Source organism: Nostoc sp. CALU 1950, assembly GCF_051172895.1.
GTDB lineage: Bacteria > Cyanobacteriota > Cyanobacteriia > Cyanobacteriales > Nostocaceae > Nostoc > Nostoc edaphicum_A.
In genome coordinates this window covers 1-57671 of sequence record NZ_JBDNJQ010000001.1, presented here as the reverse complement: position 1 = coordinate 57671, position 57671 = coordinate 1, and the positions used below count along the sequence as shown (strand labels likewise).

The following is a 57671-nucleotide window of genomic DNA, read 5'->3' as shown; positions in this document are numbered from 1 at the left end:
GGATTGGGATTGGGATTGGGGATTGGGCTAAACGCCCCGCTATCTATGTACAGTAATCATTAGTCAATACTCTTGAGGATCATTGGTCATTAGTGGTTACAAATGACAAATGACAAATGACAAATAACTACTCAATAGGTTGATACAACTTCATCACCTGAGTGAGCGCTAACCTAGACTCAACCCCTAGTGTGAGGGGCGATGTATGACCACGGGATAGATGGTCAGCGGCGGCACAGCCGATCATGGCGGCGTTATCGGTACAGAATTTTAGAGGTGGGAATAGGACGCGTAGGTTATGTTTAATGGCGGCGGCTTGGAGATTTTTTCTCAACCCGCTATTAGCTGCTACACCGCCACCAATGGCAATTGTGTCTAGACTATAGTCTAGGGCACAGGCGATCGCTCTTTTGGTTAGCGATCGCGCTACGGTATCCTGAAAGCTAGCTGCTACATCTGCCACTGGCACTTGTCCACCATCTTTCTCTAACTGCTGCACTAAACGCAAAACAGCTGTTTTTAACCCACTAAAACTCGCATCATAACGATGAACCCCCCCACCAGGTAGAGAAACTTTTCCTTCCGGTAAGGCAAAGGCTTGAGAATTTCCCTGTTGTGCCAACTTGTCAATCACTGGCCCACCGGGATAACCCAGCTTTAACAATCGCGCCACTTTATCAAAGGCCTCACCCGCTGCATCATCACGGGTTTGTCCTAATGTTTCGTAGATACCACAATCTTTGACATAAATCAAGCTTGTATGTCCGCCTGAAACTAATAAACTAAGGAAAGGGGGATTTAAAGTTGATTCGCTTAAGTAAGTTGCATAAATGTGACCTTCGAGGTGATGAACTCCCAAAAATGGCTTGTTGTGTACCATCGCTAGGGTTTTAGCAGCAGTCAACCCCACCAACAGCGCACCTACAAGTCCAGGGGCACAAGTGGCGGCAATTGCGTCAATTTTTCCCCAGTCTAGTTGGGCTTGCTCTAAGGCTTGAGCGATCGCTTCATTGATTGTTTCCAAGTGCTGGCGAGACGCTACTTCTGGCACTACCCCACCATACTGCTGATGGACTGGAATTTGCGAGGCTACGATACTGCTACAAACTTTACGATTGTTAACAATTGCGACGGCAGTTTCATCACAGCTGGTTTCTATTGCTAAAACGGTTGTCATTGAGAGTGCTGAGTGCTGAGTCCTGAATAGTGAAGAGAAAATCTTGCTTCTTTTCTACCCTACAACAACAATTCTTATACTCAGCGCTCGTTACTCAGCACTCAGCACTAATTTTGGTTGAGAAGCTTTAACTTTTATTTACTTAAACTTTACTCGGTTCCCACCCAAGAGTATGATGACTTCCTAGTTATGCAAATAAACAACTGTACAAGCCGCTTCGTTTTGTACAAAGAACTTCTTGTTTTGTAATAAAAGGAAACAACTCTATGCGACGATTGTTTGCTTTGATGTTAGCGATTAGTCTTTGGTTCAATTTTGCCCCCCCAGCACAAGCTTTAGGGGCTAATTTGACACCGTGTAAAGACAATCCCGCTTTCCAAGAGCTAGCAGCTAATGCCCGTAATACCACCGCTGACCCCCAATCAGGGAAAAAGCGGTTTGAGCGTTATTCTCAGGCGCTATGCGGCCCTGAAGGGTATCCCCACTTGATTGTTGATGGTCGTCTGGATCGTGCTGGTGACTTTTTGATCCCTAGCATTCTGTTTCTATATATTGCTGGTTGGATTGGTTGGGTAGGTCGTGCCTATCTGCAAGCAATCAAAAAGGAATCTGACACTGAACTCAAAGAAATCCAAATCGATCTTGGTTTGGCACTACCCATCATCCTCTCAGGCTTTGCTTGGCCAGCAGCAGCAGTCCAAGAACTTCTCTCTGGTAAGTTAGCAGCCAAGGATTCAGAAATCCCCGTTTCTCCACGCTAAATCAGCTTAACTAATTCATTCGTTTTGGAGACTAAATTCATGGCAGACAAAGGCGATCAATCATCTTATTTGATTAAATTCATTTCTACAGCGCCTGTGGCAGCTACCATCTGGCTGACAATCACAGCAGGTATCTTGATTGAATTCAACCGCTTTTTCCCCGACCTACTTTTCCACCCACTACCGTAAGTGGAAAATTGGATTTAGCACAGTTGAATTTCTTGTGTTTTGCCTAATATTGTGTAGTGGATGTATTCAGCTTAGTTAAGCAGAATTATCACCAAAATAGTCAGCAAAAATAGTTTTTTGAAACTCGTGATTCTGTTTACAGATCGCGAGTTTCACAGTTTTAAAACTAGCTAAATTAATTTTTCTAAACTTCCTAGCAAAAAGACATCTTTAGCCACAATTATTATTAATATAAAAATGCCACCATTTTAATTTAGAGGCTGAACATAAAATATGGCACAAGCAGTAGATGCATCAAAGAATCTTCCCAGCGATCCAAGAAATCGGGAAGTTGTTTTTCCCGCATTCGGCGATCCTCAACTAGGCAACCTAGAAACCCCGGTTAATTCTTCTCCCTTGATCAAGGGATTCATTAATAATTTACCTGCCTATCGCGCAGGTTTGACTCCTTCCAGACGGGGTTTAGAAGTTGGCATGGCTCATGGTTACTTACTATTTGGCCCCTTTGCCAAATTGGGTCCACTGCGGGACACAGGTAATGCTAACTTAGCTGGATTATTGGGAGCCATAGGCTTGGTTGTTGTACTTACAGCTTGTCTATCTCTGTATTCCAATAGCAATCCTCCCAAAGCACTTCCTAGCGTTACCGTACCCAACCCTCCAGCAGATGCTTTTAACTCTAAAGAAAGCTGGAACAACTTCGCCAGTTCTTTTTTGATTGGTGGTATTGGTGGTGCAGTAGTTGCTTACTTTTTGACTAGTAATTTGGCACTAATTCAAGGTTTATTTGGTTAATTACTAGCAGTTAGGAGTTAGGAGTTAGGAGTTTAAATTTATAACTTCTAACTCCTAACTCCTAACTTATTTAAACAAAACCGTTTCAATGTCATTTAAAGCAGTTTCAAAATCGTCATTAACGATTTGAATATCAAATTCATCTGCGGCTTGGATTTCTTCTTGGGCGCGGAGTAGACGACGGGCGATCGCTTCTTCGGAGTCTTGGGCACGAGAGCGGATTCGTTTCTCTAATTCATCAAAGGAAGGCGGTAAAATAAAAATGCTGAGGGCACTGGGGAAGGAAGCACGAATTTGTCTTGCCCCTTCTAGTTCAATTTCCAACACCACCAACTTACCGGAATGAATTTGGTTAAGTACAGCTTCACGGGGTGTGCCGTAATAGTTACCAGCAAACTCTGCCCATTCTAAAAATTCACCTTCAGCAACTAATTGTTCAAACTTGCTGCGGCTGATGAAGTAATAATTTTTACCATCAATTTCCCCTGGACGGGGAGAACGTGTCGTCACGGATACGGAATAATAGAGTTCTGGATGACGCTCTAGGAGCGATCGCATTAAAGTGCCCTTACCGACCCCACTGGGGCCAGTTAAAACAATTAACCTGCCTAAATGTAAGCATTCTTCGGTAGTAGCACTACTCTGGATGGGTAAAACTGGCATCATCCCTTCAACCTGTGAATCAATCAATAGATATTATTCATTAGTATTGTGTTCTTGGTCTAGTCCACTAGTAACTAAAGAATTTGTAGCAAGGGTGACAGAAAGCTTGTCTAATTCACATGTTACTGCCGATACGGTGCAAATAGAAATGGGATTTGGGATTGTTAGTTTACTGTTAGTAGTCCACCAAAGCAACTTTGCTAGGCAGCCAAAAATTTGACAAAACGAAAGAAAACACTTGTCTCTACTCCCTACTTCCCACCCTCACCCAGCAAATTTGGGTTGTTTGAGTACTAGTTAATTATCTACAGTTTGATGTTCACGGGAAATCACAAAGCGATTTGCTACCGTTTCCGGCTGAATCGCTGAGAGAATTACGTGGCTGGAATCGGTGATAATTACAGCCCTAGTCCGACGACCGTAAGTTGCATCAATCAGTTGACCTCTGTCCCGTGCATCGGTAATAATCCGCTTAATCGGGGCAGACTCTGGACTGACAATGGCAACTACTCGGTTGGCAGACACAATGTTACCAAAGCCGATGTTGATTAACTGAATGTCCATAAAAAAACTGTCGCTAAACGCGGTTTGAGAAGCTTGAAATAAACTTATCCTCATGTTATCGCCAAAAAACAGGAGTTACAACGCTTAAATTCAAGCCAGTCTGAGATTTTAAATAATGTCTGCTTTTTTTAGCTGTTTATCAGCTATTTTTCCTCAAAATCTTCCCAAAGACATAGGCGAAATTTCACTGATTCAAGCTAGTTGGGTGATGTACATTTATTTTGTTTGAAATAAGTATCTGAATCGGAAATTGATGGAGAGCAAAATCGATTGGAAGAGTCTCGCTTCAACTACGCTGGCTCAGTACAATCTCAGTGCAGATCAAGTAGTATTCTTGGGTCATAGCGAAAATGTGACGTTTCGCGTTGACACTCGGAATAATCAAAATTTTGCGACATCTGAAGAAAATGATGAGCAAGGGTTATTTCTTCTCCGTATCCATTATCCGAACGCTAAGTTCCGCGATCGCATTTGGCAACAAAATGCCGTCATTGAGTCAGAACTCATGTGGCTGACTGCGTTGCATAGAGATACAGATTTGGTCGTCCCATACCCAGTACAGAACCTCAGTGGCAGTTTTATTACCTCTGTCCCAATTGATGAGACTAGCCGAACGCTCAACTGTACATTACTAAAGTGGGTCGATGGTTCCCCTCTCGACACTGAACCTACAGCGATGCAGGCTAGGGGAATCGGGGAACTTATGGCTCAGTTACACCAGCACGCCAGCCTTTGGGAATTGCCTTCAAGCTTCACACGACCAAAATATGACTGGGAGCAACTACACGCCTCACTAATGAAGCTGCGATCGCTAATAGATGCTGGTACGATATCTCTGACTGATTTCGCTGTGCTTGAGAGTGTCGTTCAGCAAATTAGTAATGTGATGACAGCACTAGAAAAAACACGTACCAATTGGGGTTTGATTCACGCAGACCTGAATGAAAATAATTACATCTTTTATGTAGGTAAGGCGCGGGCTATCGACTTTTCCTGTTGTGGCTTTGGCTACTACCTTTATGACATTGCTCATACACTGCTGCATCTGTTTCCCGAAAACCGTAGATCGTTCGTCAGCGGATATCAAAGCGTGTGTCAACTGCGCGATGATTATCAGAGTATCCTGGAGGCGTTCTTTCTCGGAGCAATAATAAACAATTTTGCTTTTTTAGCGTCGCAGCCAAATGAACACAATTTCTTATTAGAAACTGTACCCTATATTAGTGAAAGCTTCTGTAGCAAATATCTTAGAGGCAAGGCATTTTTGTTCGAGTTATAGCTGTTCTACTTTGATCTTAACGGTTCAATTTTGTCTCCTCGATTTACAGCACGCAACCGTCGTACACTTCCAGCTTGACAATCGCGTAACCAAGCTTTAACTCCTTGGGCAACAGTACCCTTACTACTATCGCGTGGTGGGGATAGTGGCTGTTGTGCTGAAGGGGAACCAGTTTGAGAAAACATCATCACTAGTTGCCAACCACTTTTAGTTTTAGTCAACAATAGCCAGTGGAATTGCTGCAATTCTACAAGTTTCTTTCCTATGTACTGCCGTTCTAAGGTAGTAAAGAAAACTTGCTCAATTCCTGATGCAGAGCTTTTAGGCGCATCTGCACTATATTCTTCAAGGTTAAGGGGCAGAGGAGTAAACTCAGGTCTTCCTGCCACTAGCATATAACTATAAACATCACTGCTTCTACTGAGGCGGCGGGCGCGTTGACTAGCGCGATTTGTATAACTAGGCAAATCTTGGAGTAGTTGTGTAGTTAATGTTTCTAAATTTTGCTCAGAACACAAAGACTTCACGCCAGTATTGACATTTTCCCTTTGTGCTAGCACCAAAGGTTTAGAGGAGAGGTTTGTCGATAACGCTGGGTAAGCAAGGCTATGTGATACTAAAACCCAGAAGCCACAAACTAAAAGCCAACTATAATTTTTCTTCCTGAGCGAAGGCGCAAGATTATTCTCCCCTACACCCTGCACTCTGTTCCCCAGTTTCTCACTGACTCTTAGCTTCATGCCACCGTGGTTAACTCCTCAGAAATCCTTTTCCAGGCTAACTCAGGCTCAGTAGCAGTAGTGATGGGACGCCCAATTACTAGGTAATCTGCGCCAGCTTTAATGGCTTGCGCTGGGGTGAGCGATCGCTTTTGATCTGCATTATCTGCCCAAGTTGGTCGTACTCCCGGACAAACTAGCAAAAAGTTATTTCCACAAGTTTGTCGCAACTGTGCCACCTCTTGAGGTGAACAAACTGCCCCATCCAAACCAGATTCTTGAGCCAGCAGTGCCATTTCTAGAGCATATTCTGGCAATTCCAGAGGTATTTTTAAATCAAATGCCAACTGCCTAGCAGAAATGCTTGTTAGCAAAGTAATAGCAATTAACTTTGGTGGTTCTACACCTGCTTTTACAGCCCCTTCCTGTGCCGCCTCAGTTGCAGCTTTCAGGGCATCTCTACCAGCAGTAGCATGAATTGTCAGTAAATCCACTCCGTATCTAGCTGCACTCCGGCAAGCACCAGCAACGGTATTGGGGATATCATCAAACTTTAAATCTAAGAAAATGCGCTTTTGTCGGGACTTTAGTTCTTCTAGGATTTTCGGGCCAGTGCTGGTAAATAACTCTAAACCGACTTTCCACCAAACCACTTGAGGTAGCTGATCTATAAGAGCGATCGCACTTTGTTCATCCGGCACATCCAAAGCCACAATAATTCGTTGTTCTGCCTGTTGACTATTCCCCATTACCTACTCCCCATTCTCCATTCAAGGCACTAAACGCACAAACTTATTTTTCCCAACTTGTAAAACCTTACCTTGTAATTCACTAGGAGAATCGAAAGTGGTATCAGCATCAGTAATGCGATCGCCATCTAAGCGCACTCCACCCTCTTGAATTTTCCGCTTTCCTTCACCTGTACTTTTGCACAAGCCACTGACATTGAGAATATACGCTAACTTAGTAGGAAATTGCTGTACGCCAGCTAGAGAAAATTCTGGAACTGCGCCTTCCTTACCGCCGCTTTGGGCTGCTTCTTTTGCCTCTTGGGCTGCGGTTTCCCCGTGATACTGTTTCACAACTTCCCATGCTAAGAGTGTTTGGCGATCGCGGGGATTTTCTGGCAGTTGATCCAAAGGTAAATCCGTCAATAGTTCAAAATACTGCTCCAGCAGATGATCGGGAACTCCTTGCAACTTTTGATACTTTTGCCCTGGGTGTTCTGACAATCCGATATAATTACCTAAAGACTTAGACATTTTTTGCACCCCATCTGTGCCAATCAAAATTGGCAACAGCATCCCAAATTGGGGCTTTTGACCAAAATGGCGCTGCAAATCTCTGCCTACAGCAATGTTAAATTTTTGATCAGTCCCACCTAATTCCACATCTGCCTCAACTGCAACCGAATCAAAACCTTGCATTAACGGGTACAGGAACTCATGGATAAAAATCGGATTCTCTTTTTTATAGCGATCGGCAAATCCTTCCTTCGCCAACATCTGCCCCACCGTCATCGTGGAGAGTAACTCTAAAATTTTCTCTAAGTTTAGTCCAGAGAGCCATTCGGAGTTATAACGCACCTCTAACCTTCCTGGTGTGTCAAAATCCAAGATAGGACGTACTTGATCAAGATAAGTCTGAGCATTTTGCACTACGTCTGCTTCTGTAAGCTGACGACGCACTTCAGACTTACCAGTTGGATCGCCAATCCGCGCTGTAAAATCGCCAATAATTAAAACTGCTGTATGGCCTGCATCTTGAAAACCTCGCAGTTTTCGTACTGGTATGCTATGACCTAAATGAATATCAGTACCCGTCGGGTCAATCCCCAATTTGACCCTCAAAGGTTGGTTTGTAGTTAGTAAGAGCCTTTCTAAACTTTCGCTGTTAACATCAGCTGATTGTGGGAAAACTTCTACTACACCACGACGCAGCCAAGCAAAATCTGGTGTCATACTAAGAGACTCATTATTAGCTACGTTTTGCACACTAGAAGTTAAGTTGGTTATATTCACTGGCAATTTATCCACTTTCTCATCTGCCAAACTACTATAATTGCAAAAAATTAACCGCCTTGCTTCACCCAATCAATTACAGTTAAATTTACAAGTGAGGAAGTGAAATAGCCGTGTCGTCGTCTAGGACTTTTGAAGATAAACAGCCACAGCGTCGGGCTTCATCAGGTTTTGAGTTTTTGAAAGGAGTCGGTCAGGTAACTGGCGGTACTCTCCTCTCAATCACCATGCTGGCAAGTTCCATTGTAGCCGGAGGACTGGTTGGTTTAGCCATCAGTTTCCGTAATTTGCCAGATGTGAGACAGCTACGTAACTTCTTTCCCTCAGAAACGACTTACATTTATGACGTTAAGGGCAAACTCTTAACGAGTATTCACGGAGAAGCCAACCGGGAAGTCGTACCCCTAGATAGAATTTCCCCGAATCTCAAACGGGCAGTGTTAGCAAGTGAAGATAGCCACTTCTACGATCACCACGGTATCAACCCCACTGGTGTTGGACGTGCCGTAGTCGTTAACGCTGTCGCAGGTGGAGTCAAAGAGGGTGGCTCTACTGTTACTATGCAATTGGTAAAAAACCTATTTTTATCTCGCAAGCGTGCCTTTACCCGGAAGTTAGCGGAGGGAGTGCTAGCAATTCGGTTAGAGCAAATTCTCACTAAAGACCAAATTTTAGAAATGTACCTCAATCAAGTTTATTGGGGTCATAACAATTATGGTGTACAAACGGCAGCCCGCAGTTACTTTAATAAATCAGCAGAATATTTAAGTTTGGGTGAGTCAGCGATGATGGCGGGTTTAATCCAAGCACCAGAAGAATTCAGCCCGTTTGCGAGTATGAAACTGGCAAAACAAAAGCAAAAAGAAGTGCTGGGACGGATGCTGGAATTAAGCTGGATCAACCAGTCAGAGTACGACAGTGCCCTCAAGCAAGAAATCAAACTTGGTAGAATCAAATCGTTTCAAGGTAGTGCCCTCCCCTATGTAACCAATACTGTGGCGCAGGAGTTGGCTAAGAAGTTTGGGCGTGAGACACTACTCAAAGGCGGGATGCGGGTACAAACTACAGTTGACGCCAACTTCCAAATGATGGCAGAGGAAACTGTCGGTAAGTGGCATAAATCGCTGCTTGGGCAGGGATTATCTAAGAATCAAATCGCCTTGGTGGCAATTGATCCGCGCACGCATTTTATTAAAGCACTAGTGGGCGGTGTAGATCCTAAGACCAGTGAATTCAATCGTGCAACTCAATCTCAACGGCAGCCTGGATCTTCTTTTAAACCGTTTGTCTATTATGCTGCTTTCGCTACTGGTAAATATGGGCCGGACTCAACGGTTATAGATTCTCCAGTCAGCTATCAAGATGGTAGTGGTCGCTACTCTCCCAGAAATTATGATGGGGGTTTTAGCGGGCCTATGCCAATCCGCACAGCTTTAGCCCAGTCGCGCAACATTCCTGTGATCAAGATTGGTAAGGCTGTTGGCATGAATAGAGTAATCGAAACTTGCCGTACCTTGGGAATCATGAGTCCGATGGAACCTGTTACCTCCCTACCTCTGGGTGCAATTGGTGTCACTCCCCTAGAAATGGCTAGCGCCTATGCTACCTTTGCTAATTATGGCTGGCAATCTCCACCAACTGTAATTGCTCGTGTCACCGATAGTAGTGGTAACGTGTTACTAGATAACACCCCTAAACCCCAGCTAGTTCTAGATCCTTGGGCATCAGCAGCAATTATCGATGTGATGCGAACGGTAGTTACTAATGGTACTGGTAAAGGTGCTGCGATCGCTCGCCCAAGTGCTGGAAAGACGGGTACAACTTCCTCAGAAAAGGATATCTGGTATGTGGGCACTGTGCCACAACTAACAACTGCTGTCTGGGTGGGGAGGGATGACAATAGACAATTAGCTAGCCGTGCGACGGGTGGCGGTATGGTTGCTCCCATCTGGAAAGATTTTATGGAGAAAGCACTTAAGAACGTACCAGTAGAAAACTTTAAGTCACCTTCCCAGTTTTCTCGGCCCAAGTCACAATAATTTTGGCTTTTAGGTCGCACCTTTGATGCGCTTCCACCACAATTTGGATTTTGGATTGGCAATTAATCCAAAATCTAAAATCTAAAATTGACTAAGCCTGTTTCTCTAGCTCGGCTTTCATCCGTTCTAAAGTAAGGTGCATTTGGTCAAACATTTGTTGCGGGGTAACACCGAACTGACCTAATTGTGTTTTCAGTTGTTCTACTGTCATTTGTGCCATAAAATCTTCGGATAGCTCGAAGCGCTTCATAAAGATGCGATATCGATCCATCATGGCTTCCATTTGCTCAATAAACAGCTTTTTGCCATCGCGGTCAAATTTGCCGTAGTTGTTACCAAGCTTGATTAGCGCTTGATAATCCTCAAACAGCTGCTTTGCTTCTTGCTGAACTATCTCAGAATCGAAGAATCCCATATTGCTTATATTAAACTGAGTGTCCAGACTCAGTAGCTTAATAGTTTTACTTCTATTTATTATTTTAGTCTAGGGGAGTAATCTAGTGACAAAGCTTCGGTTTTAGTACGGTTTGTTACCGAAATTTCAACACTTGACTTGAGAACCTTTCTTTTGTGTAAACCGACTTAATAAAGCCGCAATACTTATAGCTTTAGCCATTGATTTAGGATTGGTGTTTTCACTCGGTTGAATTTTCAGACCGGGAGCGTATTTCAAGGCTAGTGAATTTTGCGGGTTCAGTTTTAATGCTTGATAGATGTAAACCCTAGCCATCCCCATAAATTTTTGTTTGAGATGTACCATACCTAATACAGCATAATAGTCGCTGTTATTTGGCTCTAACTTGATGGCATCACGCAGTTCTTGCACAGCTAGGGGCCAATTCGCTAGCCTGACGTATTCAATAGCTCGCTGGTAATGGCGTTGAGCGTAGTTTGTCAAAACTGGTTTGCCATCAGTTTTTTCAGATAATGTCAATTCAACTGGCTTGACTTTTATCTCAGAGATGATGGGAGCAGCTTTTTGCGGTAGGAATAGGTCTGGTTTATGCAACCGTAAGTATACCAAATTCAGTATAGTAATTTGTTGCGTCACCTGATAAAACTGATCTAGTGATTTATATTGAGCTTCTGCATAACAGGCGATCGCTTCTTCGTAAAATAATTCTGCTTGAGGTGTAGACATTTCTATCATTTCCTGAGCTATGGCACTTTGAGAAGACAAAGGCTTCTGCTCTGAAACTCTTGCGTCTGATCGCAGCATTGCGATCGCAATCAAGCGCTTCTGTCGATGTTTCAGCTGTTGATAAGCTGGATTGATTAAATGGCTAAATATTGCCGTAGCTAATTCTTGGTCTGGATTACAGTTTTTGGCATTGCGATCGGGATGTAGCAGCTTGGCTAAACTGTGATAGCGTTTAAAAATCTGGCGATCATCAGCAATCACAGAAATTCCTAGCACAGCGTAAGGATCACAAAGCTGTTCAAGCCATTTTGGCGGTAGGAAGGTCTGTGACATAGTAGTAATAAAGCTGTTAAAAACTTAAAATTAGCATCAAAGCTCAATGCACAGTCATGTGAAACTTACTCAAATTTCTTCAAGTACTAAATTAATTCTAAAAGTCTGAAGGGCAAAGCAGGGTAGTTGACTGTCTGATTGTCGAACTGTGGTATTGGTAAATTTATTAGAAATATGTTAACTAAGCGTAAAAGCCGAAGTGTTGCCGCTGTTTTAGCTTTTTCTGGCACACTAACAATTTCAGGATTACATAAATTCTATTTGGGACAGCCGTTGTGGGGTATTTTGTATGTGTTGCTTTCCTGGACGCCGATCCCCAAGGTAGCTAGTGCCATTGAGGGAGTGTGGTATCTAGCCCAAGATGAAGAAGCTTTTGATCGTAATTTTAATCTAGGTAAGTCAGCAACAAGAAACTCACAAAGGGTAAGTAATCAGGTAGGAGCGATGGCTGATGCAATGCGTGAATTAGATGCTCTGCGCCAGGATGGACTGATTTCAGAGTATGAGTTTGAGCAAAAGCGCCGCCAACTGCTAGACCAGATTTCTTGAGGTGAGCGACAATCATGAATAACTGGCTACCTTTGAACCCCAGACTGCAAAAACTCCGCGCCAAGCTCCTCAACGATCCCTATTATCGCCTGCAATCTGGGGAAGAAATTCAGATAGCGGCAAAATTAGGTATTCGCATTGATGTTAATCAAGCCACTGTAGATGATTGGTTACGCCTACCAGGTTTGTCAATTCACCAAGCGCGATCGCTTGTGGAACTTTCGCGTTCGGGTGTAAAATTTTACTGTACTGAAGATATCGCTGCGGCTTTGGCTATACCAGCGCCGCGCCTGGAGCCATTAAAGCCTCTGCTGAATTTTGTTTACTATGACCACGAATCTCTAGAAAATCCGACCCATTTAGTCAACCCAAATACAGCAACAGTTGAAAAGTTAGCACAAATTCCATTTATAGATTTGTCTCTGGCGGAAGCAGCAGTGCAAAACCGACAATCAGCAGGGCCTTATCGGAACCTGGCTGATTTTCAGCGACGGTTGGAGTTAAGTGGTGATGCGATCGCTCAGATGATGTATTATTTAACGTTTTAAGTTAGAAGTTAGAAGTTTTAAATAACTCCTAACTCTGACAATTTTGAATTTTGGATTGAAGGAAAAATCCAAAATCTAAAATTGATTAAATGAACCCAATTCGATCAAGAGGCCAAAAGCGAAACGTTGCCCGACCGATGACATTTTTTCTGGGTAAAAAGCCCCAATAGCGAGAGTCATTACTATCGTTGCGGTTATCTCCCATCACAAAAAATTCGTCTTCTGGAACTTTCACTGGTTGATATGGCTGATTTGGGGGTTCCGCGATGTAGTCTTCTGCCAAAGGTTGACCATTGAGGTAGACTTTGCCAGAAGCAACACTAATTACCTCACCAGGCTGACCAATAACTCGCTTGATGAAGGCTTGGTCTTTGGGATATCCTCGACGTTGTAGTTCTGCGGGTGGCTGAAAAACAATAATATCCCCAGTTATGGGAGGGTGAAAATGGTAGGAGATTTTTTCTACCACCAAGCGATCGCCTGTATGTAAGGTTGGCAACATCGAATCAGAAGGTATATAACGGGGTTCAGCGATAAAAGTCCTGATTAGGAATGCCAAAGACAATGCGATCGCAATTAAAATCAGATTTTCTTGCCAACTACGCCATAATTTTAACGACGCACGCTCTTTTTCTACATCACTTTCGTGAGGAATCATAAAAGTTTCTAGCCAGTTTAAGAAGTAAGACAAATACCTTGATTATTTTGACTCAAAAGGTATTTTAATAGGAAAGCTGGGTTTAAAGTCAACCCATACAGATATTAAATAATACACTTATTGCATCTAGCAAAGATAAGCAAAAGTACTGTAAATAAACTATGACCTGTCTAAGGCAATATAAGCTAATGATTAGGATTTATAAATAAATAATTAAAAATCTTAATTCTAATTAGTGTAATTATAAGGCAAGCTATCAGGCAGTTTTCAGTTTTACTTCCTCCTGCTAAAAAAGTTAGTGAGCCACTGGTAGTGTGATACAGCCAATGGATTTTTTATTGGAGCAGAAAATTGTTTGTTGAGTGGCAAAACAATTTACCGAATGTCTAACAATGTCTACTTCACTTTACCGAAAAAAGCCAGAGTGCAGTCTTGCTGAAGTCTGAGTTGTCAAAAAAATATATTTTGATATGTATAGTAATCCGATTTTCTAAACTTACCTACCTAGGGAGTGAATAGGAAAGATATGAATAGATACATGCTGAGTTTTTTCAAAACAAAATATGAGTCTTGTTGTATTAAGTGATATTACGGTATAAAAATTACTATTCTAATGTGACTCAAATACATACTTTTAGCTAAGTAAAGTTTTTTAGTAAAAAATATTACATTTTAATCTAGAATTTAATGGTTCGATAAATAGACGCCATACTATTGCAATGCAATTATGATAACTTACTCATATATATGTGATTAACTTCCGTAATTACACGGTGACGGTAAATATTAAATTGTACTATTAATAGGATATAAATCTCCTTAGTTATCTGAGAAAAACATTAACAGACAGAAAGCTACTAGTAATTTCGGCTAAAGTATCAGCATTCAAAAGAGAACCAAACTGACGATAGAATTGTTTTTGCTGAATGAGTCAAAAGTATCTACATTAACGAATAAGTGCCCCTTGGCAATGAGAAACTATATTGAATCAATTTTCGTCTGATCTATTTCCTAGAAGGTACAAGGTAACATTCTGTCAGTAGAAAATTTAACTTTTTCTTAAAAAGGAAGTAATAGCAGCAGGCAGTAGAATATATCTTATCAAGAATAGAACTAATAGTTTACTAGACTCTTTTTTGAAAGATACCCCGCCTCTCTTAAGTAGTTTTGTATGTTAATCAAATAATTTACTAAGTTGTAAATCATACAGTTTTACTGTCGGAATGCCTGCCTATAAAAACTTCAGTTCGCGAAAAGTGCAAATTGTAGCCTTTACAGTTTAGCTCATCTTATTTGCAAAACTATAAAACTTGAAAGGATAATGCTGCCTTAGCGGTGAATTGAAAAACAGCAACTAATTCAGAACTCCTATTAAGAGGATTTTGGGGTGTGGTTAATTATCTGATTGTGCTCCTTCTTAGAGCTGGCGGTAATAGCGTGCAAGTGCAGACTTTGTATTTTATACGTGGGTTGACGTGACGTTCAATATTACCAAGTATCGTATATTCAACGCTCCTTCAAATCTAGAGCATCTAGATTTCAGTTAAAGCAGTATAGTCTGTCTTCTCGATTCTGAATTTCCGTTATTCTCAATTTCAATTTTCATGATTACCAGAAAGCAACTGGTATCTAAATATCTAAATAACATGTGCTATGACGTACCGTCATAACCGTGATTGATGGTTCGATCTTTGAAGGAGCTATGAGGTGGAAAACAATAAGTCGTTTCTGTGGCCAGAAGGAATATTAATTGCACTGCTTGCATTAGGTGGTGTTTTTAGCGTTGCTTTCATGATGCTTTTAAGACCAAATGTTTCAGAGGCTCAAAGTAGACAAAGTATAAATGTAAAGCGTGTAGCTGCAAAGGTAGGAACTCAGCAGCGCATTGAGAAATTAAAGGCGTCGATGCTTACAAGTTGGCAGCAAGAAGCACAAACAAAAGGATTATCATACGCTTTACCATCGCGTTTTCAAGGGGCAATAGTTAAAGCAGCACAACTCATTCAGAGTGAGAAAGTGATTGCTCTCACCTTTGATGATGGCCCTTGGCCTGAAACCACAGGGCAAGTGCTAGATATTCTGAAATCAAATAATATCAAAGGGACGTTTTTTGTTGTCGGGCAGAACCTAAAAAATTATCCAGAATTAGGAAAGCAGATTGTCGCTCAAGGTCACGTCATTGGCAATCATACTTGGCATCACTGGTATCACTTCTTTAATCAACAAGCTGCTGCTTTTGAAATTGATCGTACAACAGAGCTAATTTATCAAATTACAGGTGCTAAAACAAATCTGTTCCGACCGCCTGGTGGCAACCTACACAATGGATTAGTTGCTTATGCTAAAGGCCAAAAATATAGTGTGGTCATGTGGTCAGCTGACTCCATAGACTACAAGTTGCCAACTGTACCAAAGTTAATCGATAACGTGATTAAAGATTCAAAACCTGGTGGTATTGTGCTAATGCATGATGGTGGTGGTAATCGTTCCAGAACTGTGCAAGCTTTACCAGAAATTATTAGCAACTTTAGAAAGCAAGGCTATCGCTTTGTGACTATTCCAGAACTTTTAGAAATGGAAGATACTGAGCAAAAGTTGCTTGCTAACAAAAAGCAATAATTATTAATTATGGGTAGTTAGTCAATAGTAATTGGCTAAAAACTAAAATTATATTTTTTAATTAATAATACGTTATTTCTTAATCAGTAGGCTCGTAGTAAGTGGCTCTAGCCCCTACTACGAGCCTTTAATTATTCACGCCCAGCTACTTAATGACTAGTCACTAAACTGAACTCAGTTGTTTTTTCAGGATTAGCTTCTGGACTATCAGCTTCAGAAGGCGGAACCAACTGCCAGAATTTCGGCAAAAATTCTTGCCATTTTTGCAGAATTTTCTTTGCCTTGGGTGAACCAGTACGTTCTGCATGAGTTTGAATTAACTCTTGCAGTTGCTTTGCACCCACTTCTGTAATCACTCGCTGGATTTTGACAATTTCCGGGTTGACTAACTCACGAAATGAGTCATCTTCATCCAGGAAGTATGCCAGTCCACCAGTCATTCCAGCGGCTACGTTACGTCCGACTTTACCGAGGACGACAATCACACCACCTGTCATGTATTCACAGCAATGATCCCCAGCGCCTTCAATCACTGCTACGCCTTTGGAGTTTCTCACAGCAAAGCGCTCTCCTGCTAGACCGTTGGCAAATAACATCCCACCAGTAGCACCATAGAGGCATGTATTGCCAACTATCACATTTTGTGATGCGTTATAGGTAGCATCTGTTGGGGGTTTGATGATGATCTCACCACCATGCATCCCTTTACCTACGTAGTCGTTTGCCTCTCCTTCGAGGGTCAAAATTAAGCCGGGGAGGTTGAAAGCACCAAAGCTTTGCCCAACACTACCTGTAAAGTTGAGATTAATTTGTCCTTCAAAGTCACTGTCACCGTATTGGGAAGCGATCGCTCCTGCTAATCTTGTGCCTACTGTTCTGTCAGTATTGACAATAGGATAAGTCTTATTAACAGTGGACTGATTCCTAATTGCAGCTAGAATGTCGGGATCGGCAAGGAAATTGTCATCCAAAACCACGCCATTGCTGTGAACTTCTTCATGCACCAACCAGCTACGATTGTCTCTGCTATTTGGTAGCTGAAGTAAACAGTCGAGATTCAGCGATCGCGTTTTGGTGAGTTTTACCTCTTGGCGCAGTTTTAACAAATCTGCACGTCCAATGATTTCTGACAAAGAACGGTAGCCAAGTCGGGCTAACAAACTCCGCACTTCTTCGGCAATGAAGTAGAAGAAGTTGACAACCTGTTCCGGTATTCCCGTAAACCGCTTGCGGAGTTCTTCTTTTTGGGATGCGACACCCACGGGGCAATTATTTGTGTGGCAGATACGTGCCATGATACAGCCTTCGGCAATCATGGCAATGGAGCCGAAACCGAATTCTTCAGCACCCATCAATGCACCTATTACCACATCCCAGCCACTCTTGAGTCCGCCATCTACGCGTAAAATCACGCGATCGCGCAGGCTATTTTCCATTAAAACCCGATGTACTTCACTTAAACCCAATTCCCACGGTGAACCAGCATGTTTAATCGAACTAAGTGGTGATGCACCTGTACCACCATCATGACCAGAAATCTGGATAATATCAGCGTTTGCTTTCGCTACACCAGCAGCGATCGTGCCAATGCCAACTTCTGAAACTAGCTTCACCGACACCTTTGCTTTGGGATTAATTTGGTGCAGATCAAAAATCAGTTGTGCTAGGTCTTCAATGGAATAGATATCGTGGTGCGGTGGTGGCGAAATCAGTGTGACACCTGGCTTCGAGCGCCTTAACATCGCAATGTATTGGCTCACCTTGGGCCCTGGTAGCTGTCCACCTTCTCCAGGCTTGGCACCTTGGGCAATTTTGATTTCAATTTGTTTGGCATTGACTAGATACGCTGGCGTGACACCAAAACGTCCCGATGCAACTTGCTTGATGGCACTATAAGCTTGATCACCATTCCGCAATCCTTTTAAATGAGGTAGGGTTGGCGAGTGTCCCGATTCATCTACATCATCTAGAATTGTGTAGCGCACTGGATCTTCGCCGCCTTCTCCAGAATTTGATTTACCGCCAATGCGATTCATGGCGATCGCTAAAGTTTCATGGGCTTCTCTTGACAAAGCACCTAAAGACATGCCGCCAGTGCAGAAGCGCTTGACAATCTCATATACCGATTCCACTTCTTCTAAAGCAACCGGGGTGCGATCGCCTTCAAAATCCAGCAAGTCCCGCAAAGCTGTTACTGGTCTGCCTTGGAGGTGCTTCTTGTAAACTTCGTAGTGATCGTAGTTTTTGCCATCTAGAGCCTTGTGTAGCGCCTTAACCATTTCTGGGCTATTCATGTGGTACTCGCCGTTAGGACGGTATTGTACAAAGCCCAGGTTTTCTAACTTATTAGCAGTCAGTTCGGGGAAAGCCTTGCTGTGGAAGGAAAGCACTTCATCAGCAAGTTCGCTCACACTCAAACCACCGATGCGGGAAGTCGTACCACGGAATCCCAGTTCGATTAAATCTCCGCCAATACCAATAGCTTCAAAAATTTGGGCTGCTTGATAGCTGGAGAGTAGAGAAATTCCCATCTTGGAGAGAATTTTTAGCAAACCTGACTCTACTGCCTTGCGATAGTTTCCTAAAGCTTGTTCTAGGGTGAGAGTGGGAATTTTTTGCACACCCATTAACTTTTGAGTTTTGGGATCAGACCACCAACTACGCACCGTATCTAAAGCCATATATGGGCAAACTGCGCCAGCACCATAGCCAATCAGACAAGCAAAGTGATGTGTACTCCAACATTGAGCAGTATTGACAATCAGGGATGTTTTCATTCGCAACCCTTCCCGAATCAGATGGTGATGCACCGCACCTACTGCTAATAAGGGAGGAATGTAGGTGGATTCTGTGTTGAGACTGTTATTGCCCTGGTCGCTTAATATTAAAATCTTTGCGCCAGCCCGGACTGACTCAGCTGCTTGTGCTTGTAAAGATTGGACTGCGGTCTTCAATCCTTCTGGGCCGCTGGCGATCGCAAATAGGGTTGACAACTCAGCTGTGGCAAATCCTGACAGCTTAATTGCCTCTAATTCAGCATCCGTTAACACTGGGGACTCAAGTTTTAATCTCCTGGCATATTCTGCCTTGGGTTCTAATAAGTTACCCCGTTCCCCCAGTTCGACTTTCAAAGACATCACTAGCTTTTCCCGCAGCGGATCAATCGCTGGGTTAGTCACCTGAGCAAAGCGCTGTTTGAAATAGTCATAAAGCAGGTGTGGTTTTGTTGACAGCACTGCTAAAGGAATATCATCACCCATGCAGAAAGTCGGCTCTGAACCTGCGATCGCCATTGGATGAATCACCATTTCCACATCTTCTGTGGTGTAACCAAAGGCAGTTTGACGCTGAAGTAAGGTTTGCTTGTCAGTAGTCAATTGTCCTGGGTCATTTGTCATTTGTCCTTTGCCATTGCCATTTGCTAATGACGGATGACCAATGAGCAATGACTTTAATTCTTGACGATACTGTTGCAGCCATTCCCCATAAGGGTGCTGCTTGGCAATGCGCCCCTTTATATCCCAATTCTTCAGCACCTCATGATTTTCTAAATCCACAGCAATCATTTGCCCTGGGCCGAGTCTACCTTTTTCGACAATATCGGCTTCTGGAAAGTTCACTACACCAGCTTCGGAAGCTACAACAATGTAGTCATCTTTGGTAATCATGTAGCGAGCTGGTCTTAAACCATTACGATCTAGTGTTGCACCAACTTTTTTGCCATCGCTGAATACTAAAAGTGCTGGGCCATCCCACGCTTCTTGCAGACCACTGTAATATTCGTAGAAATCAACAATTTCTGGAGATTCACGCAAAGAAGGCTGATTTTGGTAAGCTTCTGGAACCATAATCATTAAAGCTTCCAGGGGGCTGCGTCCAGAGCAAACCAGCAATTCCACTACGTTGTCTAGGGTAGCTGAGTCGCTGTTATCAATATGAACTAATGGCTTGAGTTCCTTGATGCGATCGCCCCATACAGGATGATTCAGGCTAGCTTCTCGTGCCATCATCCAGTTGATGTTGCCCAACAAGGTGTTGATTTCGCCGTTGTGACCCAAAAGCCGCATCGGTTGCGCTAGAGGCCACTTGGGCATCGTGTTCGTACTAAAGCGGCGATGATAGACAGCAAAGGCGCTTTTGTAAGCTGGATTTTTTAAATCGTCATAAAAGTTGCCCAAGACGGCGGAACGCACCATGCCTTTGTAGACAATTGTCCGACTTGACAACGAGCAGATATAAAATTCTTCTGAAATATTGGTTGCAACTTTACTAATTCGGCGGCGGGTAATGTACAACTGCCGTTCCAATTCATCGCCGCTTTTGTCAACAGAAGCTAACAAAACTTGTTCAATCTGGGGTTGATTTTCTCTTGCTTGTACTCCAAGTAAATCAGGTTGTACTGGCACTACTCGCCAACCCAGTACAATCAATTTTTCTTCAGCAGCTACTTGCTCAACAGTCGCCCTCGCTTTTTGTGCTGCTTCTTCGTCTTGTGGTAGAAATATCATCCCCACAGCTATATTATTGGTGGATGTAAATTCTTTCCCCCTTTGGGCAAAGTCTTGTTGGAACAACTCCCAAGGGATAGCTGTCAATACTCCAGCACCATCACCAGAGTCTTGATCAGCGCTACAACCCCCCCGGTGTTCTAAGCAAGTCAAAGCAGCTAAGGCTTTTTCAACAATTTCGTGGCTGGTATGATTTTGGCGATGAGCAATAAAACCGACACCACAGGCATCTCGTTCCTCTACTAACCACTTTTGCCCCTGATAGGTATCTCTTGAGTTTATGTCCGCTGTGATTTTCTGGTCTTGATTCATCGGTTTATTATTCATACCCTGTTCCTGAAGTATTGAGTTACCAATTTTGCCACTACATTGTGGGAAAAAATTTCTAAATTCAGCGATGGAGAAATATGTAAGCACCGAAATTTAGGGAAAAAAAATTTTAACTTCGGTTTTACTTTACTAGTTCACCCGTGTTAAAATAGTTGCGTCTCTTTTATGTGTTTATGCGGTGTTAGACAAGTTACCCCCGCCAAGACATTATTTTTGCCCTGACAGTTTCTTTTTTATATTTTGAAGTTAAGTATTTTCTCAATCCCTTTTTTCCAGATGCACGCTAGCTACTCGTAGAGCCTATTTTGGCTCACCTGAAACAAAACTAAAACCAAATGCTGTACTAGGTTCTAAAGCCAAAGTTATCCTGATTCAGCAATAAAATCAGCGTATTACAATATATACCCATTTGACAATTCCCAAATATTTTTGTTGTCTAGAATCTTGCCGCTTACGAGTTGCCGCATGTATTACTATTAACTAGACCTTACTGAAGTAACAACATTCAGCGAGGATTAAATATTTTAATCCAGTTTTGATAACCAAAACTACCGTATATGGTGTAGTTAGAATTAGTGGGAGTTAAAACACTTGATTTTAGTGCGTTTAGCGTCTAAATAAATTGGTTAATGTCTAAAAGAGATAACTAGCCAATATATAGATTATCATATTTATTCAAAAATAAAGTCATGTTTTTTTTATACTTCCAAATAATTAGTTAGTTTATACCTTGGGTGATAGTTTTCAAAAGTACTTAGTAAATTATGGTAAAAATGCCGAATTGTTGCCAATCAGGGATTAGCGATCGCTCCGCCAACACCAAGGACGAACGCAGATTTTTCCAGGCTACTGTGTCACCAATACTTTTGACAGCACTGTGCTTAATTACTGCCTATCCTACCAATGCCCAAGAGTCACCGAAAAATGCCAAACCAATACCCAGGTTAATATCACAGTCAACTGTACCTCCTTTAACAGGTGCAGTATCCTCTGGTAATCAAATTTCCCTCAATGGGCGTACTTTACCAGGAACTTGGTTGCAGCGACCTGGAAAAGCTGGTCAGGTGACAACTCATCTCAGTGACGGGGCATTCAGGCAATTAATTGGAGTAAATTTCTTAAACAGTAGTAATTCAACGAAGCAACCAATACAGTGGTTTTCGTCGGTGACAAAGCCACTGGTTTTAACCACCAGGCTAGCAGGAGCATATCGCTATCTGGATATTACTAATTTTGCTCAAACATCTGGATGGCAGATTCAAGCTAATGGCAACACCTTGGTGATTGCTACCCCGAAAGCACAAATCACAAATATTGTTCAGAGCCAGGAACCTCCAGAGGCGAGTGCCCCTTTGCAACAGGCTCGAATTCTTATCGATTTAGATCGTCCAACCCCCTGGCAAGTTGTACAAGGATCAGCGATCGCAAAACCCCAAATTCCATCCTCTGATCCAGACGCGCCAACCCCAAAGCCCACTACACCGCCAAATCGACAGTGGACAGTTACCCTGGATGGAATAGCCGCCCCTGTTTTGATAGAACGCTATACCCCCCAGCTACCAGCAGCACCACCAACATTGCTGCCAAACCTGCTTAAACAATTATCACCAGTTACACCAACACAACCAATATCACCAACTCCTGAACCACTGATTCAAAAAGTGGAGGTGCTGAAAAACCAAACGATTATTAGTCTGAGCGTTCCCTTTGGTCTATCACCTCAAGTTAGTACTGTAGCTAATCCCAACCGCCTAATTATCGATATTCGACCCGATCCTCTAGAACAGAGAGATATTACTTGGGCCCCAGGATTGCGCTGGCGACAGAATTATGTGAACTTAGGCACAGAACGCTTTCCTGTCGTCTGGTTAGAAGTTAATCCCCGCAAATTTGGGCTAGCGTTAAAACCTATGTGGGCTAGTACTGATGGGCTTACGGGTACTGCTCCCTTGATTCAAACAGCACAACGTTACTTAGCAATAGCTGGAATTAATGGTGGTTATTTTAACCGCAATAACAGATTGCCATTGGGTGCGATTCGTCAGAATAATCAATGGTTATCAGGCCCCATTCTGAATCGAGGTGCGATCGCTTGGAATGATTCAGGCCAATTTTACTTTGGTCGTCTCACCTTAGAAGAAACTTTAATTACAGCAAATGGCCAGCGTCTACCAATTCTGTTTCTCAATAGCGGTTACGTCCAGAGTGGTATTGCTCGTTACACACCAGCTTGGGGATCAACTTACACGCCCATAACGGATAACGAAATTATCTTAGTGGTACAGAAAAACCAAATTACTAATCAGTTACCAGGCGGCAAAGTTGGAGTCACAGCGGTTCCCATTCCCCAGGATGGCTACCTGCTAACTTTACGCGCTAGTGCTGCTAGTGCTGCCTCACAACTACCTATTGGAAGCGCAGTAAGTATTTCCAGCACAACTACACCAGCTGATTTTAGTCGTTATCCCCACATTATCGGAGCTGGGCCGCTACTAATCCAAAACCGTCAAATTGTCCTTGATGCCAAAGGCGAAAAATTCAGCAATGCCTTTATTGCCGAAAAAGCTATTCGCAGCGGTATTTGCACAACGGCAACAGACACACTGATGATTACTGCCACACATAATCGTGTCGGCGGTTATGGGCCTAATTTGGCAGAACATGCCAAATTGATGCAACTTATGGGCTGTGTGAATGCCCTAAATTTGGACGGCGGTAGTTCCACCAGCCTTTATTTAGGAGGACAACTACTCGATCGTTCACCTAGTACCGCTGCTCGTGTTCATAATGGAATTGGTATTTTCCTGCAACCACGAAAATGAGGGAATGGGAAAAGTCTCTTAATCATCAATGCCCAATGCCCCATCCTTTTTTAAAGTTTAGAACAAGCTATCATTTTGCTTGATGAAGACTTGGTGTAGACATCAGAGTTTTAGTAGTGATGGTTTACACCATAAGGTTTGATTTTGCTATGTTTATCAAGGTGCGACAAAATTGCTGATTTTCAAGGTTGCAAGATAGCACCAGATTTTTGATCAATAGTTAAGAGTACCAACGGTTTGTTATGTCTCCAAATGAGGTAACTATGGCTCGATATCAAGAAACTACACAGACTGAAACTCTACACCTACCTCCAGCCATAACTTCTAGGGGCGTTGCTGCAACTGAATTACGTCCTTGGGGCGCTTTTACAGTTTTGGAAGAAGGGCGCGGATACAAAATTAAGCGCATCGAAGTTAAGCCTGGACACCGCCTCAGTCTACAAATGCATCATCACCGCAGTGAACATTGGATTGTCGTCTCTGGTACAGCTAGGGTCGTTTGTGGTGAAAAAGAAGTCTTACTGAGCAATAATGAGTCAACTTATGTACCCCAATGTACATCTCATCGTTTAGAGAATCCTGGCGTGATCCCCTTGGTGTTGATTGAAGTGCAAAATGGCGAATACTTGGGAGAAGATGATATCATTCGCTACCAAGATGACTATGCCCGCACCAAAGACTAAAACCAAAAGAACGGGATTAAAGCTCTAATCCCAAAAGTGAATACATTTTTGTGCAAACCGTCTTTGTAAACGAATTACTGCACCCCAGAAGTCCCTACTTATTAAGGTGGGGACTGAAGCATATTAGTGTTATAAATGTAGTAATAGCGATCGCGCTCATAACTTCGATGATTTGGAATTTTGCAGAAGCGAGAGTCAACCCATCTGTAAAATAGAACATGGGGTATTCAATTGCAAAAAACTAGTTCCATGATTCATCTGAGTCAAGCAGCCGCGAGTGAAATTGGGCGAATAAAGTCCAAGCAGCAGCCAAATGTATTGTTTCGATTGGCAGTAAAACCAGGTGGTTGTTCCGGTTTATTTTATGATATGTCTTTCGATGAAGCAATAAAAGTTGGCGACCAGATTTTCGACTTGGATGAAATTCAAGTAGTCATAGATGACGCAAGCTTAAATTACCTCAACGGTTTGAAAGTGGATTATTCAGAAGACTTAATGGGTGGTGGTTTTCGCTTCCAGAATCCCCAGGCGATCGCAACCTGTGGCTGTGGCAATTCCTTCTCCATTTATCATTAAGTAACCGTTCAAAGAAGCAATAAATAGCAAATGACAAATAACAATTGACATAAAGCCGTAAAAAAAGATATAATCAGGATTTGTTAAAACTTAGACATATAAGCAGCTTTACGCGCTGTAACTCATGCCAACAATACAGCAGCTAATACGTACTGAGCGCGAACAAGCGCGTCAGAAAACCAAGTCTCCGGCTCTGAAACAATGCCCCCAACGTCGGGGAGTTTGTACCAGAGTATACACGACCACACCAAAGAAGCCTAACTCAGCTCTACGAAAAGTAGCAAGAGTCAGGCTTACCTCTGGATTTGAAGTCACAGCTTACATTCCAGGTATTGGTCACAACTTACAAGAACACTCAGTTGTGATGATTCGTGGTGGTCGGGTTAAGGATCTACCGGGCGTGAGATACCACATTATCCGTGGCACCCTAGATACAGCCGGAGTTAAAGACCGCAAACAAGGCCGTTCCAAGTATGGAACCAAGCGTCCGAAAGAAGCGAAAAAATAGGATTAGGCGATTAATCGCATCCAACACGATTAATCGTCTACCTTAAAAGTGCCAAAGGCAAAAAAACTATCAGGGTATGTGTTCTAACAGCAGTTATGAAAGCTGTTGAAGTCTGTTTAAAAAAATCAAGCTACACCTACACTAAGCGAGCAAGTGTAGAAGTTCTGAGGAGAACGCTGTAACCCACAGCAGAATTCTAATCTGGACATTAAGGTTTAGAATCTTGTCCCCTTGAGTATTTAGTTGCAGGTAGCAAGTCAATGAATTTTAGATTTTAGATTTGCGATTTTGGATTGGTCGAACCCAGAAGGGGATGAGGCTTAAAGACTTTTGATTTTTTCCAATCCTTGTGGTCGGAACATTTACCAAAAACTCTAATCCAAAATTGGCAGAATAGGTAAGCCTTGCTGTAACAGTCGAAAACAAAATTGAGAAAGTCTGAGGGTTGGGTTCCACAGCTTTTAGTTTCCGGTGTCTGATAGCATATAATTTCGTTGCCAATTCCGAATTAAAGGTGAAGTATGTCTCGTCGTGGTGTTATTCAAAGGCGCCCAGTTCCGTCTGACTCCGTATATAACAGTCGCCTTGTGAGCATGATTATCAGACGGATCATGCGTCATGGCAAAAAATCACTTGCCGCACGTATTGTTTATGATGCATTAAAAACTATTGAGGAACGCACTGGTGCTGGTGCTTTGGAAACCTTTGAAAGAGCAGTGCGAAATGCCACGCCTTTAGTAGAAGTAAAAGCTCGGCGAGTAGGTGGAGCAACCTACCAAGTACCAATGGAAGTCCGTACAGAACGGGGCACTACCCTAGCACTGCGTTGGTTAGTGCAATATTCCCGGTCTAGACCAGGCCGGACAATGGCAAGCAAACTGGCCAATGAGTTAATGGATGCTGCCAACGAAACTGGCAATGCCATTCGCAAACGGGAAGAAACGCACCGGATGGCGGAAGCTAACAAAGCATTCGCGCACTATCGTTACTAAGTAGAAAAGCGGTATATCGCCTTGCCGAAGCGGTATATCGTAAATTTACAAAACAAAGACGGTTTTCCGTAAAAGTATAGAATCTTAACAAAGAGTAATATACAAGATATCATGAGGCAAAAACTATAGGAGGTAGCTGTGGCACGCACGATCCCGCTAGAGAAAGTACGCAACATTGGTATTGCGGCGCATATAGATGCGGGCAAAACAACAACAACAGAGAGAATATTATTTTACTCTGGGATAATTCATAAAATTGGCGAAGTTCATGAAGGAACTGCCGTCACAGACTGGATGGAGCAGGAGCGGGAGCGGGGAATTACCATCACTGCCGCTGCTATCAGTACCAGTTGGAAAGATCATCAAATTAACATTATCGATACTCCGGGTCACGTAGACTTCACAATTGAAGTTGAGCGTTCCATGCGTGTGTTGGATGGTGTAATCGCAGTATTTTGTTCTGTGGGCGGCGTGCAACCGCAGTCCGAGACAGTGTGGCGACAAGCAGAACGCTACAAAGTTCCTCGGATAGCCTTTATTAACAAAATGGATCGCACCGGAGCGAACTTTTATAAAGTTCATGAGCAAATCCGCGATCGCCTGCGGGCGAATGCGATCGCCATTCAACTACCAATTGGTAGTGAAAACGACTTCCAAGGTATTGTTGACCTAGTACGGCAACGTGCGTATATTTACGCCAATGACCAAGGAACCGATATTCAGGAAACTGATATTCCGGAAGCATTGCAAGCTCAGGTAGATGAATTCCGCACCAAGCTAATAGAAGCTGCGGCAGAAACCGATGATGCTCTGATGGCAAAGTACTTCGAAGGCGAAGAACTTACAGAACAGGAAGTTCGGACTGCCCTGCGTAAAGGCACAATTGCGGGGACAATTGTACCAGTACTTTGCGGTTCGGCATTCAAAAACAAAGGCGTGCAATTGATGCTGGATGCCGTTGTCGATTACCTGCCTGCGCCAAGTGAAGTACCGCCAATTCAAGGCTTACTGCCAAATGGCGATACTGTTGAGCGGCGGGCTGATGACAACGAACCCCTAGCAGCTCTGGCATTCAAGATTATGGCTGACCCTTACGGTCGCCTGACATTTGTTCGTGTTTATTCTGGTGTCCTGAAAAAGGGCAGCTACGTTCTTAACGCTAGTAAGAATAAAAAAGAACGGATTTCCCGCTTAGTTCTAATGAAGGCAGATGATCGGCAAGATGTCGATGAACTGCGAGCGGGTGATTTAGGAGCAGCTCTGGGATTGAAAGACACCTTGACAGGTGACACGCTCTGTGATGATGGATCGCCAGTAATTCTGGAATCCCTATTCATTCCTGAGCCTGTAATCTCGGTGGCGGTTGAACCCAAAACCAAGAACGACATGGACAAGTTGTCCAAGGCTCTGCAATCTCTCTCAGAAGAAGACCCCACATTCCGTGTCCGCGTCGATCCCGAAACAAACCAAACCGTGATCGCCGGGATGGGAGAGCTACACCTCGAAATTCTAGTAGACCGGATGTTACGAGAATTCAAGGTGGAAGCAAATGTAGGTGCGCCGCAAGTAGCTTACCGAGAAACAATTCGGAAAGCTGTGAGCAAAATTGAGGGGAAATTCATCCGCCAAAGTGGTGGTAAAGGTCAATACGGTCACGTTGTGATCAACTTGGAGCCTGGAGAACCCGGTACTGGTTTTGAATTCGTCTCTAAAATTGCCGGCGGTTCAGTACCAAAAGAGTACGTTGGTCCTGCAGAACAAGGAATGAAAGAAAGCTGCGAATCCGGTGTTCTAGCTGGATATCCATTGATTGACGTCAAAGCGACGTTAATTGATGGGTCATACCACGATGTAGACTCTTCGGAAATGGCTTTTAAAATCGCTGGCTCAATGGCGATGAAAGAGGCTGTGCTGAAAGCTTCACCCGTCCTCTTAGAGCCTATGATGAAAGTTGAAGTTGAAGTTCCTGAAGACTATATCGGGAACGTCATCGGCGACCTCATATCCCGCCGAGGGCAGATTGAAAGCCAAAGCACTGAACAGGGACTCGCTAAGGTCGCATCCAAAGTTCCACTGGCGACCATGTTTGGCTACGCCACTGATATCCGTTCAAAGACGCAAGGTCGGGGTATCTTCACGATGGAGTTCAGCCACTACGAAGAGGTGCCTCGCAGCGTAGCTGAAACTATCATTGCAAAAAGCAAAGGGAACGCTTAGTTAAAATAAGGAAATGAGCATTCATGGCACGCGCAAAGTTTGAAAGAAATAAACCCCACATTAATATTGGTACAGTTGGCCACGTTGACCACGGTAAAACTACCTTGACAGCAGCCATCACCATGACCTTGGCAGCTATGGGTCAAGCTGTAGCTAAGGGTTATGACCAAATTGATAATGCCCCAGAAGAAAAAGCACGGGGTATTACAATTAATACCGCTCACGTAGAGTATGAAACTGCGAGTCGGCACTATGCTCACGTAGACTGTCCAGGACACGCTGACTATGTGAAAAACATGATCACCGGTGCTGCTCAAATGGACGGAGGTATCCTCGTAGTTGCTGCTACCGATGGACCCATGCCTCAAACCCGCGAACATATTCTGTTGGCAAAACAGGTTGGCGTTCCCAGTCTGGTTGTCTTCTTGAACAAAGAAGACTTGATGGATGACCCAGAACTCCTGGAACTAGTGGAACTAGAACTGAGAGAACTGTTAAGCAGCTACGATTTCCCAGGCGATGATATCCCCATTATCAAAGGCTCAGGTCTGCAAGCTCTGGAAGCAATGACCAAGAATCCTAAGACTCAACGAGGAGAAAATCCTTGGGTAGACAAAATCTATGAACTGATGGATGCTGTAGATTCTTACATTCCCACTCCTGAGCGGGATGTTGATAAACCCTTCCTGATGGCTGTAGAAGACGTATTCTCAATTACAGGTCGTGGTACTGTCGCCACAGGTCGGATTGAGCGGGGTATAGTTAAAGTCGGCGATAACGTTGAACTAGTGGGTATCAGAGATACTCGCGCCACTACCGTAACTGGTATTGAAATGTTCAAGAAGAGTCTTGACCAAGGTATGGCTGGAGACAACGCTGGCGTACTACTCCGGGGTATCCAAAAGGCTGATATTGAACGGGGTATGGTCATCGCCAAACCAGGTTCAATTAAACCTCACCTTCAATTTGAAGGTGAAGTTTACGTCCTAACAGAAAAAGAAGGTGGTCGTAAGACTCCATTTTTTGCTGGCTACCGTCCCCAATTCTATGTGCGGACAACAGATGTAACTGGCACGATTAAAGCCTTCACCGCTGATGATGGCACTGAGGTGGAAATGGTGATGCCAGGCGATCGCATCAAGGTGACAGTTGAATTGATCAACGCGATCGCTATTGAACAAGGAATGCGCTTCGCCATCCGTGAAGGTGGTCGCACCATCGGTGCTGGTGTCGTCTCCAAAATTCTGAAGTAGCACCTTTTTGCTCATAACAAAGGAGCAGAGATGGTATTTATTTTGCCTCTCTGCTCCTTTCTCTTCCCTCTATAAATAAGGTAATAGGTTACAGGGGACAGGTAATAGTTTTCTGTAACCTATAACTTGTAACCTTTAACCTGTAAATACTCCCCTAATTACGCAGAACCTGGAAAATTAAAGATGGCAACTCTACAGCAGCAGAAGATTAGAATTCGTTTACAGGCCTTTGATAGGCGCTTATTGGATACATCTTGCGAGAAGATTGTAGACACAGCTAACCGCACCAACGCTACAGCCATAGGCCCAATTCCTTTACCAACAAAACGCCGGATCTATTGTGTACTGCGATCGCCTCACGTAGATAAAGATTCACGGGAACACTTTGAAACCCGTACTCATCGCCGGATTATTGACATTTATCAGCCCTCTTCTAAGACTATTGATGCTCTGATGAAATTGGATCTGCCATCGGGTGTAGATATCGAAGTCAAACTTTAATTTAGTCATTAGTCATTAGGCATTAGCAAATGACAAAAGACAAATGACATTAGTATTAATATTTACATAGCCCTGAAGAAATATATCTCAGGGCTTTTATTTAGCTAGGAAACAAATGATAGAATGTAGACAAAATACGGGAAAAGCAGAGAAAAAGAAAATTTTAAAGATTAAGTTTATACTAAGGTAACAATGACATCATCTTCTAAAATTGCAGTTCGCGAACTACCTCTGTTCCCGTTACCCGAAGTAGTTCTGTTTCCTACAAGGCCATTACCCCTGCACATCTTTGAATTTCGCTACCGAATCATGATGAACACGATTTTGGAGAGCGATCGCAGGTTCGGTGTTTTGATGTTCGATCCAGTCAAGGGTACAATTGCAAACACAGGTTGCTGTGCCGAAATTGTTCATCACCAGCGGCTGCCAGATGATCGGATCAAGATGTTAACTTTAGGGCAGCAAAGATTTCGTGTATTAGAATATGTTCGTGAAAAGCCATACCGTGTTGGGTTAGTAGAGTGGATTGAAGACCAACCACCAACTAAAGATTTGCGACCTTTATCTTCTGAAGTAGAACAACTACTGCGAGATGTTGTACGTTTGTCAGCCAAGTTAACTGAACAAAATATCGAACTGCCAGAAGATTTGCCTGACCTACCAACAGAATTATCTTATTGGGTAGCTAGTAACCTTTACGGTGTCGCTCCAGAGCAGCAGCTTTTGCTAGAAATGCAAGATACTGCAACTCGTCTAGAGCGAGAAGCAGAAATTTTAACCTCTACTCGTAATCACTTGGCAGCTCGTGCTGTTCTCAAAGACACATTTAATGAAAAGTGAGGAGTTAAGAATTAGGAGTGAGGAGTTAGGAATTAGCAAGAAATAACAAAAAATAAAAGATTGAAAACTTATAATTTATAGTCCCTAACTGAATCACTAATAACTCTTAACTTCTCAAGTAACAGCGCTGATCGATAAAACATTGTAAGCACCAAGAATTTTTAAAATCTCTGTGTGGGTAGTTAATTCTGCTAAAGCAGATTGCATCTGTGCTTCCTTGGCATCCGCTTCTAAATCCATGAAAAATAAGTATTCGCCTAGCGATCGCTTCGTCGGACGAGATTCAATTCGGCTGAGGTTAATTCCTAGTTGAGCAAATATTTGCAAAGGCTTGACTAATGCTCCCGGTGTGTTGGCAGGCATACTAAAAGCCAGCGATGTGTGACTAGCAGTCGCTTTTGATGTCTGGTATCCAGCATTAGCTTCGCCATGACTAACTACCCAAAAACGAGTAAAGTTTTCTGGATAGTCGTTAATGCAACTAGCAAGTATGGGTAATTTGTAGAGTTGAGCAGCTCTACTAGAAGCGATCGCTGCCGTTGTTGTATCTTGCCCTAATCGCTGTAGTGCTTCGGTTGTAGAATTGCTGGGAATAATCTGTGCAGTCGGCAGAAACTGCTCTAACCATCCCTGACATTGTGCCAAAGCTTGCGGGTGAGAGTAAACAGTTTTAATCTTATCTAAATTAGACGCGCAGGAAATTAACATATGAGCAATGGGTAATACCAAAGCCAATTGAATTCGCAGACTATCTAATTGCCAGAGTGTATCCAGTGTTGTGGTAACACTTCCTTCAATAGAATTTTCCACTGGCACAACAGCTAACTGGGCATGACCATCAGCAACGGCGTGTAATGATTGGGAAATACTGGGATAGGGAGATAATATAGCTTCAATTCCCGTACTTTTGTTCAACCAGTTGACATAAAAAATAGTTGCTTGTTCTGCGTAAGTGCCGGGAGGCCCTAAATGTGCGATCGATAGAGTCATACTTTTAGCCTTGAGTTACGAGTTTAATCAGTAAATAGAGGTATATGATATTTTGGTTTTGGCAAATAATCCAATATCTACTTTTACTAAACACTGTTATGTGTAAAATTTACGTACTAAACGAATAGACCGAAATATGTATCTAATAAAAGAAGTGATGGAAATTAGTCTTTGATGAGATAGGTTTCCTGGCAGTTTTGCTAAATTGCTCTGGAAATTTCAGAGAAATTATACTTATTTCTGCCTAGAAAAAATCATATTTTTGTTTTTGTGTCAAGGCTTAAATCATAATCTATATTTCTTAAACTAAAGATAGTAATGAGCGTACCGACTTTTTACTAATAATATATAGCTGATCAGCAACAATCATTTTTATGGCCAATAAATTTTGTACTTTTCTAATAATCAGAACTAAGTTGTTAAAAAATATTAAAATTAAGAAACAGATATTTTTATCCGCTCATGGCTACCCGGTTTACTGCCTCCCAATCGGTTGAAATCGCTGTTCCAGAGCAGCCTATTCCCATTCAGCACTACTTACGTCAGCCTCAACGACTGGTTAAGGCTTTAGTTGACAATAACCGGATTCAGCAACTTTCTGAAGAAGTATTTCGTTTGAAAATGCGTCCGCTAACTTTTATGTCACTAAGTATTCAACCTACTGTGGATATGAGAGTGTGGGCAGAATCAAATGGAATAATTTATTTGCGATCGCTAGGCTGTGAAATCCTGGGTTTCGAGTATATTAACCAGCGCTTTGCTCTCAATTTAAAAGGGCATTTGTCTCCCAAAGAGTTTAGCACTGGCACTCGCCTGCAAGGAAAAGCTGATTTAGAGGTGATGGTGGATTTGCCACCGCCATTTTCCTTTACTCCGAAGCCGATTTTAGAAGCTACTGGAAATGGTTTGCTTAAAAGCGTGCTGTTGTCAGTCAAACAACGCTTATTAAATCAACTTTTGGCGGATTATCGCTACTGGGTGATATCACAAACCAAAGATAAAGGACTTGACGATGATAGTACTGAGTTACCAATCCTGAATGCTGAGTAATTATTTAATCACTCAACACTCAGGCGTTTGATTTGGCAAGGACGAAAAGACTGACGATGCAGAGGCGAAGGCCCGTATTGTTGCAAAGCCAGCAAATGTCGCTGGCTCCCATACCCCTTGTTACACTCCAGGTTGTACATAGGGTATTTTAATGCTAGACGCAATACCAAATCGTCACGCCAAACCTTAGCGATAATACTAGCAGAAGCAATAGCAAGCGATCGCTCGTCTCCTTTAACTATTGTTTGTTGTGGCAATAGCAAGTCTTTTATTAACTGATTGCCATCAACCAAGCAAATTTCAGGCTGTACCTTTAACTTCAGCACAGCCCGTTTCATTGCTAATAGCGTCGCTTGCAAAATATTTATCTTGTCAATTTCGGCAGTAGAAGCAAACCCAATTTTCCAGTCTATAGCCAGCTCGCAAATTTGCTGCGCTAGCTGAGTTCTTCGAGAACTAGATAACTTTTTACTGTCTTTAATTTTAGCTGCCATTAGTATTGGCAAAGCGTGATCTGGTAGGATCACTGCTGCCGCCACCACAGGGCCAAATAGAGCACCTCGCCCTACTTCATCCACACCTGCAACCAATCCTGGAATCCCTGACAAGGTAGAAAACTCCAGCCAAGTGGATTTTTCCAAAGGCGTTGGCGATGTTTCTACCATAAAGCAAATTAATTATCCTCGATCGCTGAGGAACGACGGCGGCGGCGACGGCTGGCAGTGGCACTGCTATTAGCTTCACTTTCATCTGCAATCTCGTTCGCGGCTGCGGCTTTCGCAGACAAGCGTCCCGAAGGATTCACAGTTAACTCTGATGGTGGTTCAGTTGTCTCTTCGATCAAAGATTTTTGTTCTGGCTCAATAACTTTTGGTGTCGGTATTTTGCTTGCAGTTATTTCAGGTGTTGCCTTTTGGGCAATAGTGATTATTTCAGGTGTTGCTTTTTGGACAATAGTTGATTCTGAGGTTGATTCAGTTGGGGTCGTTGGCAATTGACCGGGCTGAATCACATTAATAATCACAGACTTGGTATTTTTAACCTCTTGCTCTAACTTCACCAAGGGAGATATGCCCATCAAGGCAAACATATCCTGTTCTTGGAGGCTCATTTCTACAGTTCTAATCTCCGGTGGTTCTACCACTGGTTTAACTGGTTCTGCCTTGATAATTTTAGTGCGCTCTACTCTTTCACTCCAACCTGGTTTACCAAGGGTGGGTGAGGGAATTTCTGGTGCAACTCCTAGTTCTGGTTCCATATCAAGGTCTAAGTCTGGCTCATTGACAAAAGCCAGGGGATTGGGAACAACCCGAGTTTCATCTTTCCCGTTTAACCCATTGACACCAATGCGACTGCGGCGAGTGCGGGTACGACGCTTATCATTAAGCTCTTGATAACTAGGATGATTGATCAGATTTAGGTTACTCAATTCCGAGTCGCCGTCAAATGCTTCTCCAAATCCATCATAGGTTTCACGTGGTTCTGGGGTGCGCGCAGATGGCTGACGTGGTTCTCGGTGAGGCAAGGATACAAAACGCTCACGCTCTGGTGTCTCTGCCGGTATCGGTAATCGGTTTTCGATTTCTCCTGGCAGACGCACGGTGTGTCCTAAACCGCCACAGGTGGGGCAAGTTTCACCAAACAATTCGTAAATATTTTGACCCTGACGTTTGCGGGTCAGTTCTACTAGACCCAGTTCGGTAAGTTGGGCAATCTGGGGACGAGCTTTGTCTGCTTTGAGTGCTTTATTAAAATGTTCGAGAACTTGTAATTGGTCACGTCGCGATTCCATATCGATAAAATCAACGACGATCACCCCGGCGATATTTCGCAGACGCAACTGCCGAGCAATTTCTGTTGCCGCTTCGCAGTTTGTCCACAAAACTGTTTCTCTAGCTGTTGCCGATCGCGTGAAGGAACCTGAGTTAACATCGATTACGGTTAAGGCCTCAGTCGGCTCAATGATGATGTAACCGCCAGAAGGTAGATCTACTCTCGGTTTCAGGGCTTCTCTAATCGCCGCTGTGATCCGGAAGTATTCTAAAATTGGGGAGCGATCGCGATGATGGTCAATCAACAATCCCTGCGGTGTTTGACCGCCACTCCAATTCTGCAAGTACTGTTTGACGCGCTTCAAACCAGTACTGGAATCTACGACAATCCGATTTACATCCGCGCCGTACATATCCCGCAATACGCGCTGGATAAAGTCATCGTCTCGGTTGAGCAGTGCTGGAGCACGGGTGGAATGGGCTTCCTGCTGAATAGCCTCCCATTGCTTTTGCAGCAACTCCAAATCTTCCATAATCGCTTCTTCGGGTTTGCCTTCTGCTTCTGTACGCACAAGCAAACCCATTCCCGCCGGTTTGACCAAAATTGCTAGTGCCCGTAAGCGGTTGCGCTCACTTTCACTTTTAATTCGTCGGGATAAATTTACGCCCCGACCGTAGGGCATCAGTACTACGTAGCGTCCGGGTAAGGTGATATTACCCGTGAGCCTGGGCCCTTTTGTCCCCGTTGGCTCTTTCATTACTTGCACCAAAACTTTCTGTTGTGGTGCAAGTAGTTCTGTAATTGCCGCTGCGGTACGCTTGAGCTTCAATGGCCCCAAGTCGGTAACATGAATAAAACCGTTGCGCTCTGGGTCGCCAATATTGACAAAAGCCGCATCTATCCCAGGCAAGACGTTTTCTACTACTCCTAAGTAGATATCACCTATTTGATGATGACCTGTAGCAACAACGAGTTCCTGTATTTGATCTTCAGAAAAAACCGCAGCAATTTGGTGCTGCTCCGCGATGATAATTTGTTTCGGCATTCAATTTCCTCAAAAATTGGCAGCACTTATAGGTTTGAGGTTTGTTGTATCAAGTCCGGTTAATTACTTTTAATTCAAAACTCCCTGCGTCTCCGCGTCAGTTTTAATTATTAGTCTTTTCTCGGTTTGATATTATACTTTTGCTGCCCTCACAACCCTCAAAAGGCGCTACTGATAATAAAAATCGCAAATCTGAGCTTCTAAGTTAAATAGCTATTGGCGCTCTTAAGAGCGTTTCCACGGCTGATTATTCCAGAACGGCTGCATATCGTTTAAGCAATTAAATCAACCGTCCGTGGTTGATTTGTGATGCAATACCCTCAATTAAGAGAGTTCTGAGTTGAAAGTTCTAAATCCTGAGTGAGCATTTTAGCTCAGGATGCTTCATTTGATAGTAACCTACTGAATTCGTGAAGAAAAAGAAACTATTTCTATTTTCCATTCCCCGGATTTATCTTAGGGTTATACTCAGCAGCGCCAGTTGCTACCCTGCCTTGAGCCGCTCTAGCCTAAGACAAGCCGCGCTTTGCGCGTCTGTGAAAGTCTACAAGTCGGCATAACCGACAGCAGTTGCTTTAACTCTAAAAAGTAATGCACTAGCTCTTGGGCACTACGTGGATTAGACATTCAGCAGTTGTTTCAAAAGCATGGATTTGGAGAAGCTAACCGAGCCTGCTGTTAGTTACTGATTCACAAGGTAGCTATAGAGAGAGTGTGCATTCTTTAATCTGCTTTTTGTTTGTCTGGGATAAAATCCTAGAAGTTCCACTCTAATATCTTTGCTTTCGCCCCCTGAATACCAGGGTAGTGAACCAGCTAATTCAATGCAGCGCCAGAAAATTTCTCTTCAACCCATTCTAACGCAACCTTGCTAAAAATCAATTCATATTACCTGCGATGTTAGGACAACTACTAGCAAGTTGCCCTACAGGGATTATACCCCTAAAATTAGCCGATTGCGGTGGATGTGCAGGAGTTGAAATTCTACACTAGCCACTGTCTCTAGCATAAACAGGAATTGTTCAGGACGCAACAGCAAACCGTCCTGGCGATAGCTACCTAGATAACGGATCACAGATGACATAGATTCTGCTTTGCTATTGGAGGTCTCTACTAATTCCAGTTCAAATAAGCGATCGCGCAGATTTATTAACTGGCTCTTGCCTGACTTAGTTATTTGCTCGTACCAAAGTTCCTCTTTTGCTTTGATTGTATCAATCCAGTTTTGCCATTGTATGGGTGTTGTTTCTGCAAGTGCTACTACAGTAATTAAATACTCTGCGGACTCTAGCAGTTGGGTAGCGGCACTAGCTTTTAAATCTATCTGCTCCACATTATATATAGGTATGTCTGTGGGCATTTCACGAGCCAACTGTTCTCGGAAAGTATCAATTTCCACTGGCACAGTTAACTCAAAATCTGCAATTTCACCGCTGCTAGTAGCCCCTAAAGCCAAAGCAGTTGCTAGAGAAATCCGCGGCATTGGATGAAATCCACCAGTGAAAGCGATTGGTAAGCCTGCTCGCCGCACAACTCGATCAAAGAGACGGATTAAATCTAAGTGGCTTATCAAAGCCATGTCACCCTGTTTACCAAACCAAAGTCGCAGTCTTTGCGCCTTAGTTGTGTTGGGGACAAACTCACCAGCGAATTGTGGGATAGCAGGTGATTCAATCACGATGTTATGCCCAAAGTCGGTGCCACAGACGCCACAGTGAGAACAACCTTCAAAGGAGCAATCGGGTACAATTGCAGCTTCTAAAGCGCGTTGCAAGTCTTCTTGGAGCCACTTTTTGTCAATCCCGGTATCAATATGATCCCAAGGAAGGGGAATATCGAGGGAGTGGGGAGAGACGCGATTAATCGTGTCTGTACTAGGGAGTGAGGAGTTAGGAGTTAAGAATTGGTCATTTTCCGCATCTTTGGATCTCTTCTGCTCTTGGACATGAAACAAATTCCATTCGCCATTCTCTACTTGACGGTATTTCCAATCTAGATCGGCTTGGGCGATCGCAGATCCCCAAGCACTAAAAGCTTGATCTAAATTTTCATACCAGGAATCCATACCTGCTCCCAATTCCCAGGCACGGCGGACTACTTTGCTCAAATTGCGATCGCCTCGTCCCACAAAATCTTCCATTGCCGAAATGCGGACATCGGTAAAATTTACCTTCACTGCCTTGATTCGGCGGAATTCTTGACGCAACAAGTTTTGTTTACGCTTAAATTCAGCGGTAGAAACTGAGTGCCACTGGAATGGTGTATGGGGCTTGGGCGTAAAGTTAGAAATTGTCAGGTTAAAGTTTAGGGGTTTTCTACCCTTACCTCGACATTCTCGCTGTAACCAGCTTACTGTTTCGGCAATGCCCACAACGTCAGCATCCGTCTCACCCGGCAAGCCAATCATAAAATACAACTTTATTTTATCCCAGCCTTGCTCCCAAGCGGTTTTTACTCCCCGCAACAATTCTTCATTCGTCAAACCCTTATTTACGATGTCTCGCATCCGCTGAGTACCAGCTTCTGGAGCAAAAGTTAGTCCACCTTGGCGCGTACCTCCAAGGATGTTGGCAATATTCTCATCAAATCTGTCTACCCGTTGGCTTGGTAGAGTCAGAGAAATGTTTTCATTTTTTAAGCGATTTTTGATTTCCATCCCCACTGCTGGTAGGGACAAATAATCAGAACAACTCAGAGATAGTAGAGAAAACTCATTGTAACCAGTTGCTCGCATACCCTGTTCAATTGCTTCTACAACCTTATCGGGTTCTACATCCCGTGCTGGTCGAGTCAGCATTCCTGGTTGACAGAAGCGACAGCCACGAGTGCAACCACGTCGAATCTCAATGGTTAAACGGTCATGCACCGTTTCTACATAAGGAACTAAACCAATGGAATATGCTGGTATGGGAGTTGCCACCCTTCGCAGAATTCGCTTCGGCACATCTAGGCGACGAGGATGAACTGAGCCATCCTCTGCCATGTCATAAAACTGAGGCACATATACGCCTGGTATCTGTGCCAAATCTAGTAACAGATGTTCTCGACTTAATCCTGCTTGTTTGCCTTCTTCCAATACCAAACCAATTTCTGGCAGTAGTTCCTCTCCATCTCCAAGGGCGATAAAGTCGAAAAAGTCAGCGTAAGGCTCAGGATTCGATGTCGCTGTTTGCCCACCAGCGAAAATCAACGGGAACTGGGATTGGAGATTCGTCAATTCTCCCCCTGCTTCCCCTGCTTTCTGGCGTTCTCTCCACGTCAAGGGAATTCCAGCCAAATTCAACATTTCGAGGATATTAGTTGCACCCAGTTCGTAACTGAGGCTAAAGCCTAAAATGTCAAATTCTGTGAGCGATCGCTTTGACTCTACCGCAAACAATGGCGTATTAGTTTCGCGTAGTTTGTCTGCCAGGTCTTTTCCTGGGAGGTAGGCGCGATCGCACGATTGACGTGGTTGGGCGTTCAAAATGTTATAAAGGATGATGTGCCCTAAATTAGATGCACCGACTTCATACACTTCTGGGTATGTTAAAACCCAATGTATTGCTGTCGTATCCCAAGGTTTATGTACTGCTAACAGCTCGTTACCCAAGTAACGAGCTGGTTTTGAAATACCCGACGTTATTAATCTTTCAACTGCAACAACCACTGTGCTATCTTCTAGCTACCTTAATTACAGCTACTCGATCCCAACCTTAGCATTGAATTAGGTCTTCTAACAGAGTTTATCGTTGCAACTTACAACTCCTTTACATAAACTCCACTTATTGTCCGAACCTTTGTGATTTTACATAAAGTTATGTTTGGGCCAACTCGGCTTCACCGTCTAATATTTTAAATACTCTATCGAGTTGCGTCAGTTCAAAAATAATTCTAATTGTTGGAGCAACAGCGCAAAGCTGGCAACTCCGTCCTAAAGTAAGAGCCAGCTTGTGTGTAGATAACAATGCCATCAACCCCGCACTGTCTAACGATTCTACTGCTGCTAGGTCTACTACCAAGATGGAAATACCATTTTGTGCCAACGCTGTAGTCATATCTCGTTCAAATTCCAAGGCGTTTGCAGCATTCAAACACCCTTGGGGGCGAATAACTGCAATCTTGGGATAGTTAAGCACTGCTTGCATAGTTACATCCTGTTGAGAATTGTCGAAGCGTCAAGCTAAGGATTATTTGAACATAAACTCTATTTTGTTGCATCGACCATACGTCTTAGCTCTCTTTGCTGAATCTTTATTGCTTTAGTATGTCTGTTTAAAGATTGTTATAATTCCAGGTGAAAATGTGTTTATATATACTTTTTTTTTATCTCAGTTCAAAAACAATCAACTATAGACAGCCATAGAGCAGACAAATTATCAGTAACTATGCTGAGAAACCTTGCCTAGTCTATAACTAGAGCTAATTTAGCCAAGTCTTAACGGTAGGTTAAATCTCCCACTTTAGCGTTGCTAATGGTATGCCGGAAAGTCATAGCGAATTATCTATCTAACTAATTAAATTGTGATATATATCACTAGTAAGTTAGTATTTGATCACTCTTTATACTGAGACTGATCTGGGATGATTAGTATCATATTACAGTTGGGTTATTACTTATGAGAACTCAGTACGCTATTCGTAAATTGGTAGAAAAAGCTCTTGACATTAAAAAACTAACTCCTGAGATAGAAAATGAAATAAACTCAGAACTGACGGAACTTGGTTACATTTCTGATGTTGATTACGAAGCCTTAGAATTATTAATGGCAGAGATGGATGCTGGACGAGTCCAGTTGGTTCCTAGCCTAGGATATTAAAATAATTCTTAATTTAAGTTTAGACATGGGGGATAACAAGGGCAATATCACTGCTTGTATTTATCTATGAGGTTGATTATTTAAATATCTAATGTGGCGTAAACTGTGCTAGAGACCCTCTACATTGTGCATTCGTAGTAAATCGCCATGCAGTTGGCTAAACACCTAGAAAAAATTCCTCCCTCCCTATCTGTTTGCTGAAATTGTCTACAAGCGGAATTGCTACTTGACAAATGTTGCATTATTGTGATTAGAGTTATCGGTTACAGTGCATCAGGAGAAGGCTTTTTCCGAATTGCTTTAATTATTAGCGATGAGCGGTTAGAAGAAGGGATTCAACGAATGAAAGATGCTGGTATTCGCTACGGTTGATGAGGAGCGAGGGGGAAGACGAGGGAGCAGGGAGAGAGAAATACTTTTAACTCCTAAATCTTAATGCCCAATGACCAATGCCTAATTCTCTAATCCCTAATCCCCAATCCCTCTTGGTATGCTTGCCAAAGTTGGTGAATAAACTGATTGAGTTGCTGTTTGGCTACTGAGTCAGGTTCAGTTTTTGGTTCTTTTGCTAAAAGTTGGCTCAAGAAGGTAATTACTTCTGTATCTAAAGCTGGTCGAAATAAATTGGCAGGCCAAAGCAAGTCAGATGCATCTCGCAAATCGGTAATTAGCGGCGATTCTTGAGTCCAAGTGACCATTAATAAAGGACGCACCCAGCACAACTGGCGGGAAACCACAAATTGAATAACTTCTGCATACAGATTTCTGTCGCCATACTCTAAAGACACAATTTGTCCCGGTTGAAGAAAATCTAGGCTCATGTCCATCATTATGCAGTTTGGGCAGGGGCAAGGATTATTTTGCAACTTCCTTAATCTGAAAAGTGAAAATGCGCTACGTTTAAGGAAAGCTTCTGTAAGATTAGGGTAGCACTCTTATGGCAGCCATGTCTTAGACATCTGCCTCACAAGTAGCTACGCAAAACTAATACGACCAATCCCTGGCAGCAAAGGGTTTTCCTAGCATAGTATCTGAGCAGAAATACTATAGAATAGGTGAACCACTGTTAAGCGATCGCAAAACAGAGACTTTGTTGTAGTGAAGTAACGAGAAAAGAGCAAAGAGCCGTGTCAGTTGAAACTATTCAAAAGCCTTCCACAACCCGCAAGCTCGCGCCTCGGTATCGCGTTTTGCTCCATAATGACGACTACAACTCGATGGAGCATGTTGTACAGTCACTAATAGCCACTGTGCCAAGCCTTACCCAGCCCCAAGCTGTGAGCATCATGATGGAAGCCCATACTAACGGGCTAGCTTTAGTCATTACTTGCGCCCTGGAACACGCTGAGTTTTATTGCGAAACATTGAAAAGTCATGGTTTAAGTAGCACGATTGAACCTGATGAATAGTCATTGGTCATTGGTCATTAGTCGAAATATAGAGTATTGGCTGGTGACTTAACATTGGTATGAAAAAAAACCTTGTCCGTTTAGCTGAACGCCCTGCCCCTATTAGGCTGGGTGCTTTTATTTTTACTTTATTGTTGCTATGGTTGCCATTGGCTACACCAATATACTTACTAGTGCATGATTCAAACTTAGAAAGTATATTGACATTGGTATTGTTATATGTAATATTTATTTTTCTCCTGAGATTATGGGGTAAATATGTCTACCAGCAGCCCCAAATTCTGCGGCATTATGGCTTAGAATTCACGCGGCAAAACGGTGTGGATTTACTACGTGGCTTGGCTCTGGGAATAATTAATATTCTGATACTTTTTGGGGTACAAAGTTTGTTGGGTTGGTTGGTGTGGCAACAACCGAAAGTTTTTTTGCTGAAAGTGATTTTGGAGGGTTTACTTGTTGGCTTAGGTATTGGATTTGCTGAGGAATTGTTATTCCGAGGCTGGTTGCTAGATGAATTACAACGGGACTACAGTCCGCGTGTAGCATTATGGACAGATGCAACTACCTTTGCTGCATTGCACTTTATTAAACCCTTGGAAGCAATTATTCATACACTGCCACAATTTCCAGCTTTAGTACTGCTGGGGTTAACGCAAGTATGGGGAAAGCGTTGGCGTAGAGGACGCTTGGGTTTTCCAATTGGTTTGCATGGTGGTTTAGTTTGGGGTTACTACATTATTAATGTAGGTAAATTAGTGAAATATTCTGGTCAAGTTCCTGATTGGGTAACTGGTGTGAATAATAATCCCCTACAAGGAGTGATGGGGGTGTTATTAATGAGTGTACTAGCTTTGTGGATACGAGAGCGAACTGAGCGATCGCTTGTCTGATAAGATAAGCGTTAGTTTTTTACGGCAGCAAAAGAGTCAGTTAGTATCTTCTTAAAATTATCTTGATACATATTTACAGGAAATAGTATTCACACCAAATTAATTGATTTTGCTATTATGCATCCCATGATTAAATTGTACAGTGCGTAAGTAAGTCCTAATATTAATGCTTAATTGCTGTGGCAATAGAGTAGTAAAGATAGGATTGTAAATTTAAAAATGATTTAATTAGCTTATGGAAGATAGAAGAGAAAATATCAACAGTCGAAAGTTACTCAAAAGATATGGGGCAGGAGAAAGAGATTTTGCTGGAATTCGCTTCAGTTCGTCAGCATTGGATGGAGTCGATCTGCGCGAAATTGACTTGAGTGAAGCTGATTTGATCAGGGTTGATTTAAGTGGTAGCAACTTGAGTCATGCCAACTTGAGTGGAGCCAGATTGCTGTGTGTAAATTTGTATGCTGCTAATCTCGAAGGTGCTAATTTGCGTGGGGCTGACTTGAGTGGTGCAGATTGCATAGGAACTAACTTCAGAAATGCAGACCTGAGCGAAGCTATTTTAAGTGGTACTGATTTCACTGGGGCTGACTTGTATGCGGTAGAAATGGATGATGCTATTTTGATTGCAACCGACTTTAGAGCAGCCCAAAATTTTAGCAGTCCCGGACAAGGTTCTTTGATTTGTAAAACCTTTTGGGCAGACGGTGAATTCTTCAAAGGCCCCGACTGGCTCGAATGATGTATTTATCAATACTTTTCGATTATGCAGTTTATTAAGTTAATACTCTACTGTTAATTCTCCATAAAATTCGGATGGGAATAAAAACGATCGCCATAATTCACCTTGCACGTTCTTTTTTACATACAAACTTAATTTAATCAGGCTTGACAATGGGTAATCCCAACCAGTCATTTAGTTCAGTAACTAACCAATCAAGTTCATCTTCAGACACTAAAGATATAGAAATCCTGTATTTAGATTCTCCCGCCCAAATAATAATTTCAGATTCATATATGCTACCTAAGTAGTCAGGTGCATAGTCAGGTAAAGAACTAAGTTTTATATGGCGTTTAATACGTTCTAACTTGTTAATATCTTGCCGGGGATTGGAGTTTTCTTCATATATCCTCACTCCCAATATTTCCTGACTTAAAGAAATTTTTTTCTGATTAATCTCTAGCCGTGTATTTGCCAAAATCTTGCCAATATAATTAGCAAATATAAAGAACATTGCTATGGCAAAAATCCCCCAAGGAATAGAGAATAAAACTAAGACAATTTTAGAGGACAAATCAGCCCAATAAATACCAAAGAGAATTGCAACCAAGACTATACTAGGAATAAGAAACATTACCCCGAAGGTAATTAGAGCCACATAAGCTTTGCTAAATCCTGGCGAGGGAAATATGATTTCCAAAGACTCTTCGTCTTTGTTTAATATGACTCTACTATTTTGTGGTTTTGCCATATCAGATTGGACTTATGAGGAGCAAACAACTTGATATCCAGAAGATGCTATTTGGGCTATAGTATTTTGGGCAGATATCAGGATGTTGGGTTACGCAAAGCCTCCACCCAACCTACAATTTCTTTGCAACTTTGTTCCATGAAGGAGAAAAAACTACACCTTTGCGCGATCCTCATAAACTCGTCTCAACCACTGTCCCCACCAAACACGCTTTATTCAAATTAACGCCGCTCAAATTTGTACCTTCTAACTCTGCACAGAGTAAATTCGCTCCCGTCAAATTTGCCCCCGCCAAATTCGCCCCCCGCAAGTCAGATTCTTCCAAGTTTGCTTCACTCAATAAAGCCCCTTGCAAATCGGCGCGACTCAAATCTGCACCTTTGAGATTTGCTCCAGTCAGGTTTGCACCGCGCAAGTCAGCACCGCGCAAATCAACGCCTTGCAAATTCACATTCATCAAATTGGCACCACTCAAGAAAGCACCCACCAATGACACATCACTGAGCCTGGCTCCCATTAAGTTAGCGCCGCGCAAATTACTACCCCGTAAGTCAGCGCCCGTTAAGTCTGCTTGCATCAGGTTGGCTCCCATCAAATTCGCCCGCAAGTCAGTTTCTTGGAGGTTGGCTCCCATCAAATTTGCCCCCTCCAAATGTCCACCTTCGAGTTTAGAACCAGCAAAATTAGTGCCGACAAGGGTAGCGCCAGCAAGATTAATCCGGCTTAAATCCAGTCGGGAGAGTTCCTCGTCTTCTAAATTTGCCCCTGGAAGTTGTTTGAGTTTTCCTAATCTAATGGCTTCAATATTCATGTAAAGTAACTACCAATCTCTTCACTGATCTTGCTGTGGCTATCCCATTGGGAATCAAGTATCCAGATGCCAGCGCTGAATTTTGGTGTCATCATGGGTAAGTCGAGTCCCTGTTGTAAACCCATAACTAATAAAGCTAGGGTATCTACAAGTTTAGGGTCAAAGCGGGTAGATTGTTGCTGTCTGCACTCATCTAGAGCTTGAGTAAATATCTGTTCCCGGCTTTCATTTGACGATTTTCGCTGATTGAGTCGCCACTGAAAGTCTGCCAATAATGCCAAAATCCTCGACTCTAGGGGAATTTCATCTCCAGCTAAACCTGCTGGTTCCCCTGTGCCATTCCACCACTCACTTTGGTGAGTAATAATTTGGGCAACTGCTCGCAGCCGTGGCATAGTTCGCAATACTTGCGCCCCTGGTACTAAGGGACAAGTTAAGGGACAACTGGGAGCATCTTCTTGGTAGCGTGTGGATATACCGCCTGTGAGAACGCTTTCTGCTTTCTGTAACGGATCTATGCGATGTAACAAAGCCGCTAGCCGCAATCTTTTAATCTGCCATGCGGGAAGATCCAAAAGCTGGGCGATCGCTTCAGCAAGAACTACTATTTCCGCAGCTGCCATTGGATTGTTGACATCTGCCATATCCATCAGTTGCGCCATTCGCAAAAAGGCTTGGATTTCGTTAGAAACCAAGTTGCGATCTAGGGTTTGTTTCTGAAGGGCTGTAGGGATGGATAAATTATCTTGCCCAGTCTGGAGATAATCTACTACACGCGAGACAACTGCACCTAAATTTTGGGATCTGTCCATTGACGGTACAATTTGCTGTTTATCGCCTGTGAGTTTATTCGCCAATTCTGGGTTGTATTTTTTAATGTGAGCGATCGCTATTTCTGCTGTCTCTTGCACTAACTCTGGCTCAAATGTCCACAAGCCATAGAATTTGCGCTCTAAATCTGATGTCGGTACTCCAGCGCTGCCATAATCAGCCTCTGATAATTCTTGACAAATTACCATTGCTGTGTATTTAGACGATAAAATAATTAAGTGCCACTCCTGTGCGACTGGATCGCCTGCATCTAATCCTACTAAGTCTACATTGGGTAGCTGGCTGGTAGGATGTTCAGCAAAGCCGGATTCAGCGGCAGCCATGATGGCAATTTGGCGGCTGCACTGGGCGATGTCTGCATATCGTTGAGCTTCTTGTAGATACCATTTACCTTGTTGGAAGGCTGCGATGACTAAGGGTGTACCGTCATCGGTTAAGATATGGTCTTCTAAAGCGTGGCACAGGGCAACTAAGGTATTTTTGTAGTAAACACCGAATCGAATTGGCCTGGTGGTGTGGCGATGAGCTGCTTCCAGCTGTTGTAGGATTGAACCTTCTAACATGGGATTTGGTAAAAATAACCGCAGAGGCACTGAGGAAGATAAAAGGAGAAATTCAGAATTCTGAATTTCTTCACATTTTAGTGTTTTCTAGGATACACCTGCTAACTGTTTTTCTTTCGTCTCTAATGGTGCTGTCAGTGCTGCTTCTAAGTCAGCACAACCCAGCTTTTCTTCTAAGATTTTCATGACTTCGCGCCCGAAGTCGTTGGGGTTTTGTTGCCAAGCTTGCAAGCAGACTTCGCCGAAGAATGAACCAAGGGGTTCAGGATTCCAGAGAAGTTTTTTGGCTGTCCACGGCATCAAGCTCATTGGATCGTATCCTGGTTTGAGGATGCCTTCTTTGAAAGCGTATTCTTCTAAATGGGTATGGGGTTGTAGTCCAATAAAGAAGATAGCAGGTTCGACTTTATCTGCACCAAAAATCCGTTCTAGTTCGCGGTGGTAAGCGATGGTTTGACGGATAGTTTCAGGACGTTCGTCAATCACGTTAAAGGAGTAGTTGACGGAAACTAAGTCGTTGAAACCAGCGGCTTTTAAGTCACGGCAGTTTTGCAAGACGGTTCGCAAGTTATACCCCATCCGCATTTTCCGCACAAGTTCTTGAGAACCACTGGTAATGCCGATTTCAAAGTAGTTCATCCCGGTTTTCGCCATCAACTCACACAATTCGGGTGTCAAATTGTCGGCTCTGATATATGCTGCCCAGTGGATATCTGTCATACCAGAATCGACGATTTTTTGCAATAGCTCTACAGCATCGGCGATAAATTTTTTCGCGGGGATGAATTGGGCATCGGTAAACCAGAAGTTGCGAATGCCGCGATCGTATAATTGGCGCATCTCAGCAACTACTTCATCTGCTGGGTTAATGCGTACTTGTTTGCCTTCGACGACGGTGTAGACGCAATAACAACAGTTGTGAGGACAACCACGCTTAGTTTGTACACCTATATAAAAGTCTTGCTCTTGCAGGTAATAGTTAAATTCCGGCCAGATGCTTTCGATATAGTCGTAGTTACAAGCTGTTTTTTCTATTGGGGTGGGTTGTTCGTGAATTAGCCGTTTTCGTGGTTGAGTTTCTCCGGCAACGTAACAGCGTTCATCTCGAAAATCTCTGCCACTTAAAAGTTTTTCCAGCAGGGTTTCGCCTTCACCTACAGAAATAATTGTCCCTTGAGGTAAGCTTTTACCCAATTGTTCGTAAAAGACACTGACTGCTCCACCACCGACAACTACACGAGCTTCATAATTATATTTTTGGGCACGTTTTAAACCACGTTTGATTAAACCCTGGTTTTGCCATAGTTCTACATAGTAAGCGATGAAGATTCGCAAACCGCCCAATCCGCCGCGTAGTTTCAGTAGAGGATTCTTGGCGTAGTAAAATTCAAAAGCGTTTTGCAGCGGGTTGCCACCACGTCCGCCAACTGGGGCATAAATTTGAATATCCCGCCAAGAAAATACTAGTAGTGTCGGTTTAAATTCATCAATACAGCGATCCAGAGCTGAACTGTAATCTAAAGGTGGTACTGTTCCCAAATCAAAGATGCGCTGTTCAATATTAGGAAACTGCTTGTGGACATGATCGCTCAGGTAGACAACCCCAATAGGAAAGATGGGGTTACAAGGAAGGCGAACGTAAAGAATTCGATTTTCCATCATCTGTGTTTTAACTTCCATCTTGCCAATCTGTGCAGAAAGCGAGAGAAACATCTAGTCTTACCAGTGTGTGCTTGTTTTATTTGGTTTTATTTATCACAATTATGCTTGACATTTCAGCCGATTATTGGTACTAAAAACCTGCTGCTAGCAACCGCAGAAAACGCTAAAATTGCTGTGCATAAAACATACATAGAATCTATAGAGAGGTTTATGAAGACATTTTTCATATAGCTTTACCATAACATCGAGTTTATTCATTAAGTGATGATCCCAGGCGATTAATTCTGGGATAGATGAAACAGCAAAACTCACTTCCTCGCTATGCCAAAAGTAAGGGGATCGTTGTTATGTCAATTCCTTAACAATCTGCTTTAAGAGAATTGAAGCTTTTATACCAGGAAAAAATATCAAAAACTTTTATTCATAGTGTATAATTCCGAAAAAGGTGTGAATAGTTACAAAATTTTCATAACTGAAAATATATCTTTAGACAGAAATAATCTACAAATACTCAGTTGGTATTCGCAGTTACAACAACTGGGGATCAGTGGATGCTAGGCTTGGCTAGTGTAATGTAAAATTGTGGCGTAAAGCTCCTCAGCAGTTATGGCTCAAATATTAGATCCTCTACCACCTGAGCAATCGGGAAAAATTCTCTGCTGCTACATTAATGCCACGAGCAAAATACAGGTAGCTCGCATCTCCAACATTCCCAATTGGTATTTTGAAAGGGTTGTTTTCCCTGGACAACGTTTAGTTTTTGAAGCTCCGCGAAAAGGTCAAGTGGAGATTCATACAGGGATGATGGCTAGTGCAATTTTATCCGATAAGATTCCGTGCGATCGCCTGATGCTCGAAGAACCCAGTACTAATGAGTTTGATACAGACTCATCAGCTGAAAAAGACCCTTTTAATACCAAACTAATGGTGCAGCAAATTAATACAAAAATCGGAGATACTACAAAACCCTTGCAAATTCTTGGTTTAGCATCGGTTGATTAAAAAAAACAATTTTATCTAAATTTAAGGGTTGCTAATTCAGCAGCCCTTTTTGTTTATTATTTATTGGGCATGGGGCATTGGTTATTCTCCTTGTCTCTCTTGTCGTTTTCATCTCATTTACAATCATTCTTATGAATCTGCCTTCATTTCTTTGGTTGTGGAAAATAGCCGCCTGGTCAATGGGATTGTCCCTGCTGGCATATCTAATGTTAGCAATCACCGGCGTTTGGATGTTTAGGGCGAGAACTTCGCAACAATTTCCTTTTATTACGCCATTTATGGGCGGTAATAAAGGGGTGCGATCGCTCCACTATACAATGGGCATCAGCATGGTAAGTTTAGTGCTACTGTTGCTAGCGATCGGTATTGTTGGCACTTTAGGGCACTTTGGTTCTTTAGGTCACTCATCGCACTTAATCGCTGGATTGATAGTGGTAGCACTAGTTTTACTATCTGCTTTCAGTGCTACACAAATTAGTGCCAGACGACCTTGGGCTAGACCCTTACACATCGGCGTAAATATTATTCTATTTATAGGATTTGCCTGGGTATCCCTTACTGGTTGGATTGTAGTGCAGAAGTATTTACCGTGAACTGCCATACATCAACTACCAGGGACATAGACCTGCCTTACAATGAAGAAAAGCATTGTAATTGAGCCGTGACAGCAAACTCAGCCAATATCTCAGCTTCTATTTTTCGTCTGTCTCCTTTGATTCGGATAACGTTGCTGAGTCTATACATAGCACTCACAGTCCCATTACCTTTTTTATCGCAGGTAACAGCTGCACCCGTACCTCCAGAATTATTGTGGATAGGGATTGGCATCGGTTTTGTTGCCTTGTATGCGGTATTAACCGAACAAGTAATAGTAGATGACGAGGGAATTCAGGTTACTTACCCCGCCTGGGTGCCTCGCTTTTTTCGTAAAGGCTGGTCTTTACCTTGGTCAGAGGTGAAAGAGTTAAAACCCCGCAGCACTGGGCAAGGAGGGCTAGTTTATTACTTCCTCAGCCAGGATGGGAAAGCTTATTTACTACCAATGCGTGTAGCTGGATTTACCCGTTTGGTGCAAATTGTCCAAGCAAAGACGAGCATTGACACCACAGATGTTCGTCCTTTAGCGCAGCCCTGGATGTACCTGATTTTACTGGGATGCACACTGCTGCTACTATTAGTCGATAGCTGGGCGATCGCTACAGCCTTAACTAGTACACAATTAACTTAGGTTATTTCTCTGCAATCCTCAGTCCCGTTGAATACAGCAAAAGCCATACTCCGGCTAGAGCAAGTTAATCTGTTTACGAAGCTGAAAACCCAACTTCCCGGCAATCAGCAGGGATACCCCATATTGCAAGATATTTCCTTTGAGGCATCTCAAGGCGATCGCATTGCCATTGTAGGCTCACTAGGCGCTGGGAAAACTTCGTTATTACGCCTCATCAACCGCCTAATTGAACCCACGAGTGGTAAGCTCTATCTAGAAAATCAAGAATATCGCCAAATTCCTGTCATCCAGCTACGGCAAATGCTTGTACTTGTATTGCAAGAATCAAAGCTGTTGGGGATGACAGTTGGGCAAGCCTTGGCTTATCCTTTAGTTTTGCGTGGTTTGCCCAAACAGACAATTCAGCAACGAGTTAATCATTGGACAGACCAACTGCACATTCCCAATGAATGGTTAGGGCGAACAGAGGTGCAACTTTCTGCGGGACAACGACAACTAGTAGCGATCGCTCGTGCTTTAGTCATCCAGCCTAAAATATTATTATTAGACGAGCCAACCTCTTCTCTAGATGCTGGTACGGCTACTCATCTAATGCAAATCTTAACCCAGTTGAGTCAAACTCATCAAACTACAATTCTGATGGTAAATCACCAACTGGAACTAGCCCAGATGTTTTGCACTCGGTTATTACACCTGCAACAAGGTCATTTATTCGCAAATCAAAGAGTCTCAGAGATAGACTGGGTTGAATTACGAAAAAGCTTGATTCAAGCAGAGGCTCAAGACGATTTTGGATTTTAAATTTTGGATGAGTCAATTGTCATTGGACATGGGGCATTGGGCATGAGTTATTTTCCTCATCTCCCTCATATCCCACTCCCCATTTCCATCACACTTGACTACTACTAAGTGTTGAACGTTGATTACTAAATCTCTCTCTAGCTAACTTTGTTGTTTGTGACTGTGAAATATTAGTATTCAAAATTTCCATGTTAAAACGATATCCAACATTGCGGATAGTTTGAATCAAATTGGGTTGCCGAGGATCAAGTTCAACCTTTTTCCGCAGCGACAAAACGTGAGTATCAATGGTACGAGGGTTATCGATAGCATCAGGCCAAGCACGACGCAGCAATTCCGACCTACTTAGAGGTACTCCACCAGCTTGTGCCAAAACGTACAGCAAACTGAATTCCTGGGGCGTTAAGTCAATGAACTCCCCTTGAAACCGGACACGGCGCTGAACTAAATCGATTTGCAAAGTGCCATAATCCAAGTAAGCTGGTGCAGTAGGTGTGCGCTTTCGGCGAATCAGTGCCTCTACCCGTGCCAAAAACTCTTGCATCCCAAAAGGTTTGCTCAAGTAATCATCTGCACCCGCCTTTAAACCTGCAACGATATCAGCTTCACTATTACGGGCAGATAGCATTAAGATTAGAGGCTGCTGCTGACGATGCAACCAACGACAAAACTCAATGCCATCACCATCAGGCAGGTCTGCATCTAAGACTACCAGTGTTGGTTGATGGCTTAAAAATACTTCCCTTGCTTGATAAATGCTGGCAGCTTGATGCACACGGTATTCCAGTTGTTGCAAGTGCCAACCCAACAACGACCTCAGATGGGGATTCCCCTCAATGATTTCTATACAAACCGAACCCACGGCGGCAAGACCCCTTAGCGTCTGATGACTTTCAAAGTAACAAGCCCATCTCTAAGGTTTTGTAGCCTTTGTTACTTCAATTACTATTAGCTTTACATTTCCTCATAAAAAGAGTGGCAATATCTTTAATTTATGCCTTGCTAAAAGGCGATTAGAAATATTGTTAAATTTTTATTAAATTTATCGAAAGTTTTGTTAGACTTATCAAAAGTTCTTTTAGCTTAATATTCTGTTTTTAGATGGGTGTAATGTGGAAAATATTTATAACCCAACCAGCTAACCATTAGTACAACAGCTTTTTAACCTGATGATGAAAGTAGATTTTTTCCACAAAAATCTAGCGCCCCCTATCCAGGAATATAACACCAATACAATTGGGTTGTTGACCATGAAAATCATAAAAATAACTTAGCTGGTCACTAGAATCGATGTTTTCTGGAATAGGATTAAAGTAGCTTGTAGCTGCTAGGAGGGTACTGCCCAAAGTAGATGTATTGACTTTGAGTTGATGCCAAAGTGAAATTACACTTCACATTTGAGCGTGAATCATTTACAATTCTCATTCCAAAGAGATTAATACAGCAGTTATGCTCCAAGACACACAAACCATCCGCTATTACCAAAGACTCACCGACGCCTTCGCCGAGTTATGGAATCGCGGTTATCGCACGGATGATATGCGGATGTATTTGGATGGATATCTAGCCGCATTGCGACATAGCAACGTCATTGAACCCTATCTGATTCATCGCCTAGAAGAGGAAGCCAGCCGCTACTTGTACGATGGGTCAAATTTTGCAGTGCCGCAACCACAGCCACAACCCGATTACTACTAAGTACCATTTATCTGGTCATTGATAGTAACCGTTAATTACCGCAGATGATTATAGCATATTATCTGTATTGGTCAACGGGTTGCCGTGGTGTGAAATTTGGAGAAATTATTGTATTGATAAAACGCATCCCCTCAGCTTTATATTGGTCTTGCCAATGCAACTGAGGGGATTGTTGACCTAACCTGAAATTAATTCAAAGACAGGTTAGCCTCTTCTCTACGAAATGCTTTAGCGTTCGACGAATTAAAAATTACAATCCCTATAAATAAATTTAAGGGACTTCCAAATAAAAAAATATCCAATTATTTATTGTGAGGTGGGCATCTCGTCATTGATGTCAACTTAAGCCGAAACCCCTTGAAAACCTCGTTTCCAGCTAGAAGCTAGAAATGCTATTAATTGCGGCTCTGCCGCAAGTCTTGAGGCTGTAGCCTCATTAGGTATTCTCAGTCAGAGACTGGGAACAAGATAATCTCTAAAATCTTGTTCTAAACGGGCTTTCAGGTTAAATTTAGGGGCTTGTATACTTTTCTTTTTCGGTCAAGTATTTTTATCAGAAACCTATTAAAAAACCTTGAAAGGGGAGATATATTTCCCCTTTCAAGGACATTAAAAACCTTACACTGCCTTGATTGCAAAGCACAGATTCAATCAACATAGCCTCTGGTTTTTTATAAACCGGAGATTACGAGGCTAGTGCTACTTCTACCTTTTGCTGCAATTCACCTTTCTGGTAAAGTTCAATCAAGATGTCAGAACCGCCAAGGAATTCACCATTGATATACACTTGGGGAATTGTCGGCCAGCTAGAGTATTCTTTAATACCTTGACGTATTTCAGGGTCTGATAGAACGTCAATCGTCTCAAAGGGAACTCCCAAGGTATTGAGAATCTGCACAACGTTGTTGGAGAAACCACATTGGGGCATTAACTTGTTTCCCTTCATGAAAACTAAAATCTTGTTCTCTTGTAGCAAGCTATCAATTTTGTCTTTGAGTTCTGGTGTCATGGTATTTATGTTTCCTATGTTGCATTAATAGAGCGAGGAGTGAAGAGTGAGGAGTTAAAAATTCGTAATTCATAACTCCTAACTCCTAACTCATAACTTTAGGAACTTGCTGTTGCTTGCCAAGCTTCGGGAGTGTATGTTTTTACCGCCAAGGCATGAATTGCTTCAGTTGACATAGCTTGACCCAACGCACCATAAACTAACTGGTGCTGTTGCACTAGTCCCTTACCTGCAAAGTGCGATGAAACTACTGTCACCTGATAGTGGTCACCGCCACCAGTCAAGTCTTGCACCTGAACCTGGGCGTCTGGCAGTTCCGCCTTGATCATTGCCTCAACCTGCTGCGGACTAATCATCGCAATTCCTGAAAAAACTTACTTTTCTATTATTAACAGATATGGAGCAAATGCCTGTGCCAACTTCAGTTTTTGGCAAGGCTGTAGATAAACGCGCCTCTGAGGTGTATTTTTGAGAACGCTCAGGTTTTGGCTATGGTAGATAGCTCTATCCTAGCACTGGGGCATTCCCAGGCGACTGGTTGGGGAGATAGGGAAAAAGAGGCAACAAAAATTTAATTTATTTTTTTGGCGATGAAGAAGATGAAGTACCGCCTTCTCTGGGATAGGGAGAATCAACAAAACCCAATTCAAACAACTGTTTATAGGCTTTCTTGCCTAAATCCCGCGTCGGATTTTGACTCTTAATTATTTGAACTAACAACGGTACAGCTAATTCTGGCTGATTTTGGGCGCGATGTACTAATGCTAGCTGAAAGGTAGCTTCATCTCGCTTTTGGGCTGTTAATAGAGCTTTTTGACGTTGAGAATCAGAAACTCTATTGTCAATTCCCGAAAAGCTAGAATTTAACTCTTGATAAAAATTAGATAGCTGATTATAAACTTGGCGTGCTTCTTGCAGTTTCTTAGCAGCTAAGGGGTAGTTTTGAGCAGAAACGGCTTGTTCTGCATCTTTTACTAAGCGATCGCCACCTTCAATGCTCAAAAGGCTGTTACTTTGGGTTATGGGGCGGAGGTTATTGGGATCGTTGGGGTCAATGGGTTGTGGTTGGCTGGTAGTGCCTGGTGACTGTGATACCTGAGCATTCACAGGTGATAGCAGACTAAGGACTGCTATGACTGATAAAACAGTACGGTGCATCAAGGTAACAGCGGCAGCAGTGTTCATGGGATCAATTAGTGCGACAACTATATAAACAAGTTATGGAAACTTCGGGTATCTTAACTCTGTTTTGGTCTTGGACAAAGCAAAGTTACATCCTAAGTATCTCTGATTTAGGACTGAAAATCGGTTTAATAGAGTTCCCATTACCCCTGTATAGTAACTAACTTAAATAGTTGTGATCAGCGATACCCACAGTAGACTGAGTTAACGCGTTAATTTCTCTATAGATTATCAATCAATTCAATAGTTTGCAGATAACTCTTAGCTATTTGCTCAAAAAAATGCCAATTTGGCTGAATATCGCGTAGATAGAGAGTAATCTATATATGTATACATCCTCAAAGGTTACAAAATATCACTAATCTTTTGTGACTTATTCAGGATGGATATAGCAGTTAGCAATTAGTGTCAAACCTTGAAAACGTGCAGTTTCTTAATCATGCACGGTTAATGGTCAATGCTTAAGAACCAGTCTTGGAACTCTTGATGTTTAACTAGATCAAGAATTAGTAATTTCTGCAAATGCGTGATTAGTAACTTTTGTTTCTTGATGGCTTAATTGTTGCAGTGCCTTTGCTAAATCAGATGTGATGCTTTTGGCATCTTGTTTTATACAGCCACTCATGTAATCCGTCACTCTGATTGGGGAGCCAATGTCAATACTTACATCTGTACCCCAATTTGGATAGGGTTGGCTGTAATTAATGCCTATGGGTATAATTTTCACTCCCAGCCCGGAATAACTAGATTCAGCACTCAAAGCAAGACGAGCAATTCCCGGCTTTAACTGGTGAACTTGGCCATCGCGAAAAATATTACCTTCTGGAAAGATTACCAGGGTTTTGTGCTGCTGAAGTAGCTCGACTCCATGTCGCAGCGTGCGGATTGACGGATGCTTAGAATTTACAGGAAACCCCCCTAAACGTTGAACAAACCAGCCTTGCAAACCTTGGCATTCGTCAATAGTCACCATAAACCGCAAGTCTTGCTTTCTCAGACAAGCAGTAGCGTAGGGTACAAGCAACGCATCCCAACGCGCCCGATGGGTAGGCGCAAGGATCACAGGCCCAGTTGTGGGGATATTTTTTTGTCCGGTTATTCTAATTTGTCCAAAGAATAATGGTAATAGGCAGTGACGCCCTAATAAATATGCCAGGGGACTTAACCAAGGAGAAACCCTTGAAGTAGTACGAGCTACTTGAGGATCTGCTGGTGGGTGCTGGCAGGTATCGGATGAAGAGTAAAATTCCATCATGACGGATGCAGCTGATTGACGGGTAAAAATTTAACGAAAAGCCTGATTAGTTACACCGTAGATTCTCTTGCGTGACTTGTGTCGTACTAGATGGACAGTTTTACCTCTGTCCGTTAGTTTACCCTACGCCGCTTAGTGGCAAACCAAGTCTGTAATTGCTGACGACAAGCTGACTCTAGAATGCCTCCGATTACTTGGAGACGGTGATTAGAAGCAGCACTATCGGGTATGTTAATAACTGTACGAATTGCGCCAGTTTTTGTATCGTCTACTCCATATACAACTAATCCTAGACGCGCTTGAATGATCGCACCTGCACACATCGGGCAAGGTTCAAGAGTTACGTAGAGGGTGCATTCATTCAGATGCCAATTTTCTAAAGTTGTTGCAGCTGTCTTGAGGGCGAGAATTTCCGCATGAGCGGTGGGGTCTTTGTCGCGTTCTTTTCTGTTTTCTCCTTGTGCCAGCAATTTGCCTGTTGGATCAATGATAACAGCACCTACAGGGACTTCACCTGCATCACCTGCTGTTTTTGCTAATTCTAGGGCATAACTCATCCATTGTTGATGTATAAGATATTCTGTGTATTTAGTTAGCATATTCTTATCAAAAATTTTGATATTTTTTGCCCTACAGTTTACTGGCACTTTATCAAGCTAGTAATGAAAAGTTTGTAGTAAGGACTTTAGGGCGTGTCATCAATTGAGCCAAATGACAGAAGCAGCCAGATAAATTGCACCTAGAAAGTTTGTAGCACGTTTGTCGTAGCGTGTTGCGATCGCTCGGTACTGCTTGAGTTTGGCAAAAAAGTTTTCAATAAGATGACGGGCTTTGTATAAATCTCGGTCATAGTCACGAGGTCTAGTACGGTTGCGTTTGGGGGGAATCACTGCAGTTTTACCCAGAGACTCAAGTCGCT

General features: G+C 42.8%; 56 protein-coding genes (1 of these 56 running past the window's edge). 29 read left to right on the top strand and 27 right to left on the bottom strand.

The window, feature by feature from the left end; genetic code table 11:
- Window positions 1-31, top strand: partial view of a hypothetical protein gene (locus ABF638_RS00280; protein WP_435019191.1) — the end only. The gene continues 107 nt to the left of window position 1, outside the view; 31 of the gene's 138 nt are visible here — the last part of the coding sequence; the start codon falls outside the window, past its left edge; the stop codon is at window positions 29-31.
- A 96-nt stretch (window positions 32-127) separates the two neighbouring features.
- On the opposite strand, the gene tsaD is transcribed toward ABF638_RS00280, so the two are convergent.
- Window positions 128-1177, bottom strand: coding sequence for a tRNA (adenosine(37)-N6)-threonylcarbamoyltransferase complex transferase subunit TsaD (gene tsaD, locus ABF638_RS00275; protein ID WP_435019189.1), 1050 nt, complete (start codon window positions 1175-1177; stop codon window positions 128-130).
- 266 nt (window positions 1178-1443) lie between these two features.
- Between tsaD and ABF638_RS00270 the strand changes: the two genes are divergently transcribed.
- The 3 genes from ABF638_RS00270 (at window position 1444) to ABF638_RS00260 (ending at window position 2922) form a co-directional block, all read left to right on the top strand.
- Window positions 1444-1938 carry a Photosystem I reaction center subunit III gene (locus ABF638_RS00270; protein WP_181931928.1) on the top strand — a complete coding sequence of 165 codons (495 nt, stop codon included), beginning with the start codon at window positions 1444-1446 and terminating at the stop codon, window positions 1936-1938.
- A 39-nt stretch (window positions 1939-1977) separates the two neighbouring features.
- Window positions 1978-2127, top strand: coding sequence for a photosystem I reaction center subunit IX (gene psaJ, locus ABF638_RS00265; protein WP_012410218.1), 150 nt, complete (start codon window positions 1978-1980; stop codon window positions 2125-2127).
- 273 nt (window positions 2128-2400) lie between these two features.
- Window positions 2401-2922, top strand: a complete 522-nt coding sequence (locus ABF638_RS00260; protein WP_181931927.1) for a photosystem I reaction center protein subunit XI — start codon at window positions 2401-2403, stop codon at window positions 2920-2922.
- Between the two features lie 66 nt (window positions 2923-2988).
- Here the strand turns inward: ABF638_RS00260 and gmk are convergent, their stop codons facing one another.
- Both gmk and remA read right to left on the bottom strand, forming a co-directional pair.
- Window positions 2989-3588, bottom strand: coding sequence for a guanylate kinase (gmk, locus tag ABF638_RS00255; RefSeq protein ID WP_435019327.1), 600 nt, complete (start codon window positions 3586-3588; stop codon window positions 2989-2991).
- A 294-nt stretch (window positions 3589-3882) separates the two neighbouring features.
- Window positions 3883-4149 carry an extracellular matrix/biofilm regulator RemA gene (remA, locus tag ABF638_RS00250; protein ID WP_041233849.1) on the bottom strand — a complete coding sequence of 89 codons (267 nt, stop codon included), beginning with the start codon at window positions 4147-4149 and terminating at the stop codon, window positions 3883-3885.
- A 253-nt stretch (window positions 4150-4402) separates the two neighbouring features.
- Here remA and ABF638_RS00245 point away from each other — a divergent pair, with 253 nt between their 5' ends.
- Window positions 4403-5428, top strand: a complete 1026-nt coding sequence (locus ABF638_RS00245) for a phosphotransferase enzyme family protein (protein ID WP_435019185.1) — start codon at window positions 4403-4405, stop codon at window positions 5426-5428.
- A gap of 5 nt (window positions 5429-5433) precedes the next feature.
- On the opposite strand, the gene ABF638_RS00240 is transcribed toward ABF638_RS00245, so the two are convergent.
- Genes ABF638_RS00240 through tyrS form a run of 3 tightly spaced genes read right to left on the bottom strand, consistent with a single transcriptional unit; the run spans window position 5434 to window position 8108 of the window.
- Window positions 5434-6168 (bottom strand): hypothetical protein, encoded by a 735-nt coding sequence (locus ABF638_RS00240; RefSeq protein ID WP_435019183.1) that lies wholly within the window; start codon window positions 6166-6168, stop codon window positions 5434-5436.
- Window positions 6165-6896 carry an orotidine-5'-phosphate decarboxylase gene (gene pyrF / locus ABF638_RS00235; RefSeq protein ID WP_435019181.1) on the bottom strand — a complete coding sequence of 244 codons (732 nt, stop codon included), beginning with the start codon at window positions 6894-6896 and terminating at the stop codon, window positions 6165-6167. The genes ABF638_RS00240 and pyrF overlap by 4 nt, the downstream gene beginning before the upstream one ends.
- 21 nt (window positions 6897-6917) lie before the next feature.
- On the bottom strand, window positions 6918-8108 hold the full coding sequence (gene tyrS / locus ABF638_RS00230) for a tyrosine--tRNA ligase (protein WP_435019325.1): 1191 nt from the start codon (window positions 8106-8108) through the stop codon (window positions 6918-6920).
- 173 nt (window positions 8109-8281) lie between these two features.
- Between tyrS and ABF638_RS00225 the strand changes: the two genes are divergently transcribed.
- Entirely contained in the window at window positions 8282-10207 is a 1926-nt protein-coding gene (locus ABF638_RS00225; protein ID WP_435019179.1) for a transglycosylase domain-containing protein, read from the top strand.
- A 91-nt stretch (window positions 10208-10298) separates the two neighbouring features.
- Here the strand turns inward: ABF638_RS00225 and ABF638_RS00220 are convergent, their stop codons facing one another.
- Together ABF638_RS00220 and ABF638_RS00215 are read right to left on the bottom strand one after the other, a co-directional pair.
- Complete coding sequence (locus tag ABF638_RS00220) at window positions 10299-10622, bottom strand: DUF1825 family protein (protein WP_012410226.1); 324 nt, start codon at window positions 10620-10622, stop codon at window positions 10299-10301.
- Between the two features lie 126 nt (window positions 10623-10748).
- Complete coding sequence (locus ABF638_RS00215) at window positions 10749-11681, bottom strand: J domain-containing protein (protein WP_435019176.1); 933 nt, start codon at window positions 11679-11681, stop codon at window positions 10749-10751.
- 174 nt (window positions 11682-11855) lie between these two features.
- Here ABF638_RS00215 and ABF638_RS00210 point away from each other — a divergent pair, with 174 nt between their 5' ends.
- Together ABF638_RS00210 and ABF638_RS00205 are read left to right on the top strand one after the other, a co-directional pair.
- Window positions 11856-12230, top strand: a complete 375-nt coding sequence (locus ABF638_RS00210; protein WP_435019174.1) for an NINE protein — start codon at window positions 11856-11858, stop codon at window positions 12228-12230.
- Between the two features lie 14 nt (window positions 12231-12244).
- Window positions 12245-12778 carry a helix-hairpin-helix domain-containing protein gene (locus tag ABF638_RS00205; RefSeq protein ID WP_435019172.1) on the top strand — a complete coding sequence of 178 codons (534 nt, stop codon included), beginning with the start codon at window positions 12245-12247 and terminating at the stop codon, window positions 12776-12778.
- 85 nt (window positions 12779-12863) lie between these two features.
- On the opposite strand, the gene lepB is transcribed toward ABF638_RS00205, so the two are convergent.
- Window positions 12864-13436, bottom strand: coding sequence for a signal peptidase I (gene lepB, locus ABF638_RS00200; protein WP_435019170.1), 573 nt, complete (start codon window positions 13434-13436; stop codon window positions 12864-12866).
- 1707 nt (window positions 13437-15143) lie between these two features.
- On the opposite strand from lepB, the gene ABF638_RS00195 reads away from it, so the two are divergent.
- Window positions 15144-16055: a polysaccharide deacetylase family protein gene (locus ABF638_RS00195; RefSeq protein ID WP_435019168.1), complete on the top strand. Its 912-nt coding sequence runs from the start codon at window positions 15144-15146 to the stop codon at window positions 16053-16055.
- A gap of 149 nt (window positions 16056-16204) precedes the next feature.
- Here ABF638_RS00195 and ABF638_RS00190 read toward each other — a convergent pair whose 3' ends face one another.
- Window positions 16205-20890 (bottom strand): glutamate synthase-related protein, encoded by a 4686-nt coding sequence (locus ABF638_RS00190; RefSeq protein ID WP_435019166.1) that lies wholly within the window; start codon window positions 20888-20890, stop codon window positions 16205-16207.
- A 767-nt stretch (window positions 20891-21657) separates the two neighbouring features.
- Here ABF638_RS00190 and ABF638_RS00185 point away from each other — a divergent pair.
- The 9 genes from ABF638_RS00185 (at window position 21658) to ABF638_RS00145 (ending at window position 31285) form a co-directional block, all read left to right on the top strand.
- Window positions 21658-23715 (top strand): phosphodiester glycosidase family protein, encoded by a 2058-nt coding sequence (locus ABF638_RS00185; RefSeq protein ID WP_435019164.1) that lies wholly within the window; start codon window positions 21658-21660, stop codon window positions 23713-23715.
- Between the two features lie 263 nt (window positions 23716-23978).
- Window positions 23979-24398 (top strand): cupin domain-containing protein, encoded by a 420-nt coding sequence (locus tag ABF638_RS00180; protein WP_069070111.1) that lies wholly within the window; start codon window positions 23979-23981, stop codon window positions 24396-24398.
- 249 nt (window positions 24399-24647) lie between these two features.
- A complete protein-coding gene (locus ABF638_RS00175) occupies window positions 24648-24974 on the top strand; it encodes a HesB/IscA family protein (protein ID WP_435019323.1) in 327 nt (108 codons plus the stop codon).
- A gap of 124 nt (window positions 24975-25098) precedes the next feature.
- Window positions 25099-25482: a 30S ribosomal protein S12 gene (gene rpsL, locus ABF638_RS00170; RefSeq protein ID WP_015214573.1), complete on the top strand. Its 384-nt coding sequence runs from the start codon at window positions 25099-25101 to the stop codon at window positions 25480-25482.
- Between the two features lie 521 nt (window positions 25483-26003).
- The gene (gene rpsG / locus ABF638_RS00165) at window positions 26004-26474 is read left to right on the top strand and encodes a 30S ribosomal protein S7 (protein WP_069070112.1); all 471 of its coding nucleotides are present in this window, start codon (window positions 26004-26006) and stop codon (window positions 26472-26474) included.
- Window positions 26475-26612: 138 nt separating this feature from the next.
- Entirely contained in the window at window positions 26613-28691 is a 2079-nt protein-coding gene (gene fusA, locus ABF638_RS00160) for an elongation factor G (protein WP_435019161.1), read from the top strand.
- 23 nt (window positions 28692-28714) lie between these two features.
- The gene (tuf, locus tag ABF638_RS00155; protein WP_181931916.1) at window positions 28715-29944 is read left to right on the top strand and encodes an elongation factor Tu; all 1230 of its coding nucleotides are present in this window, start codon (window positions 28715-28717) and stop codon (window positions 29942-29944) included.
- Between the two features lie 183 nt (window positions 29945-30127).
- Window positions 30128-30445: a 30S ribosomal protein S10 gene (gene rpsJ, locus ABF638_RS00150; RefSeq protein ID WP_008232935.1), complete on the top strand. Its 318-nt coding sequence runs from the start codon at window positions 30128-30130 to the stop codon at window positions 30443-30445.
- Between the two features lie 192 nt (window positions 30446-30637).
- Window positions 30638-31285: an LON peptidase substrate-binding domain-containing protein gene (locus ABF638_RS00145; RefSeq protein ID WP_435019156.1), complete on the top strand. Its 648-nt coding sequence runs from the start codon at window positions 30638-30640 to the stop codon at window positions 31283-31285.
- Window positions 31286-31399: 114 nt separating this feature from the next.
- Here ABF638_RS00145 and pheA read toward each other — a convergent pair whose 3' ends face one another.
- Entirely contained in the window at window positions 31400-32275 is an 876-nt protein-coding gene (gene pheA / locus ABF638_RS00140) for a prephenate dehydratase (protein WP_435019154.1), read from the bottom strand.
- Window positions 32276-32737: 462 nt separating this feature from the next.
- Between pheA and ABF638_RS00135 the strand changes: the two genes are divergently transcribed.
- Window positions 32738-33325: a DUF1997 domain-containing protein gene (locus ABF638_RS00135; RefSeq protein WP_435019152.1), complete on the top strand. Its 588-nt coding sequence runs from the start codon at window positions 32738-32740 to the stop codon at window positions 33323-33325.
- A gap of 8 nt (window positions 33326-33333) precedes the next feature.
- On the opposite strand, the gene ABF638_RS00130 is transcribed toward ABF638_RS00135, so the two are convergent.
- The 4 genes from ABF638_RS00130 to ABF638_RS00115 all read right to left on the bottom strand — a co-directional run bounded on the left by ABF638_RS00130 (window position 33334) and on the right by ABF638_RS00115 (window position 40270).
- Complete coding sequence (locus ABF638_RS00130; RefSeq protein ID WP_435019150.1) at window positions 33334-33990, bottom strand: ribonuclease HII; 657 nt, start codon at window positions 33988-33990, stop codon at window positions 33334-33336.
- Between the two features lie 8 nt (window positions 33991-33998).
- The gene (locus tag ABF638_RS00125; protein ID WP_435019148.1) at window positions 33999-36143 is read right to left on the bottom strand and encodes an Rne/Rng family ribonuclease; all 2145 of its coding nucleotides are present in this window, start codon (window positions 36141-36143) and stop codon (window positions 33999-34001) included.
- 934 nt (window positions 36144-37077) lie between these two features.
- Window positions 37078-39792 (bottom strand): TIGR03960 family B12-binding radical SAM protein, encoded by a 2715-nt coding sequence (locus ABF638_RS00120; RefSeq protein WP_435019146.1) that lies wholly within the window; start codon window positions 39790-39792, stop codon window positions 37078-37080.
- A 148-nt stretch (window positions 39793-39940) separates the two neighbouring features.
- The gene (locus ABF638_RS00115; protein WP_435019144.1) at window positions 39941-40270 is read right to left on the bottom strand and encodes an STAS domain-containing protein; all 330 of its coding nucleotides are present in this window, start codon (window positions 40268-40270) and stop codon (window positions 39941-39943) included.
- A 471-nt stretch (window positions 40271-40741) separates the two neighbouring features.
- On the opposite strand from ABF638_RS00115, the gene ABF638_RS00110 reads away from it, so the two are divergent.
- Window positions 40742-40942 (top strand): hypothetical protein, encoded by a 201-nt coding sequence (locus ABF638_RS00110; RefSeq protein ID WP_181931908.1) that lies wholly within the window; start codon window positions 40742-40744, stop codon window positions 40940-40942.
- Window positions 40943-41188: 246 nt separating this feature from the next.
- Entirely contained in the window at window positions 41189-41314 is a 126-nt protein-coding gene (locus tag ABF638_RS00105; RefSeq protein ID WP_435019142.1) for a hypothetical protein, read from the top strand.
- Between the two features lie 89 nt (window positions 41315-41403).
- On the opposite strand, the gene ABF638_RS00100 is transcribed toward ABF638_RS00105, so the two are convergent.
- Window positions 41404-41769 (bottom strand): hypothetical protein, encoded by a 366-nt coding sequence (locus tag ABF638_RS00100; RefSeq protein ID WP_435019321.1) that lies wholly within the window; start codon window positions 41767-41769, stop codon window positions 41404-41406.
- Between the two features lie 300 nt (window positions 41770-42069).
- Here ABF638_RS00100 and clpS point away from each other — a divergent pair, with 300 nt between their 5' ends.
- The 3 genes from clpS to ABF638_RS00085 all read left to right on the top strand — a co-directional run bounded on the left by clpS (window position 42070) and on the right by ABF638_RS00085 (window position 43980).
- Window positions 42070-42351 carry an ATP-dependent Clp protease adapter ClpS gene (gene clpS, locus ABF638_RS00095; RefSeq protein ID WP_069070124.1) on the top strand — a complete coding sequence of 94 codons (282 nt, stop codon included), beginning with the start codon at window positions 42070-42072 and terminating at the stop codon, window positions 42349-42351.
- A 59-nt stretch (window positions 42352-42410) separates the two neighbouring features.
- Entirely contained in the window at window positions 42411-43241 is an 831-nt protein-coding gene (locus ABF638_RS00090; protein WP_435019139.1) for a CPBP family intramembrane glutamic endopeptidase, read from the top strand.
- A 235-nt stretch (window positions 43242-43476) separates the two neighbouring features.
- On the top strand, window positions 43477-43980 hold the full coding sequence (locus tag ABF638_RS00085) for a pentapeptide repeat-containing protein (protein WP_435019137.1): 504 nt from the start codon (window positions 43477-43479) through the stop codon (window positions 43978-43980).
- A 136-nt stretch (window positions 43981-44116) separates the two neighbouring features.
- Here the strand turns inward: ABF638_RS00085 and ABF638_RS00080 are convergent, their stop codons facing one another.
- The 4 genes from ABF638_RS00080 to ABF638_RS00065 form a co-directional block, all read right to left on the bottom strand.
- A complete protein-coding gene (locus tag ABF638_RS00080; RefSeq protein ID WP_435019135.1) occupies window positions 44117-44710 on the bottom strand; it encodes a hypothetical protein in 594 nt (197 codons plus the stop codon).
- A 172-nt stretch (window positions 44711-44882) separates the two neighbouring features.
- Window positions 44883-45521, bottom strand: a complete 639-nt coding sequence (locus ABF638_RS00075) for a pentapeptide repeat-containing protein (protein WP_435019133.1) — start codon at window positions 45519-45521, stop codon at window positions 44883-44885.
- Entirely contained in the window at window positions 45518-46915 is a 1398-nt protein-coding gene (locus ABF638_RS00070; RefSeq protein ID WP_435019131.1) for a DICT sensory domain-containing protein, read from the bottom strand. Before ABF638_RS00070 ends, ABF638_RS00075 begins: the two co-directional genes overlap by 4 nt.
- An 87-nt stretch (window positions 46916-47002) precedes the next feature.
- Window positions 47003-48595, bottom strand: coding sequence for a photosystem II high light acclimation radical SAM protein (locus tag ABF638_RS00065; RefSeq protein ID WP_435019319.1), 1593 nt, complete (start codon window positions 48593-48595; stop codon window positions 47003-47005).
- Window positions 48596-49183: 588 nt separating this feature from the next.
- On the opposite strand from ABF638_RS00065, the gene ABF638_RS00060 reads away from it, so the two are divergent.
- The 4 genes from ABF638_RS00060 (at window position 49184) to ABF638_RS00045 (ending at window position 51608) form a co-directional block, all read left to right on the top strand.
- Window positions 49184-49579 carry a DUF1830 domain-containing protein gene (locus tag ABF638_RS00060; RefSeq protein ID WP_435019129.1) on the top strand — a complete coding sequence of 132 codons (396 nt, stop codon included), beginning with the start codon at window positions 49184-49186 and terminating at the stop codon, window positions 49577-49579.
- Between the two features lie 131 nt (window positions 49580-49710).
- On the top strand, window positions 49711-50172 hold the full coding sequence (locus ABF638_RS00055; RefSeq protein WP_334899333.1) for a DUF4079 domain-containing protein: 462 nt from the start codon (window positions 49711-49713) through the stop codon (window positions 50170-50172).
- A gap of 68 nt (window positions 50173-50240) precedes the next feature.
- Window positions 50241-50807 carry a hypothetical protein gene (locus ABF638_RS00050; protein ID WP_435019127.1) on the top strand — a complete coding sequence of 189 codons (567 nt, stop codon included), beginning with the start codon at window positions 50241-50243 and terminating at the stop codon, window positions 50805-50807.
- A gap of 27 nt (window positions 50808-50834) precedes the next feature.
- Window positions 50835-51608, top strand: coding sequence for an ABC transporter ATP-binding protein (locus ABF638_RS00045; RefSeq protein WP_435019125.1), 774 nt, complete (start codon window positions 50835-50837; stop codon window positions 51606-51608).
- A gap of 88 nt (window positions 51609-51696) precedes the next feature.
- Here ABF638_RS00045 and ABF638_RS00040 read toward each other — a convergent pair whose 3' ends face one another.
- Entirely contained in the window at window positions 51697-52470 is a 774-nt protein-coding gene (locus ABF638_RS00040) for a response regulator transcription factor (protein ID WP_069070133.1), read from the bottom strand.
- A 587-nt stretch (window positions 52471-53057) separates the two neighbouring features.
- On the opposite strand from ABF638_RS00040, the gene ABF638_RS00035 reads away from it, so the two are divergent.
- Entirely contained in the window at window positions 53058-53306 is a 249-nt protein-coding gene (locus ABF638_RS00035) for a DUF6761 family protein (RefSeq protein ID WP_069070134.1), read from the top strand.
- Between the two features lie 685 nt (window positions 53307-53991).
- Here the strand turns inward: ABF638_RS00035 and grxD are convergent.
- From grxD to ABF638_RS00005, 6 genes are all read right to left on the bottom strand, one after another.
- Entirely contained in the window at window positions 53992-54315 is a 324-nt protein-coding gene (grxD, locus tag ABF638_RS00030) for a Grx4 family monothiol glutaredoxin (RefSeq protein ID WP_181931897.1), read from the bottom strand.
- A 98-nt stretch (window positions 54316-54413) separates the two neighbouring features.
- Window positions 54414-54671, bottom strand: coding sequence for a BolA family protein (locus tag ABF638_RS00025; protein WP_069070136.1), 258 nt, complete (start codon window positions 54669-54671; stop codon window positions 54414-54416).
- Window positions 54672-54891: 220 nt separating this feature from the next.
- Window positions 54892-55500 (bottom strand): hypothetical protein, encoded by a 609-nt coding sequence (locus ABF638_RS00020; protein ID WP_069070137.1) that lies wholly within the window; start codon window positions 55498-55500, stop codon window positions 54892-54894.
- A 496-nt stretch (window positions 55501-55996) separates the two neighbouring features.
- On the bottom strand, window positions 55997-56752 hold the full coding sequence (locus ABF638_RS00015; RefSeq protein WP_435019121.1) for a lysophospholipid acyltransferase family protein: 756 nt from the start codon (window positions 56750-56752) through the stop codon (window positions 55997-55999).
- A gap of 113 nt (window positions 56753-56865) precedes the next feature.
- Entirely contained in the window at window positions 56866-57351 is a 486-nt protein-coding gene (gene tadA / locus ABF638_RS00010; RefSeq protein WP_435019119.1) for a tRNA adenosine(34) deaminase TadA, read from the bottom strand.
- A 99-nt stretch (window positions 57352-57450) separates the two neighbouring features.
- A partial coding sequence (locus ABF638_RS00005) for a transposase (RefSeq protein ID WP_435019117.1) occupies window positions 57451-57671 on the bottom strand: 221 nt, incomplete at its 5' end.

What these genes read in the sequence shown, in the direction of transcription:
- tsaD (WP_435019189.1), bottom strand. Translation starts at nt 1,177, where the DNA reads ATGACAACCGTTTTAGCAATAGAAACCAGCTGTGATGAAACTGCCGTC.
- ABF638_RS00270 (WP_181931928.1), top strand. Translation starts at nt 1,444, where the DNA reads ATGCGACGATTGTTTGCTTTGATGTTAGCGATTAGTCTTTGGTTCAAT.
- psaJ (WP_012410218.1), top strand. Translation starts at nt 1,978, where the DNA reads ATGGCAGACAAAGGCGATCAATCATCTTATTTGATTAAATTCATTTCT.
- ABF638_RS00260 (WP_181931927.1), top strand. Translation starts at nt 2,401, where the DNA reads ATGGCACAAGCAGTAGATGCATCAAAGAATCTTCCCAGCGATCCAAGA.
- gmk (WP_435019327.1), bottom strand. Translation starts at nt 3,588, where the DNA reads ATGATGCCAGTTTTACCCATCCAGAGTAGTGCTACTACCGAAGAATGC.
- remA (WP_041233849.1), bottom strand. Translation starts at nt 4,149, where the DNA reads ATGGACATTCAGTTAATCAACATCGGCTTTGGTAACATTGTGTCTGCC.
- ABF638_RS00245 (WP_435019185.1), top strand. Translation starts at nt 4,403, where the DNA reads ATGGAGAGCAAAATCGATTGGAAGAGTCTCGCTTCAACTACGCTGGCT.
- ABF638_RS00240 (WP_435019183.1), bottom strand. Translation starts at nt 6,168, where the DNA reads ATGAAGCTAAGAGTCAGTGAGAAACTGGGGAACAGAGTGCAGGGTGTA.
- pyrF (WP_435019181.1), bottom strand. Translation starts at nt 6,896, where the DNA reads ATGGGGAATAGTCAACAGGCAGAACAACGAATTATTGTGGCTTTGGAT.
- tyrS (WP_435019325.1), bottom strand. Translation starts at nt 8,108, where the DNA reads ATGACACCAGATTTTGCTTGGCTGCGTCGTGGTGTAGTAGAAGTTTTC.
- ABF638_RS00220 (WP_012410226.1), bottom strand. Translation starts at nt 10,622, where the DNA reads ATGGGATTCTTCGATTCTGAGATAGTTCAGCAAGAAGCAAAGCAGCTG.
- ABF638_RS00215 (WP_435019176.1), bottom strand. Translation starts at nt 11,681, where the DNA reads ATGTCACAGACCTTCCTACCGCCAAAATGGCTTGAACAGCTTTGTGAT.
- ABF638_RS00210 (WP_435019174.1), top strand. Translation starts at nt 11,856, where the DNA reads ATGTTAACTAAGCGTAAAAGCCGAAGTGTTGCCGCTGTTTTAGCTTTT.
- ABF638_RS00205 (WP_435019172.1), top strand. Translation starts at nt 12,245, where the DNA reads ATGAATAACTGGCTACCTTTGAACCCCAGACTGCAAAAACTCCGCGCC.
- lepB (WP_435019170.1), bottom strand. Translation starts at nt 13,436, where the DNA reads ATGATTCCTCACGAAAGTGATGTAGAAAAAGAGCGTGCGTCGTTAAAA.
- ABF638_RS00190 (WP_435019166.1), bottom strand. Translation starts at nt 20,890, where the DNA reads ATGAATAATAAACCGATGAATCAAGACCAGAAAATCACAGCGGACATA.
- ABF638_RS00185 (WP_435019164.1), top strand. Translation starts at nt 21,658, where the DNA reads ATGGTAAAAATGCCGAATTGTTGCCAATCAGGGATTAGCGATCGCTCC.
- ABF638_RS00180 (WP_069070111.1), top strand. Translation starts at nt 23,979, where the DNA reads ATGGCTCGATATCAAGAAACTACACAGACTGAAACTCTACACCTACCT.
- ABF638_RS00175 (WP_435019323.1), top strand. Translation starts at nt 24,648, where the DNA reads ATGATTCATCTGAGTCAAGCAGCCGCGAGTGAAATTGGGCGAATAAAG.
- rpsL (WP_015214573.1), top strand. Translation starts at nt 25,099, where the DNA reads ATGCCAACAATACAGCAGCTAATACGTACTGAGCGCGAACAAGCGCGT.
- rpsG (WP_069070112.1), top strand. Translation starts at nt 26,004, where the DNA reads ATGTCTCGTCGTGGTGTTATTCAAAGGCGCCCAGTTCCGTCTGACTCC.
- tuf (WP_181931916.1), top strand. Translation starts at nt 28,715, where the DNA reads ATGGCACGCGCAAAGTTTGAAAGAAATAAACCCCACATTAATATTGGT.
- rpsJ (WP_008232935.1), top strand. Translation starts at nt 30,128, where the DNA reads ATGGCAACTCTACAGCAGCAGAAGATTAGAATTCGTTTACAGGCCTTT.
- ABF638_RS00145 (WP_435019156.1), top strand. Translation starts at nt 30,638, where the DNA reads ATGACATCATCTTCTAAAATTGCAGTTCGCGAACTACCTCTGTTCCCG.
- pheA (WP_435019154.1), bottom strand. Translation starts at nt 32,275, where the DNA reads ATGACTCTATCGATCGCACATTTAGGGCCTCCCGGCACTTACGCAGAA.
- ABF638_RS00135 (WP_435019152.1), top strand. Translation starts at nt 32,738, where the DNA reads ATGGCTACCCGGTTTACTGCCTCCCAATCGGTTGAAATCGCTGTTCCA.
- ABF638_RS00130 (WP_435019150.1), bottom strand. Translation starts at nt 33,990, where the DNA reads ATGGTAGAAACATCGCCAACGCCTTTGGAAAAATCCACTTGGCTGGAG.
- ABF638_RS00125 (WP_435019148.1), bottom strand. Translation starts at nt 36,143, where the DNA reads ATGCCGAAACAAATTATCATCGCGGAGCAGCACCAAATTGCTGCGGTT.
- ABF638_RS00115 (WP_435019144.1), bottom strand. Translation starts at nt 40,270, where the DNA reads ATGCAAGCAGTGCTTAACTATCCCAAGATTGCAGTTATTCGCCCCCAA.
- ABF638_RS00110 (WP_181931908.1), top strand. Translation starts at nt 40,742, where the DNA reads ATGAGAACTCAGTACGCTATTCGTAAATTGGTAGAAAAAGCTCTTGAC.
- ABF638_RS00100 (WP_435019321.1), bottom strand. Translation starts at nt 41,769, where the DNA reads ATGGACATGAGCCTAGATTTTCTTCAACCGGGACAAATTGTGTCTTTA.
- ABF638_RS00090 (WP_435019139.1), top strand. Translation starts at nt 42,411, where the DNA reads ATGAAAAAAAACCTTGTCCGTTTAGCTGAACGCCCTGCCCCTATTAGG.
- ABF638_RS00085 (WP_435019137.1), top strand. Translation starts at nt 43,477, where the DNA reads ATGGAAGATAGAAGAGAAAATATCAACAGTCGAAAGTTACTCAAAAGA.
- ABF638_RS00080 (WP_435019135.1), bottom strand. Translation starts at nt 44,710, where the DNA reads ATGGCAAAACCACAAAATAGTAGAGTCATATTAAACAAAGACGAAGAG.
- ABF638_RS00075 (WP_435019133.1), bottom strand. Translation starts at nt 45,521, where the DNA reads ATGAATATTGAAGCCATTAGATTAGGAAAACTCAAACAACTTCCAGGG.
- ABF638_RS00070 (WP_435019131.1), bottom strand. Translation starts at nt 46,915, where the DNA reads ATGTTAGAAGGTTCAATCCTACAACAGCTGGAAGCAGCTCATCGCCAC.
- ABF638_RS00065 (WP_435019319.1), bottom strand. Translation starts at nt 48,595, where the DNA reads ATGGAAGTTAAAACACAGATGATGGAAAATCGAATTCTTTACGTTCGC.
- ABF638_RS00060 (WP_435019129.1), top strand. Translation starts at nt 49,184, where the DNA reads ATGGCTCAAATATTAGATCCTCTACCACCTGAGCAATCGGGAAAAATT.
- ABF638_RS00055 (WP_334899333.1), top strand. Translation starts at nt 49,711, where the DNA reads ATGAATCTGCCTTCATTTCTTTGGTTGTGGAAAATAGCCGCCTGGTCA.
- ABF638_RS00035 (WP_069070134.1), top strand. Translation starts at nt 53,058, where the DNA reads ATGCTCCAAGACACACAAACCATCCGCTATTACCAAAGACTCACCGAC.
- grxD (WP_181931897.1), bottom strand. Translation starts at nt 54,315, where the DNA reads ATGACACCAGAACTCAAAGACAAAATTGATAGCTTGCTACAAGAGAAC.
- ABF638_RS00025 (WP_069070136.1), bottom strand. Translation starts at nt 54,671, where the DNA reads ATGATTAGTCCGCAGCAGGTTGAGGCAATGATCAAGGCGGAACTGCCA.
- ABF638_RS00020 (WP_069070137.1), bottom strand. Translation starts at nt 55,500, where the DNA reads ATGAACACTGCTGCCGCTGTTACCTTGATGCACCGTACTGTTTTATCA.
- ABF638_RS00015 (WP_435019121.1), bottom strand. Translation starts at nt 56,752, where the DNA reads ATGATGGAATTTTACTCTTCATCCGATACCTGCCAGCACCCACCAGCA.
- tadA (WP_435019119.1), bottom strand. Translation starts at nt 57,351, where the DNA reads ATGCTAACTAAATACACAGAATATCTTATACATCAACAATGGATGAGT.